Source organism: Bacillus sp. FSL H8-0492 (genome assembly GCF_038006145.1).
GTDB lineage: Bacteria > Bacillota > Bacilli > Bacillales > Bacillaceae_G > Bacillus_A > Bacillus_A mycoides.
Genome location: NZ_JBBOUP010000001.1, coordinates 1,866,007 through 1,923,677, shown reverse-complemented (window position 1 = coordinate 1,923,677; position 57,671 = coordinate 1,866,007). Strand labels below are relative to the sequence as shown.

Genomic DNA, 57,671 nt, shown 5'->3' with positions numbered 1-57,671 from the left:
CAAAGAGTAAGGTAAGAGTTACTCTTTGCCATTTTAGGAAAGGTTCTGTTGGAAACAACAGGACCTTTTTTCGTAAAGAGATGGTTTTGTTTAATTTCTCACCACTAACCACAAAAAATATCTTATAATCGTTATATACTAAATTAAAATAATGGATTAGGAGTAGATCAAATGCCAGTTACACTAGAACTTATTCTTTTCATTCTTCTAGCAATTAGCGCTATTGGCTATTTAGTAAAAGAATTTCAAAAAACTAGGAAAAGAACACTTGGAATTTCACTAGAATTCTTGGTTCTTTTCTGGTCAATATGGAGAATATCGACTATCATAATCTGATTTGTAAAACATGAATTCCTTCGAATAAAAATCAATATTATGTCCATAATGTTGATAGGCTGTATGCCAAAATCCATTTAGTTTTCTCTGTATCTCCTTGTATTGAGCAGTTAGTTTTTGCTAGCTGCTCTTTTATTTATGAAAAAAGATAAAAATTTTTATAATGATTCTTCTTTATTTCTCAATATAAGGAGCCTTGGATTTTCATTAAAACTCCTGTAGTATATGAACAAAGAGTAAGGTAAGAGTTACTCTTTGCCATTTTAGGAAAGGTTCTGTTGGAAACAGCAGAACCTTTTTTCGTGATTTAAAGGTACTAAGACAAAATGAAATATTTACCATGAAGGTAATTGTTAAATATTTTACGCTTATACAGTATAATGGGATAGTTATTGTGTATTGGCATTAAGAGGAGCGTCCTGATTAAGCGCTTCTCTTTTTTTATAAAATAGCTCCAAATTACTTGGACACATTTACCAGTTTATTCAACACAAATATCATGTTAAAATCCCTTGTGAATACGACATAACTCAACTTGGTGAAGCCCTGTAATATTTCCTGTAGGGCTTCTTTTTTTACAAGCAGTTATTTCATTAAGCTGACTACCTTGTTGTGCAAAATAACGATTTTGTTCACTTTTTTGATACATTTATAAAACATTCATATGTTATCTTCAGTAAGTTCTATTTCCTTTATAATATTGTGTGAAGTATAACAACGAACGAAGCCTAAAAAACTCTAATGAAGTGATGAAAAAAACCTAATTTCTCTACAAAACATTGAGAAATTAGGCTTTTTAATAGAAAAAGTAGCATTCATAAACAATGAATACAGTTTAACTCTTCAATTCTATTTTCACAGATTCATATATTCTTCTAAAGTCAGTTTTTCCTTATATATATTTTCAGCAATATCTCCTACATAGCGAATATGCCAAGGTTCATATGCATAACCCGTAATACTTTCCTTCCCCTTAGGATAACGAATGATAAACCCTGCACGATGCGCGTTTTCTTTCAGCCATTTTCCTTCCTTCGTATTCGCAAAGGATAGCTCTAGTTCATTGTTCGCACTTTTAGAAGAAACATCCATCGTTAACCCTGTTTGATGTTCACTATGCCCTGGCTTTGCAGAGAAGCGATCCGTATGCTCTTGCCCTTTCTTTTTAACATTGTTGGCATACAGACCTTTTTGATACTCATAGGAACGAAATCCTGAAACAGCATTCAACTGGATCCCATCTTGCTTAGCTAAAAGGAATAGTTTTTCTAACGCTTCCGCTGCTTCTTTACGAAGATGACTCTTTTCTACCGTTCCACTAAATGAGAACGGTACATTTGGTACAACTAAATCCTCTGGCATATAGTCTTCGGGTAAACCATATTCCTTATTTACTACAGCCTGTATACTAGCAAAGGAACTTGCTATCTTATTTGAAGTCCCATTTTGCTTACTATTTTTTTCTTTATTTATGGAGTTTTCACTAGTTTCATGGTTTGTCTTATATGGTTCTTTACCAATAGATATATTGGTGTAAATGATAAAGATACCTAGCATTACTACTATACAAGTTAAGGTTCCTACTAATTTAAGTCTCATCATTCATTTCCTTCCTGCAACTCCTACTGTTACTCATTCATCATACTTCAACCATATCAAATCCATATTAATTCCTTGTGAACTTTTCTTCATAACGCATTCCTTAATAGATTGATAGTATATCTTCCCGTTCTTTTGATACCCTTAAAATATCAGCTCTATTTATACATGTAGAAAAATAATCTAAAGATTTGTATAATAAGATAAGAAGTGTAGCATTCTGTTATAGAAAGGTCTTGGTATAATGCTAGGCATTGATGTCAAAAAAACAAAAGAGGAGTTAATTATTTCATGGCAATTTGCGGAGGTCACGATTCCATTACGTGATGTGATTGAGGTTACCGAAGATGCTACCTATGCGGGTGTTGAAGAACCAAGTGCAATCCGTATCGGAACAGCATATGGGACAACTGATCGTATATTAATTAAAACTGTAAAACAAAATTATGTATTATTTACTACGAATAAAGTGTCGATTTTAAACGCAATTCACGCGTAACAATGAGTAGATAAACGCGCTTAAACAAAGTTCAAGTGAAATAAAAAGGTGCAAAGTCATAGAATTGACTTCGCACCTTTTTCTATATTTGTGAGGGTAGCATGTAATTGATGCCGCAGAAATTGGGATGCAAAATTGCATCTTTAATTCAGATATATTAATAATAAAGATGAACTGCTCAACATTTTTCTTTTAAGTTAGTATTTCAAACCCTAGCTACCTAAAGAACTCAAGTAAACGTATCTTAAATCCTTTTAAGTGGCACAAAAAGCGTCTATGTAGGCGCTTTTTGGATAAGAAAACACCTTATATGCATAAGGTGTTTTCTTATTTCATCTATCTAGAACTTCTCTATTTGAACTGTAAAATGTGGCTTGAATTTTACTTCGATTGTTTTGTTTTCTACGCCGCCTTGGACATATAATGAGTCATTACGGGTATAGATTCGTTTCGCCGAATGTATCTTGGTTTCAAATATGCATTTATTTTTGTAATACAATTGTAATTCAACAGTTTCCTCGTAATAACACATAATCATTACTAATTCAAATCCTAATTTATCTATTTTATTATATCTATATGCACCTGCACCAGGAATAAAATAATCTTCTGGTTCACTCTCGAATATTTCTAATAATTCGTATTCATCATATTGAATATTCATTTTAACAACTCCTTTCGTGAATGGGCTCAATCTACTTTATTTATAATATTCACGATTTATTAGGTACAACGGAAACAACATCGCCACTATCATTCAATACGACTCTAACATCTTTCCCATCGTATTGCCATAGACCAGGTTTATTTCCTGGTTTTTTAGTATCATGCTTAATTGTTTCTTCTACTACGCTTGTTGTTACACCTCGCGGATCAACTTTTTTTAATTCCTCCATATATTCTTTTGATCCGAATGTGTAACCATTCCTTTCAGCTCTTTCACGTGCACGCTTCGTAAGTTCTGCCCGAACCTGAATTGTATCAGGTGCCATTCTTTCAAGCGCATGTTCAGTATACTTACGCCCATCAATGACCCCTCCGCCTCTTGGCATACTCCATCCCATCTCTTCAGTTACCTTTGATACTTTTCCTAAATCCTTCGCTTTTTGTTCTAACTCACCATATTTACCGAATACACGTCCAATAACTTTAGGAGCCCCACCAAAAACAGTAGAAACGGTTCCCCATACATAGTCATTTTTGTCATACTCTCTATCAGCGAAATATTCTTTGCCGTTAATGAGTTGTAGCCCTTGTTTGATTTGCCCAATAACTGGAATGAAATCAAGTGACATCGATCCAAGTTCATTTGTACGCTTCTGTTCTGCCAAAAACTCTTCCATTTTTTCAGGTGGTACACCAAAATCTTTGAGGCGAGTAGATAAACCATCCATGTTTCCAACATTTTTAGCCATATTAGACGTATCTATTTTATAGCCTGAAATCTTATTAGCAGAGTCCATAATGTTATTGGCAGCATCTAATCCAGACATGATATCTGTATGCAAGGTTGGGAATGCTTGTTGAGCTTCTGCAACATGCGTTGAGACACTATTAATTAGTCCATCAGCCATTACCGCTTGTTTATGAAGTGATGCCCCAGCTTTTTGTATGGTAGAAAACTTGGCTTGGAGCAACGGAATTAACGATTAAACACCGAGCAGCTGCTGACTGTTTTGCTGTCCTGGAATTATTACAACAACTCAAAAATAAGCAAATAGATTAAAATACTGTAAATAGGACTAAATTATTAACATAAAAAATAAGCACATCTTGTAAAAAAACAGATGTGCTTATTTTTAAATTTTTATGCATTTTTACGTTTTAGGAAAATCACTCCACCAACAATTAACAATAATGCACCTGCAGCCATAGAGATCCAACTTGTAAGGTCAGCGCCTGTTTGGGGTAACCATCCAATTTTAGATTGAATTTCTTTCTTAGGTTGTGGTTGCTCTTTTACTTGCTCTTTAGGTTGCTCTGATGTTGGAGTATTTTTATCTTGATTCGGCTGTTCTGGTTTAGGTTGTTCCGGTTTTACCTCTTTGAATTTCACTGTTTGTCCCTTATCTTCAAATTCAGCGTGAATAGCTACTAAAATATTATCTTGATACAGTTCTTCAAATACTACTACTTCTTTACCTTGTAATGCAGAAGCATTAAATGTGAAATCTAATGTGATAGAACCATTTTTTTCTTTTGCAGTAAACTTAGATTCTACTGTTACTTCTTTATCATCAACTAATAATGGTTTGTTTGTTGCTTTATCCATTAGTTTGCCTTTTACAACGTACTCTTTACCCACGATTAAGTCTTTGTATTCCACTCTATCTTGGATTGTTACAGATTTAGAAGCGTCTAACTCTTTAGAACCATCAGCTTTGTTTGTAGCTGTTGTTTTAATGGAAGGCTCTACAAATCGAACTGTTTGACCTACATCGTTAATGTCAGCGTGAGTTGCAATTACTTGACCTTCATGCAATAAGTCTTCAAACACAACTACTTCTCTTCCTTGCTGTTCAGCACCAACGAAAGTAAAGTCTAATGTTACAAAACCATTCTTTTCTTTTGCAATGAACTTAGTCTCTGCTGTTATTTCTTTACCATCAATTAATAATGGTTTGTTAATAGCTTTGTTCATTAATTTACCTTTTACAGTGTACTCTTTACCAACAACTAAGTTAGTATACTCTACTTTATCTTGAATAGTGATAGAATCCTTTGAATGAATCTCTTTTCCACCATCAGCTTTGTTTGTAGCAGTTGTTTTTACTGATGGCTTAACGAACTTAACTGTTTGACCTTTATCATTGATATCAGCATGTGTAGTAACAACTTTTCCGTCTTTCAGTAACTCTTCGAATACTACTACTTCTTTTTCTTCTAAACCAGTTGCATCAAAAGTGAAATCTAGTGTAATAGAACCGTTTGCTTCTTTTGGTGTAAACTTAGTTTCAGCAGTTACTTCTTTACCATTTACAACTAATGGTTTATTAGTCTCTTTATCCATTAATTTACCTTTTAAAGTGTACTCTTTACCTACTTGTAGGTCTTTGTATTCCACTTTATCTTGGATTGTTACAGACTTAGAAGTGTGCATTTCTTTTGTACCATCGGTTTTATCAGTAGCTGTTGTTTTTACTGATGGAATCTTTTCATCTTTGACAATATGTTTAATGATTTGACCATTCTCTTTGATCTCAAAAGAGAATATTTCTTCATTCAATACATAACCTTTTGGTGCAACGGTTTCTTTATATGTGTATTTTCCAAATGGTAACTTTTCAAACTTCGCGATACCTTTATCGTCTGTTTTCCCTTTAACTACTTCTTTTCCTGCTTCATTATAAATAGTAAACTCTGCATTCGGAAGCTTATTGTTTCCATCAGCTACATCAACTTTTGTAATTTCTAGATTACCTTTGATAAGATGATTAACTGCTAATAGCTCAATAATTTTCCCGTGTTCCTTTATTTCGAACACAATCGGTTCTGTAATAAGAACGTAACCATTTGGAGAAGCCTTTTCTACAAATGAATATTTACCATACGCTAAATCTTTGACGTTAACTTCACCATTTTTATCTGTCTTATATTCCCCAATTACTTTCCCGCTTGCATCTTTTAGCTCGAATACTGCACCTTCTAATTTTTTACTGATATCTTCATTATCTACTTTTAGTAATTTCACACTACCTTTCACTTCTGTATTTTCCACTGTAAAAGTAAGTGTTTTATTGTGCTCTTTAATTTCAAAAGGATACTTTGTTTTATTTCCAATATATCCATTAGGTGTTTTTGTCTCTAAGAAATAATATTTACCATACGTAAGACCATCAACATTTGCAATTCCATTTTCTTTTGTTACTACTTTTTTCACTTCTTTTCCATCTTCAGTAAAGACCGTGAATTCAACATTAGGTAACATCTTACCTGAATCACTAAGTTTTTTTATTTCGATGTTACCTTTTACTTTGTTGTTTACTACTTGAACAGCTCCTATTTCCCCTGTCTTAACTTCAATAGTTTGTGGTTTATCACCTGAAACATAACCTGTTGGTGCTTTAATTTCTTTTACTATGTAGGTACCAATTGGTAGGTTATTTAATTCTGCAGTACCATCAGCACCCGTCGTGATTTTTCCAACTGATTCATTATTTGCATTAAAGACTTCAAATACTGCACCAGCTAATATTTCTCCATTTTCCCCAACCTTTTTAATTTTTAAAGAACCAGCAGCTTCCCAATTTACTGCAAGGTCACTACTAAGCTTTTCCTCATTTCTTTCTAGTAGCACTGTAGCATTCTGAACAGTATCAGTACCGCGATAAGCAATTGCTTGAACTTTAGTTAAATTTGTAGCAACACTTAGATTAAATTCACCTGTTTTTGTATCTTTAGGAATTTGGATACGGAATTTTTCCCCAAGTGAAAGCTGATCTTTCACTTCTCCATTTTCACTAACAATTTTAACTCCATTAGGTGCATTTTTCGCTACTACTTTATAAGAACCACTCTTAGCATTTGTTTGTACTGTGTATAGGTTTGTTTCAAAAAACTCACCCTTTAATTCTGCCTTTTGCTTTTCAGCAGGAATCACATTCATAAAAATATCTTGAGTATCTTCACTTGTATTTGCAGCATTAATAATTGTCTTAGCCGCTTTTTCAACATTTTTATTTTCATGCTTTAATTCATTTACATCAAGTTGACCTAATGCATTCCAAACCGCAAGCTGAGTTGCATAATGTGCTTCATTCTTATTAGCTACTCCCAGTTGTTCTATACTTTTTTGTGGGAAACCATTTAATAGAACCCTATATACTACATTATCTGTTTTCCCCATTTCAGGAAGATCTTCACCATTTGGTGATTTTAAGCCAAGAGTTAAACAATAAGCAATTTGACCGCTTGAATTTTTAATAATTTCAGTTCGAATGTACTTACCTAAACTGTTGCTATAACTCCAGTTCATTGAATACTTTTCATGCGTCATAACCTCCGCATTTGCCTTCGGTAGAAACACATTAAAGAATAATGCTAGTACTGATAATAATGCAAAAACTCTTTTAACAACTCTTCTCCCCAATTTTAAAACCTCCCTAGATAAAATGAATCCGATGTATTATTCAAATATTTAAAATAATCACAACGAAGATATTTCATATTATAAGACATAAAGTTACAAATATTATATTATTTTTACAAATTATTTATTTTCTCAACAACCACTATAAATTACAATATTAAAACATTCCATTTCACAAAAGTAACAATATTAGGATACCTTAGCAAAATAAGAAACTTGGTAAAATACTAGAATAACGGTAGTTGGAGTACGGAAACGATTCTTGGCATGAAGGACCACTACAAAGATATTTTAATATGTAAACAGATATTTTCAGATTGAATATATGTATTAATAATGAAATTTTATTGCATTTACACCTGCAATGTTTATATAAAAGATAGTAAATTATGTTTTTATAGGATTTTTTCTATTAGTTTACTGGAAATTTGCATTATTATGTGACAATAAATATCATTGTATTTAATATAAAATGATATAAAAAAAGGGGCACGTAGATAATTATTAGAACTTTCAATCAATTAATTATACTAAAATTAGTATTAAGAATATTAGTAAAAAAGTAACAACGTTATTACTAAGTTCGAATATTGGTCTAAGTACCCTAGCATCTCAATGGTAACCTCTTGAATACTTTTACGTTTTTAAATAAATTAAAATAACAAAAAAATAATAATTTTTAATTTTTTTCTTTGTAATTTAATAAGTTACATGTTAATATGGCGAAGGTTATAAAATGAATTTCGCCATACACAATGTTTTTTCGGAATATTCACTCCAGAGAAACGTAACTATTTCTGTAATTTGCTTTATCTTTTACCTATACAAGGGCTACTTTCAATTTTTTTGTTCATAAGTAAAAGTAACTTTTTATTTCTATCTTCCTCATCGATTTTAATATAAATGGTAAAAAAGCACTTTTTCAAGTGCCCTTCCTTTTCTTTTTTAAAGATAGAAAATCTAATAAAATCAAACACCTAGATTAAACACATACATACATCATCCTACTTACAAACTCTCAGAGAGGTATAAACTATGGGAATTCCTACACTATTATTAAATACATTTATTATTATTATTTGTATCCTTAGTTACCAAGTATTTTGGCTAGAACATAAAGAAAAAATGGCATGTAATAATATATTAATTTCTGTACTTTCCTCCATTGCAATTATTTTTTGTATGACTTTTCCTTTTCATTTACACGCTGGGTTCATTTATGATTTACGTTTTATTCCCATTATATTAGTTTTTCTATATGGAAATACAAAGAGCATTATTTGTATTGGAGTTTTATATCTTTCTTATAGATTTTACTTAGGTGGAAGCGGAGTCTTCCCATCATTTATTATCTTTACTATTATTTCTGTTATTACAATCATGTTTCGTTACTTGTCACCTACTTATTTCAAGGAAAAGAAGATATTATTAAGTATTCTACTTATTTTGATATGTACAACTTCCCTTTCTATCTGCGGTATTGTAACGCAAATAAATACAGGTGTTAAAATTGACTCTACTCTCATTGAATTTTTATTCAATTATATAATCATAAATATTTTCACAGTATTATTATCAGTTTATTTAATAGAAGGAATGATCGAGAAATATAAAATAAAAGAAAGAATGCAAAGAGCAGAAAAATTTTATATAGCTAGCGAACTAGCTGCATCGATCGCGCATGAAATTCATAATCCACTGACCACGGTACGTGGATTCACTCAATTACTAAATGAAGATGAGAGTGCTAAGATGTCTCAAGATAAGTACTTAGAAATTATGTTACTTGAAATGCAGCAAATACAATCTACTATTAATAACTATTTATCTTTAACCAAACCACAAAACATTATAAAAGAGGAACTAGATATTAATTACATATTAAATCAAGTGAAAGATAATATTTCACCACTCGCTCTTTCATATAATGTTGAAATAAAACAGCATATTACAACAGATTCCCTTTACATAAATGCTAATACTGAAAAATTTAAAATATGTCTAACCAACATCATACAAAATGGAATTGAGGCTATGAAAAATGGTGGCGTATTACAAATAAATATACAAAAAATAAAAGATAATATTGTAATTGATATTATTGATACAGGAATAGGAATGTCTTCCCAACAAATAAAACGTATTGCCTTGCCATTTTATTCAACAACAGAAAAAGGTACTGGGCTTGGTACTATGATTGCGTACAGTATTATTAAAGAATTAAACGGAGATATAGAGATAGAAAGTGAACTAGGAAAAGGAACACACTTTTCTATCACTATCCCCTGCTAATATAATAGAAGATTTATTTAAATGATATTATTTTGTAGCTAATATAACCATATAAAAAGAAGACGTAACTATTCGTCCTCTTTTTATATGGTTCTGGTGCAAAAATGTTAGTTAGAAACATAGAGCAGCAATTTCACAATTTATTCACAAGTACCGTTAAGCGCAAGTTTACGTTAAGTATGCTATTTGCATAATAATGTTTTCAAGAAAAAAGTAGCTGTACTTTTGTGCAGCTACTTTTTTATGCAATAAATCAGTAATAGATATTCGAGCTGCAATAAATGCCCCTTTTATACTTTGAAATGTAATTTGCAAACTACAATTTGACATAATTCTAATAGTATGAGATGTATATTTCTCCATAAAAGTAACTTATTTTTATCTCTTTTAAACAATTTATTATAGTATTTTCATCTAATTAGGCACAGAAACGTTTTGCAAAATCTTACTACTTTTTAGGAAAAACGTTTTTAGGGTACATTTTAAAATAGCTCTTTTTCTTTGAAATGTTTCTGTGCTTAATATTTAAAATATCTTATGTCAAAATTTTCCGCAACAAATATGTTAAATGATTCATAATTATATATAATATGGAACATTAAAGTTAAATATTCCGTATTATACTCTATTAAATATAGCGTATTTAATTTATTAGTAATTAATTTATTAGTCTAAGTATGAATTATAAAGTATGTTCGTTTAAAATTGTCACAATATAATTTTATATTCGACGTTTTTAATTACTCGTGAAACATTTGCAAATGTTTTAACCGTTATGTATAAGGTAAATATCCCCTCTAAATATAAGATTTACTTAATTTAGATTCTTTCTCTCATAGTAATAATGTCGAAAAAAGTCGAATTTTTATATTTTTTCTTTATTTTCTAGTTGTAAACGTTTTATTTTCATGTTACCATCTTAATCAAACATTAGATGGTAATAAAACTTAAAGTATTTCTTTCCCTTAGAGACATATAAACGTTCGGTAATACCATGAAAATAAGGCCAAAGAAATATGAGTTACCTGATAAAAGATTTAATAGGATTTTTACCGCCTTAATTTTCTGTTAATTCAGAATGTAACACTTTAACATTTTGTCCCTAAACAAACTTTAAATTTTAGTGTGGTAAACTCAAAAAGCTAAATCACCCACCAAAATTAATAAATGATATATCCTGTTATATCTAGCGATCAGTCATGAGAAATAGATTTCTTCCTAAGAAAACTTAGCCCATTAATAAAAAGTGTCTAAATTTCTATCTTTATTACCATCTATTTTTGATAACATATTTACCAACTATAAAAAAGAACCTATTGAAGGTTCTTTTTATTATAATCATTAGCACTTCAATTATTGATAATCATTGGTGTTGAATCTTTATTCCCTCACCTTATATAGTTTTCTTTTATTAACACTTGAAGACTTATTGAGGTACGGTTCTGATTTTAATTTTTTTTTATTTTTAAGCGACTAATTTCCGAATGATGGGCCATCCACAGTTTTATATCTAATAAAGAAAGAATTATGTCTGTTTCAAGTGACATTTTGCTTACCTCCTTCTCTCTTATGGGTTATGTAGATAATATATCTCTTGAATCTGGAGCCTTTAGAACACATAATGGATACCCTAAAAAATGGACTTTATTTTATCTTTATCTTATCTTTACCTTATCTTTAAATTTTTCTATTAAACTTAGCATTTAGAAAAAATTTTTCGAGTCTAAAAAAGCTGGGAAATAGAGAATTATTGAATTTTTTTAATAACCAGCCACCATTGAAAATAGGGTTTCTTGTAAAAGGAGGAGTAATATTTGAAGAATAAGAGAAAAGTACAAACTATTATATTATTCTTTATTAGTATTTTAGGGTTAGGAACAATAATCGGGATACTATATTTTAATGACAAAACCAATACTCAAAAAAATAAAGCGTTTGCTACCGAGGAACGTTTATTGCAATATGAGCCCATCATGAAAAAAGAATTAGAAAAATATAATTTGGGAGAAAAAACAGCAATTTTACTAGGAATTATGTACCACGAGAGTAGGGGTGAGGGCAACGACCCTATGCAATCTTCCGAATCACTTGGATTAAAGCCAAATGAAATCCAAGAGATAAACTTGAGCATTAAACAAGGGGTAAAGCACTTTGTTCAAATGTATAGATATGGAGAAGAAAAAGGTGTTAGCATGGATACAATTATTCAAAGCTATAATATGGGGCCAGGCTATATTGATTTTATTGCCAATCAAGAAGCTAAACAACACTCGGAAGATACAGCTAAACAGTTTTCTAAGTTGAAAGTTGATCAGAATCCAGCTACATACACTTGTGGTGGAAATAAACAAAATTTTAGATATCCATATTGTTACGGTGATTTCACATATACAACAAAAGTGAATGAAAAAGCAAAACTTATTGAAGAACGCCTCCAAAAAAATTAAAATTGTATATATTTGTTTGAAGGAGTTTTCCATTTACTTTTATATGGTTTTTCATCAACTTTTATCCCCTCTTACCATCTAAATGTATATATACAACTATCGTATCATATTTCAATTTAAATACGGCTCTAGTTACATATTTCGCAAGAAATCTATCCAGAATATAAATAAAATCACCATTTTACATGAAATAGTATCCACTTAGCGAATTCATTAGGCATAAAAATAAATGTAGATTCAATAAAAAGAGAGCACCCTCGCTATTGGTGCTCTCAATGTGAATTGGGGTTTATCCTGAGCATTGAATAGGACACGAAGAACTCGTCCTGTTACATAATATTATGCTTGTCCATATTATAATGTGCAATAAAAAAAGCACCCTCGCCCAGGCGCCAAGAGATACATATACGTTGAGGTAACTAACACGTTAGAAAAGGCCCTTCCATATCATTGTATGATTATCAATTATCTTTATACCTAGCAGACTCATTAAATACGTTTAATGTATCATTTCTATTAGTTTAACCATGCCTAATGCCCTCCAATTCATGGTTAGTATTCTAAATAGACCAACGATGTATTATAATCCTTTATATACCCAAGGAGGTTTACCATGCTTAATTTTCATAAAACATTCCCCATCTTAGGATTCTTTTGGTTTTTATATAGTTTTATCGGCATCATCTTTTTATTACTATTCCTTAGCGTATAGTAACAACGCGTATAAATAGTAGAAGATTTAATCAACCATCCAGGTATGTTTTCAATTACTTTCCAGTCGCTACGATATAATTGTAAAAACACTTCTTGTGCTAACTCTTCAGCGATAGATTGATCTTTAACAATCCATATAATCTGTTTCACAGCATAAGCATAGTACTGCTTAAATAAATCTTCAAAAGGTATATCAGAAGCATGACTTTCTTCATTTTCTATGGTTAACATGTTAGTTTAAACCTCACTTTCAATTTGATGCCTGTATTATAGAGAAACCAGAAAAACGGATTTTGTGACAGTTTTTCTGGTTATTTTTTTATTATGTACTAAAAAAAGCATTCATCTGATTAAAAGATAAATGCCAAAAGGGAAATGAAAACATAAAACTATAACTCTTGCAGTAGTTTTCTATTAATGGGGTACCGCCACATCGCTATCAAGCTAATAAAAAAGAAATGCCCCCTAGAATGAAAAAAACGCCATCCTTTCCTATGATTCTACAGAAAGAATACCGTATTTTTTCATTTTAGGGGAATAATTAATCTCTTAAGTTGATGAGCATGCAGCAAGCCCCTTTAAAGGTAATATTGTGGTACCAGGCTGCCCTCTATACTGAAAAGGTAATATCACAACTCAAACTGCTATATTTATTTCCTGTCGAATACACTCTTTTTTATTAGCACGTTTCCATAAATATATGGTGTAGAAGAATAAAATTGCAATAATAATATATGCAAAAAGCGACGAGGCTTGAACATTCCCCATAAAATTAAAGAAATTATTAAAAGCGTGGAAAGTAATGGTGATAATAATTGATTGCTTATTTACGATAAGTAAGGACAGAACAAGTCCAACTAAAAATGCATATATGATTTGTAAAATGGTATCTTTAATAGACTGCCCACCAATTAGTTGTAATAAATGGGTGATACCAAACAAAAAACTTGAAATCAAAACTGATTTTTTTATCCCCTTTGAAAACAACATTTTGAGCATAAATCCACGAAAAAAGATTTCTTCAATAAATGCAACAACAAAAAATTGCATGATAAACATAAAAAATAAGTCAGATACCGATGTAGTGAGACCTCATAAAGAAAAGACACCCTAAGGTGCCTTCCTCCGACTTGAACTACTTTAATTTAATAATATGTATTAGACATTAAGTAAACACGTCCTATAAAACAGAATCATTTATTTTCAACAGATTGTTAGTGTACAAACACAAGAGAATCGAGATCGTTTGTTTGGCTAGATTAAAGCAACGCAACGCCACACCTATATGGTTGAGATGTGTTACGCCTTCTAATCGGAGAATCAGCTTTATAGAACGTGTCCACAATTTATATTTTACTACATGTAATATTTATTTTATGTAATTTTTACAAATATGTATAATTACATAAAATTCACGAGAAAAAGAGAGTATACTTTGATATTGTGTAATAAAGATAAGGCCCACCTACGGAAATAGGTGGGTTTTTTGTTAGGCATTACTATCTCATTGCACAAAAGGGAATTTGCATTAAAATAATATCATATTCTTAGAGTTCTTATATTGAGAAAAAAGACACTCTTATGAGTGCCCCTTTTTTTAGTAACCGAATCCGCCGCTACCTCCGCCCCAACAACTACATCCTATAATGATTAACAGGATGAATAGAACGATCAGTAAAGCAAATCCGCCACCTAACTGTCTACGCTTAAAGACTAAAGTTACCTTTAGCCCTCCAAGACTCGCTACGAGCTAATGGCTAGTTCTTACTCGACAGGAATCCCACCCGTTATATGATACGACCTAGGATCGGCCGCACACCTGCCTCGTTAGTTAATATGAAAATGAAACCCAATGTCTTTCAGGCGAAAGTATAATCTTGGTTTGGAAATATACAACTGTTTGGACATAAAAAAGACCATCGAAATGATGGTCTTGCAGACTGTAGACAAATGCATAAAATAACGAATGAACCTTTCTCTGAACACTTACTTTACTTCTTTCATAAATAGTCTAACGTTTTCAGCGATTTCTTTGAATTTGGTATGGTGTAAATAATGTGATCCATCCATGGTTACTACTTTTCCATGTACCGAGTCTTTGATCTGCCCTTCATGCAGAGGTATCCATCCTGCTACATCTTCATTATTCGCTTGTACAAAGAGAAGAAGTGGAAGATATTTAGGGAAGATTAAACCTTGAGCCCCTTTAAAATTAGACGAAATATGATCCATCTCATTCAAGGTTGTGTCATTATACATGTTTTTATTCGAAATCATTTTCATTTGCTCTACGGTTTTTTCATCAAATGCCAGTCCAGCATAGGGGTCAGCACTGATTTTCATAGCCAATCTTAAGAGACCTGATTTTTTGAGATATGCAAACGTTTTTAATGGGAAATTGATATCCATACCCGGTTGTGTTGCAACACTGCTATCGATTCCGACAAATGCAGTCACCTCGTTTGGATATTTGTTCACATAATCAATTCCATAAATGCCTGTAATGGAGTGGCCCATGAGCATGTATCTGTTAATATTAAGCTGCTGTAGAGCTTCATGAACTTCACTTACCATATTCTCCGTGGTTCGCTCTTTTACAGTTTCATCACTTAATCCATAACCGAAAGGCTCTACCGCAACAACTTTGTAAAATGGAGATAATTCATCGATAAGAAGCTTAAAATCAAGCCCTGGAGTAGCTGTTCCATAACCAGGCAGGAGCACGATCGTTTCCTCGCCCTCGCCTTGAATTAACACATTCATGTTTTTCCCGTCTACAGATACGTGCTGCCCGTAGGGCACTATTCGTTTTTGCTCCGAATGACTACTCATCACATTTACGATATAAACAATACCTAAAAAAAGTACAATGACTAGAACGATTGCTCCTATGATTTTAAGTAAGATGTTTCGCACTTTCTTTATTTTCATTCCCCTCAGCATTTTCTTTTCCTCTTGTTGTGTCACTTTCATCTTCTCCTGTCCTGATCTGTTTGCCTTCCTTCATGTGCCTGTAATGAAAACTTAACCAATGAAGATGTACTCACCATGACGACAATATGAACTGAATATGAACTGCCAAAAAAAAATGCTACAGCTCTATATGCAAGTAAGCTTGCATATGAGTCGTAGCATAGAGAATGAATCTAACTAATCTGTTGGTGTAGTGATTGGCAAGGTGACAATGAAGGTCGTTCCTTGACCAAGTTCACTTTTCACTCGGATGTCACCTTGATGAAGCGACACGATCTGTTTAACGATAGCGAGTCCCATACCACTTCCGTCATACTTACGACTGTGGGAACGATCGGCCTTAAAAAAACGATCGAATATACGCTTCTGGTCGTCAAGGTGAATACCAATACCAGTGTCGGATATTAGGATTGTCACGTTTTTGATATCTTGTTTGATGCTTACGTTAATCACGCCGGCATCCTCGGAAAATTTGATGCTATTTCTGAGGATATTCGTCCATACCTGATTTAACAGGTCATGATCAGCCGTTACTTTAACTGTCTGTAAATCAAGCTCGAAATGTATATCGCGAGCAGACCATTGTGGCTGGAGCGCCACGATTATCCGTCGGATTTGTTCATCGAGGCTGAGCGTGACGAGCCGCAGTTGCTTTGACTACGATTCAAGAAAACTCAGCTTTAGCAGGTTATCGCTCATTTTGGACATCCTTTTCGCTTCAGCGATGATAATATCAAGATAACGGCTTCGTTCGTATTCTGAAAGGTCAACTTGCTTAAGCACTAGAGCATAACCGGATATCGAAGTGAGCGGAGACTGAACCTCGTGCGACACGTTCGTTACGAATTCCCTGCGCATCCGCTCAAGTTGCTGCAGATCGTGCATCATTTCTTCGAAGCTACGAGCCAAAGTACCCAGCTCACTCGTTTGCTTAATATTCAACTTGACGTTGAAATCTCCAGATGCTATCCGCTTGGTCGCTTTTGTCAGCTTTTTTATCGGTCTTACCAGGAATACAGAGGCAACTAGAATCAATAAGCTTCCTGCAATCAACGAACATGTTGCAAAGACCAATGCCCATTTTGTGACAAAAGAGGCTGAAGGAGGGGCGAGCGCTTCCAAAAATATCGCTTTCGTTCCCATTTCCGTTTTCAACGGCAACCCTAAGAGGACCGTGGCAATACCATTAGGAGTGTCCTGAACAACACCTCCATCTAATACTTTCTTTAGTTGCTCCATCGTCACAGGCGCAGGTTTGTGTCCGTGAAGTTTACCGTAAGACTTGAACTGACCCGTTGCTTCGTAAATTCGAATATAATAAGAATCGAGCTGCTTCATTTCACTTACGAACAAGTCCGCTTCATGTAACGGAAAGGTCTTGTAAATCCGGACGATGTCTTGGCCAAAGTTACGTAAGTTGATTTGAGCGTTTTCGTTCAATTTATCTTCGAATATCCAAGTTGACACCAAAAAAGAAATGATCGTGCCCCCGATGATGGAGACTAAAAATGTCAGGACAACACGTATATATAAGGATCTGATCATTCATAAACCTCAAGCCGATACCCAAGCCCGCGCACCGTTTCGATCCGAAAATCGGGTGTTGTCGCGAACCGTTCACGCAGCCGTTTAATATGTACGTCTACCGTTCGATCATCTCCGGCGTAATCGATACCCCAAATCTGATCGATCAACTGCACGCGCGTATAGACTTGTCCGGGTGTTCCAGCGAGCTTATACAGCAATTCGAACTCCTTTAGCGGCAACGTAAGCGACTCCGTCCCTTTCATCACCTTATAGGTCTGTCGATCAAGGATGACGTTCCCTAAATGGATCGTCTGCGTGGAGCCAATCTTGTATCGTTTGAGTAGTGCCCTAACACGAACCGTCAACTCTAACGGATCGAATGGTTTGGTTAAATAATCGTCCGTCCCAAGTTCGAAACCTTTCACTTTCTCCCATGTTTCTCCTCTCGCAGTCAGCATAAGTAAAGGTAGATCAGGATTGGCTCTTCGGAGCTCCTTGCTTAACGTCCAACCATCCATAATCGGCATCATAATGTCAAGTACGACAAGATCGACATTCGTTGAGATGTAGACGGCCAGTGCTTCCTTGCCGTCCGCTGCTTCAGCTGTTGCGAATCCGTCGTTGCGTAGAAATAAACAGACGAGTTCGCGAATGTTCGCATCGTCGTCAGCAACTAGTATAGTAGGCATCGGTTCCCTCTTTTCCCTGTTTTCCACCGCATTATTTCAAGCAATCATTATACTATAAATTAACACGTATGTTGATTAACCAAAGTAATACAGTTTCTTGATTTATCGACCTGTAGAATTCAAGTGTTTCTTTCAAACTAATTTGTCACTCAATTGACGAGGCTTCACAAAGAAACAGGCGTGTGAAACCTGCAAATGACAAGCGTTTATTTTGTCTTTTGGCCTTGTGCACGAAGAAATTTCAGCAAAGCATAGGCAATTATAGCTGTGAATAACTGATTGAACAAAGCATTGGATGTTGTGCCAAACAATACGGGAACGTTCAAATTCAGCTAAATCCAGCGGAAAAATGATTCAATTGCCCAGCGCTATTTGTACATGGCGGCGATTCCTTCGGACAGATAGATTGGTAGAACGCATATTCCCCAAACTACTCCAGTAATTACACCATCTGAAATAATACGTCCCATACCCACTAATTATTTTTCATCAAATGCGTAAATGGCGTATCAACTTTGATTGCACATTCGTTCCAAATCATTACTTGTTAATTTAAGTGAATTCCACCATAAAGATTCATATAGGTTTAGTAATTAGCCAAAGTTATTAGGGTGTTCTGTCGTATATTTTATATATTATCATATAATTACCTCCTGATTTTTGTATATTATAGTTCTACATCAACACATAATATATAACTTTTTCTCATTGCTTATTGAACTAATCTGCTCCGTTCAAGAAGAACCCTATCAGTTTAAATAACTCAGATTTTGGCAAAATTAAGTTGATTCAAATGATACCCACCTTTTAGTAATCTCAGAAAATTTCTTAGTCGCGAGTGAGGTTGGTTTTCTTATAGCTAATCCAATAGTTCGATAGCTATCACTTTCAAGTGGAATTGCTGCAAAAGAAATTTTTGATGTCGGTATAATCATTTCTGGCAATATACTAATTCCTAGATTATTCTCCACCATGGAGATCACTGAGTATTCATTCATATTTTCGAATCGAATATTGGGGCTAACTTTATTCTCCCTAAATATTTTTTGAATATCATCATAACACTGATATGTTGGCATAATAAAAGGTACATTTTCTATTTGTTGCATTGATACTTGGTTTTCCTTACATAATGGGGATTGGTTAGATACAACACATAAAAGTCGATCCCTCTTCAATTGTACGATTTCAAAGGATTTTTCAAAGGATTCAAAGTAAGTATCATTATTAATAAATCCACAATCTAATCTCCCGTTTTGTAACCAATTCTCAACTTCAGCATAGTTTCCTTCCAGTAATTCGATTTCAATATTTGGAAACTTTTCCTCCATTTTTTTAAGAATACCAGGAATCCAGTTTTTAGAAATACTCGAAAAAACCCCCACTCTTACTGTTCCTTTTTGGAACCCATTGATAGCGGCTACTTCCTGCTTCAGCATGTTGTTATAGTATAAAATTTTCCGAACGGTAATTAAAAGCTCCTCTGCATTTTTGGTCAATGTTAAAGTAGAGTGATTACGAATAAATAAAGGAAAGGACAACTCTTTTTCCAAACTGCTAATTGCATGACTTACAGCAGATTGGGTGAAACCTAACACTTCTGCAGCTTTTGTAAAACTATTGAGTTCTGCCACTTTGTTAAATATTTCATATTTTGTTAAAGTCACTATGGTCCTCCTCATGAATTTTATTCATGTCTCCATTATATTTCTTCGTTTTATTTAATGCCATTACCAACATACAATAAGTGCATGCTCTATTATATGACCCTTGACAAGGGATGTATTTTTTATGGAAGGATGAAGTGAAATGCAAAAAATTTTAGTTACAGGTGCTGCAGGTAAGATTGGCCAAGATGTTACAAGATTCCTAGATAAGCAAGGGAATTACCAGTTACGGCTAGCAGATATTAACTTATCTGCTTTAGAAACTTTTAAAGATACAAATCATGAAATCATATATTTAGATGTTTCTGATTTAGCTGCTTGTCAAGAATTTACGAAAGGTATAGATATAGTTATACACTTGGCAGGTAACCCTTCGCCAAATGCTGATTTTTATGGCTCCTTATTAGAAAATCATATAAAGGGAACCTATAATATTTTTAGAGCTGCTAGTGATAATAATGTATCCAAAGTGATAGTTGCTTCCAGTGCTCAAACAATTGAAGGCTATCCTTTGGATTATCAACCACATGCTTATTCACCCACGAGGCCCAAAAATATGTACGGGGTAAGTAAGTGTTTTGCAGAGGCTGTTGCTTCTTATTTTGCTTATGAAGAAGGGTTACAAAGTCTTGCTATTCGTATAGGTGCATATGATGATTATAATCCATATGGTAAACCACTAACAGCTAGAGATATGAGTGCATACTTAAGCCCAGAAGATTTTATGGACCTTCTCTTAAAGTCGATGACGGCAAAGAACTTACCTCCATTTTCAATTTTACATGGTGTATCTAACAACAGGTTTAAACGAATTGATATTGAAGGAACAAGAAAGTTAGTTGGTTATAGCCCAAGTTCTGATGCTTTTGTACTAAGTGGTATTAAGTTTTTTGATTCTTGATAAAGGCATATCTAGAAAAGAGATTATATTATTGTTATTTAGCTTTTATTTGTTCTATTTTCAATAGCTACAGTTTCTATAATCATAAATATTCCAATTTTCCCAGATAGAGCACACTATTCTTCTGTCTCATTTGTAGAACAACTCTATTGTCACCACTAGTTCCACAGATGTTCTTTTCCTTTTCAACATAATGGGGTAGCACCATCAAAACGCGAATTTCGTACGCTAAGCAAAATTTCATAAGAAAAAGCCGATTTCCGGTACTCTAAGAGAATAATTGGCTTTTTACTGTTAAGTTGTTTGTAGTGATCGTAGGGAGTCTATTGATGCAATTTCTTTTATACTAAATCGGTATTTTCCTAGAATATTAATGTGTTCCCATTCTAATGGAGAAATATATTTCAATAATTCTTCATTAAGATGGGAATTACATAACTCAACTTTCGCACCTATAAAATAAGCGGGGAGATTTAGCTATATTGAATTTAGAGTCTATCAATTGTGTACTGTACAACTTGAGTAAAATGAAAAACACCTCAATCCTTGGTATAGTGAGATTACCTAGAAATCACTACCACAGAAGAGGTGCCTTAACTACAATAGCTCAAAATAACCAATATCATCAACTACCAAAAGAACTTAATTCTATTTTTTCCGAGCTTGAAATGAAGATCCAGCTAAGGATGCAGTCTATCGCTTCTTATAAACGGTGCCAATGTTCAATTGGCGCCCTTTCCTGCTGCTGTTTAGTATGAATGCGATTAAAAAAGTAACTCGGCTTACGAAAAAAAATGCTCCAAAGTGTTGATTGTGCTTATCATCGTAACTGCAGTAAAAAGTTGAATTGCTAGCACACTATTTTGAAACCTTGGTTAACTATTCCAACTTTGAAGTATTTCCTGTTTTTAATCAATGAGTAAGGGGCAAAATTCAAAGTATATGGTGGCACTATTTGTACTTTGTCCTGTAATCTTTGCTCATCGAATAAACCTAGAGCTATCACTCATGCCTTCAGTTGAACACCCTGATGACTGAGCTAAGATAAATTATGGATGAAGTGCCCGTGCCATCGCATCAAAATAATTCTGACTGGCACGCTGACTTACTACGGCTTCAGGAACAAATACTTCAAAACAATGGAAGCAACCGGGGTAGAGGTGAAATTCAACGTCTACTCCTGCTTGTGCAAGTCGTGTTACATATTCAATGGTTTCATCTCGAAATAAATCGAGTTGACCTACACATGTATAAGTTGGCGGTAGCCCTGCTAAGTTTTCCGCTCTCGAAGGTACGGCATAGGGAGATAGTTCGTTGGAATCTTTCTCCTTGCCCAAGTACATACTCCAAGCCGCCAAATTGTTTGCTCTATTCCATGTTGCGTGGTCTTCTGTAATCTCATAGCTTGATGGTGTTATGTTGCGGTTGTCAAGCATCGGATACAGCGGCATCTGGAATATAATAGATGGACCTCCTTTATCCCGAGCCATTAACGCAAGCGCTGCTGTTAGTCCACCGCCTCCACTTGCACCGGCGATCGCAACTCGATTCACATCAATGCCCAGCGAGTCTGCCTCATTTGTCATCCAAACCAAGCCTGCATAACAATCTTCGATAGCCGCTGGATAAGGATGTTCGGGAGCAAGTCGATAATCGACAGACACAACAACACATTTAGCAGTCTGAACAAAGCGTTCACACAAAACATCGTCCATATCGGGGTGTCCCATTACATATCCACCACCGTGAATCCACAGCATAGCTGGAAGTTTATCAAGATTGTTCTCAACTGGTTCGTAAACTTTAACTAACATCTCGCCGGCAGCGCGAGGAATCATTCGCTTGGTCATGTGTACAAGTTCTGATTTTTCCAAATGTGGATTCGACAAGAGACTTCGACTCGACTCTAAATTCTCCTCTAATTGAAAGCCTGGAAATTGTGAGAAAGCCTGTTTTAATTCTGGTAATACTCGACTGTCAATTTTCATATAAATTCCTCCAGGTAAATAATGAGACTTGATTCAATTCTTATGGAATGATTAACGGAATAGATGTGTCTCCTGTTCTCCTTCAGCTTCCCATTTGGCAATTTCCTCTCGTACACGAGGGGCAACTTCTGTTCCAAGCAATTCTATGGCACGCATGACTTGATCATGTGGCATAGTACTTAATGGTACATACATCATAAAGCGTGTAATCCCTACATGCTTACGAAGATGTATGATTTTTTCGGCGACTGTATCTGGATCACCAACATACAACGCCCCTTCAAAACTTCGTGCAGCATCAAAGCTGGAACGATCATAATAAGGCCACCCCCGCTCTTTACCAAGTTTATTCATGCCTGCCTGAGTGGAAGGGAAAAATGTATCTGCTGCTAATTCCGTATTCTCTCCAACAAATCCAATTGAATGAGATCCCACCTGAAGTTTTGATACATCATGACCAGCGTGAGCCGCCGCTTTCTTATATAGCTGTACAATTCGTGCAAAGTGCATTGGGCTACCACCAATAATCGCCAGCATAAGTGGTAATCCCAGAAAACCGGCACGGATAGCAGATTCCTGATTCCCACCGCTACCAACCCATATCGGTAAAGGATTTTGAACAGGTCTTGGATACACACCTAAATTATTGATTGCTGGTCGATGTCCGCCTTCCCAAGTCACTTTTTCGGACTGACGTATTTTGAGCAGTAGGTCCAAATGTTCTTCAAACAGTTCTTCATAGTCCTTCAAGTTATAGCCAAACAATGGAAAAGATTCGATAAAAGAACCACGACCCGCCATAATCTCTGCGCGTCCATTTGAAATGCCATCCAGTGTAGAAAAATCCTGAAAAACGCGCACAGGATCAGCTGAAGAAAGCACAGTTACTGCACTCGCGAGCCGTATCTTTTTCGTTTGTGGTGCCGCCGCTGATAGAACCATCGCTGGAGAGGATGCTGCATAATCCTTCCTATGGTGCTCACCAACACCAAACACATCAAGTCCTACTTGATCAGCAAGAACGATTTCTTCAACAACTTCACGCAATCGCTGTGCGTGACTTATCACTTCACCACTATGTACATCTGGTTTCGTTTCTACAAAAGACGTAATACCTATTTCCATTTGTCATCTCTCCTAGTTCAATTAGATTTTAAGTCAAAAAAATTAATCATTTCCTTTATGGTAGTAACGTGTTTCTCATATTGACTAACACACGTTTATTTCATGAAATCTTAACTCGTCTGGTCATAGCCCAAAAAAGAAGAGCGAAAGCACTGACAGAGGCTCCGAGTAAGGAAACCCCTCCCCAGCCAAAGTGTGCGTATATTTGAGTCGAAGCAATTGAACCACCAGCACTGCCGATAGAATAAAACACCATATATCCAGCAGTAAGTCGACTCCGTGCTTCTGTATGCAATGGAAGGATCATGGTTTGATTCGTGACATGTATTGCCTGTACGGCCAAATCAAGTAGAACTATCCCTGTCACTAACGCGATTAATGACTGCTCTATATAACTGATGAATAACCATGAAATCAATAATAGAGCTAAAGCAATACCTGTCGTTCGTTGTCCGTAACCTTGATCGGCCAATTTCCCTGCCCGTGCCGCAGCTAAGGCTCCAGCCACACCTACAAGACCGAATGCGCCAATTGCACTATGAGATAGAGCAATTGGAGGTGTACTAAGTGGCAGTACTAGTGAAGTCCACAAAATGCTGAAATCAGCAAAAATCAGCATGGCTAGAACAGAGCGAACGCGTAACGTTCGTTCTTGAATAAACAAAGCAAGCACCGATCTAATCAACTGAGGGTAAGATAGCGATTTTACCTCGCGCTCAACATTGGGCAACATCTTTATAAACATAAAAACCATCAAAAGCATGAGCGCAGCAGAAAATAGATATACAGAACGCCATCCCGCAACATCTGTTAATATACCAGCAAAAGTACGTGCAAGAAGTATGCCAATAACAATCCCACTTGTTACAATGCCAACGACACGTCCTCTTTCTGTAGGGGAAGCGATGGTCGCTGCAAACGCCACGAGAGTCTGTGTCACAACTGCAAGCAGACCCACCAAAGCCATACCTGCGAAAAGTACCATGCTGGAGGCAGCAGTACCAACTATAACCAGAGCTGTTGTAGATAATAGCATCTGACCGACAATTAGACGTCGCTGGTTTAGCAAATCTCCAAGCGGTACGAGTAGCAGTAAGCCCACTCCATAAAAAATTTGTGTAACGGTAATAACAATACCAATAATGGAATGGTTAATACTAAACTCATTAGATAGTTGATCAAGCAACGGCTGTGCAAAGTAAATATTGGCAACAGACATTCCACAGGCAGTCGCAAACAATAATGCCAAAGCGTGAGACATGGATGGCTGTTGATTCAAATTAGGTTTTGTTATGGAAGATTTATGACTTATCTTAGTGTAGAGTGGATCATCTTCTATATTTGTCTCTGTTTTAAACATACCTTAACCTCCAATCACATTAGATTTTTGATCATAACGTACCGTTCAGTACAATATGATTACTGGTAAATATAACTTAGCCTTATTCATGATGTCAATGATTTTTTTGCACTAAAGTTAATATTTCATTAAATGAATGGAGCTTGATTTGACAGGAAGAATGGCTAATTATATAATAATTACATACTGTTTGGTAATAAAAACAACAATTGTAATTACCTACACACCTATCCTAAAACAATTAATAAAATCAAAGTTTGAGAAGGAGAATTCTTAATGGCAAGAACCCGTGAATTTGATGAGGATCAAGTTTTAGATGCAGCAATGCAGTTATTTTGGGAGAAGGGATATGAGGCTACCTCATTAAGTGATCTTACTTCTAGAATGGGCATTCAACGCCCTAGTATTTATTCCACTTTTGGAGATAAGAAAGAATTGTTTGAAGCCGCACTTCGCAGGTATACAATGTCTCGGGCCTCTGATATACGAAATAGGCTTCAAAGTCACTCCTCTGTAAAAGAGGCATTTTCTATTTTCTTTGCCGATGTCGTCAATGAAGAATACGCAGGGGATCTTAGTAAAGGTTGTTTTTGTATCAATACAATGGTTGAACTAGCACCTCATGATGAGAGATTTGAAATTTTGACCAGAGAACATCAAATGTACCTCGCCGTCATTTTTCAGGAGACGATCGAACGAGGAATTCAATCAGGTGAGCTGGAAGTCAACACAGATGCAAAGTCTTTGGCACAGGCACTGATTGTATCGTTAATCGGTCTAACGGTTATGATGAAATCTCGCCCCCAACGTTCATTTGTGGACAATGTAATAGCAGCGACGCTCACATTACTTAAGTGACATGATTGTATTTAAAAGTACGAAAACCATAACTTTATAGGGGTAACGTCAAATCTCCATCAAGCTACAATTTTATAGTACCCCCAGAACGAAATTTTGTGCTAACTTGTAACAAAAATGCTCATTTTTTCATTTCGGGGTAATTCTGAATTCTTAAGTTGATGGGTATGGGGAGCACCACATGCCCATCGACTCAAAATCTCATACCACCACCCTACAGTAATTTCCTTTCGTTTTATTTTATCTGAACGTAGTGTGTAGCAGACTATGAATATTATACTTATGTAAAAAAAGGCTAACAATTCAAGATTGTTAGCCTTAATCGCGCCTTTTAAAAAATAACTCAATATAACAAATGATCGATTCTTCAACTTGCACTATATTCTCCTTTTATTACAAAAAACGAACCCCGAATTGTTCCAGCAAGTTTAGACTTCTGCCTAGCAAACTTAAACTTCTCTACTAACTCCGTTGGTATCTCCATTCCCTCAGAAAGCTTAAATCCAACGGCCCGCTTCTTTGGGCTATCCAACGTATACATAACGTTGACTGCAAGACCATCCTCATAGAAGACATAGGCAAATTTAATATTTTCCACTTGAAAACACGATGTTTCTAAAGGTTTTGCCGCAAACTCAATATCACGTTCTTCTTTCAAAATGCGGTTCACATAATCAAGAGTCTTCTCGCTTTCACTAGCTGGTACAACCGTAAATTCATGCTTGTATTTATTCATAAAGTAACGTGCTTCATGGGCACGTAAACCAGCAAGTGCTTCTGCTACAGGTGAAGACTCCATGCCAGCTGTAGTTACGTTTTTAAAATCAACTATATCGGACAATTCCATCTCTCCTTTTAACACTTTACTTCCTAACAACTGGAATCCATATTTCACCAAATACTAAGCCGTTTCGCTGCCCCATCTCAACTGTTGTATTTGGCCCACCAACATAGGCAAAATCTTTTACTTCTGCTAATGCTTGACCAAATGCAATACCAGTAAGCTTATTACTTAGCTCCTCAGCTGTATTGCCTTCCCCTTTAACTACTAGGTATTCTCCCCTCGGAAACTGGATAACTCTAGATTCTTCTTGTATCGTTGCCTCTGTCATGACACCAGCGTAATACATCATCTTGTTATTCACCGCTTCACTCACAGAAAAAATGTAATCATTTGTAGCTAAAGCTTTTAAAGTGTCCAACCTTCCATCTTGTTCGACGGCCAGCCAAAAGTCTGCCTTTTCCTTGTTTATGCCCGCAAAGTCTGTATAGTGGCTCTTAAGTTCAGTTCCAATACCTAACACGATAAAGCTATCTTTTTCTTCTATTGTATAATTTTTCATATTTAAAACCTTCCTCACTTTTAAATTAATCAAACGATTTATCTTTTCACTTGATGAGTTTATAATATCTTTAAATCATGTCAAAAAATGATACTGTTTAGGAGACCACCATGAAAAAAGTTGAACGGATTAATACGATCATGCGCTATATTAACAACCGCTCCCACTTTACAATTTCTGAAATCATACGAGAATTTAACATCTCACGATCGACAGCAATTAGAGACATTAGAGAAATTGAAGCCATGGGGATGCCGCTCGTCGCTGAAGTTGGAAGGGATGGGGGATATTTTGTCATGCATAACTCTATCCTGCCCGTTGTTCGCTTTACTGATAATGAGGTCAAAGCTCTTTTTATTGCCTTTATGGCCACAAGAAATCAACAACTTCCCTATCTAAAGAGTCGTCAGTCTTTAGCCGAAAAACTACTAGGACTCATCTCAGAAATCCAGCAGGATGACCTTGTTCTTTTAAATCAAATCTTTCTTTTTGAAGGGACTAACCCTCATAATCCTGACCTACTTGAGCTTTCTGACCTCCCCCATCCTATGTTAGAAAAACTCATCCAAATCCTTCTTTTAGATAGCCATTTATTGATTACCGTAAAAGAAGAGGAGGAAACCAAGTCTTATCCAATTTATCTACTGCACCTTTATCAAGAAAAAAGCCATTGGATAATTGAAGGCTTTGACATAAAAGAAGAAAAAAAGAAGATGTTTCTTGTCGATCATCTCATTAATGTCGAAACCTATACGACGAAAACTAGATTAAGTAAGAAAAAAATTTCAGAAAAACTAAGTAAGAAGGACGAAGCAATCAACCTTGTACTTGAACTTGGTCCAAAAGCGATTACCCAGTTCAAAAAATACCATCCTATAAAAATTTCTATTTCCTATACAAATCCTTACCAATCCACAGCCATTCTAAAAACTTTTATCAATGTTAACAATCTCGATGAATTGATAGAAATAACAAATTGGCTACTTTTCCTAGGTAAAGATATCAAAATCAGGGAAGTTCCTGAAGAAGTGTTAGAAGGTTTAAAAGAGAGATTATGTTTATACTGCCCATAAGCAGTGGCCAGTTAAACCCAAAATAATATTGAGTTTGACTAGATGTCAGTTACCTCTATTTAAATACCTAGTAAAAACATTTTATTCGCTACCTACTTTAAACGCTCTTCTAAGAATAACGCCAACACAAAAAAAGACATGAACTAATCTTTGTTCATGTCTTTTTATATTAGAGTTTAACCCTCATAAAACAGCTTGTTTAAAATTCGAATATGGACTTATCTTATCCATAATCTCTTTCATTCTTTTTTCATATCCCACTATTTTAGCACTTGAACTAACAATAGCGAATTAGAATAATGACTTAATACTTGCTAGGACAGTAAGTATACCTACAACAATAACAAATACATTGCTCATTTTCCCTTTGTATTTAGCTAGTACTGGTACTTTACTAATCGCATACATCGGTAATAGACATAAGATAGCAGCAACTAATGGACCGCTCAGAGAATCAATAATTCCAAGAATACTTGGATTTGTATAAGCGACAAACCAGCATGTTAATACAACAAAAGTAAGGATCATTGTCTTAATTGTTTTTTCTTCAATAACTTTTCCACGTGTTTTACCGAACTTCATAATCACGTCACGCATTACCTCAAATGCTCCTATATAATGGCCAAGGAAAGACTTTGTAATAGCCACAAAAGCAATGATTGGAGCTGCAATAGTGATTACAGGCGAATTAAGCTCATTAGCAAGATATGAAAGGATTGATAAGTTTTGCTCTTTTGCCATTTTTAAATCCTCTGGAGTCAAACTCAGTGTACTACTCCAAACGAAGAACATAACTACAACGAATGTCATGATATAACAAACTTTTTGTATTTGTGCACATTTAGCATCAGTAGCTTCTATTCCATACGTAGCCTTCTGTTTCACAACAAATGATGAAATCATAGGTGAATGATTAAATGAGAATACGATGATTGGTAAAATCATTAATATCGTTCCAAAATATCCTGTTCCTGTTGAAGCAGTAGAAACACTTGAAAAGCTAAGCATTGACGTATTCCACTGTGGAATTAAAGATATTGCGATGAAAAGTAGAGAAGCTATGAAAGGATATACGAGCATACTCATGATTTTCACAGTAATATCTTGACCAAAATTTAGTATAGCAATAAGGCCGAGCACTAATACAAGAGATAAAATGGCCCTTGGAGGCTCCGGCATGTGCAATTGATGCACGATAAAACTACTTGCGGTATTTGTAAGCGCAACCGAATACATCAATACGATTGTATAAATTGAGCCGAAATATACGATGTTAAAAATGATACTTGCCTTATTTCCGAAATACTCTCTTATTGTGCCTGTAATCCCCTCATCAGCAGAATTAGAAGTGTAAATCATTTTAGCAAGTGCCCTATGTGAGTAATACATAACTGGATATGCAAGCAATGTAATTAGTAGTAATGATAATAAACCACCTGAACCTGCATTAATCGGTAAAAAGAGCACCCCTGCTCCAATTGCTGTTCCAAAAAGGCTCAATGCCCAGGTAGTATCTTGTTTATGCCACTTTTTAGGATCTAGATATTTCTCATTTTTCACTGCAGTATTTTCAGCTTGAAATTCTATTTTTTTTGCAGTATTCCCATTCATATAATAAATCCCCCTTGTATCCTATTTTCACGTCTCTTTTTAGGCTTAAGAATATAGACCATTCTTAAAAAATGAACCGCTTACTTGATGCACCATATTGTAAACGATTCCACCTAAAGCTGTCTCTCTTAATGTGCGAGGCATTTATCCTCCAACCCTATACTTACCATTGATGATATTGTTTACACCAGCTAATACGATATCCGCTGCTGCTAAACTATTTTGAAGAAATCCCCCTTCTGGTCACACACCTTTCTGTAATTAATCGTTTCAGTCTGTCCAATTTTAAAATGTTTGATATTTTCTTCGTAGGTAATCGGTTACCTCTCGACGCCCTCATTATAACGTTTATATTTGCGAGTCTAATATTTTTTTATTTTTAGAAAGACAGAATAAACAGAATTATGAATAGATAATAAATTACAATTGATATGTAGCAATTGTGTCTATTTTTTGAAGCTGTATTAGTTAATAGAAAAATAAACATAATACAGAGTTCCTTTCGTTAACACATTGATTATATTAGGAACTCGTTATAAAGATACTTATATTTCCCTTTGCTTTCACATCTTATCTTTGACATGAAGCTGTTGTAATAAATAATACACATTGATGTAAAGGAATAAATTTAGAAAACATAAAATTATTCTCATGAATTTTTATTACATATAACGAATTAACATTCATTTTTCAGAAAAGAAGAACTTTTCCAAAGGAGCCTATGCACCTTATATAATGGTTATCATGTTAAGCCTGTTAAAAGAATTACACCATAAGTTTCCATTTACTATATGTAATATTTATTAAGTGTAGTTTTTTCTAAATATGCATAATTACATACTTAGAAAAAGAGAGTATACTTTCGAATTGTGTAATAAAGATATAGCCCACCTACGGAAATAGGTGGGCTTTTCATGTATAAAAATTGCATTTATTATATGGCAATTAGAATTGAGGTCAAAATATTATCTCTTCCCTTTTAACTCTCTCAGTCTGCTTTTTCTCAACGTCTGAACCTACTTACGTACCAACTGCATAACCAGTAAGAATACTAACAATTATAGCAATAACTAAGATTAATGTGATTTAAATCCATTTTCCCATATATATATTATTCCAGAAGGTTTAGTTGCCATTGTGCACCGAACTGGTGGTGTTACCCTAACTGACGTTTAAATGCTTTGCCGGCGAAGAAGTAAGCGATAACCATAATGCCCACACACCAAGCAAGTGCAATCCAAATATCGTTGCCAACAGTCCCTTCATATAAGAGGGCACGAATCGCATTCACGATTGAAGTCACAGGCTGGTTTTCAGCGAACGCACGAACAATTTTTGGCATAGTTTCGGTAGGAACAAAGGCCGAACTAATAAAGGGCAGAAAAATTAGTGGGTACGAGTAGGCTGTCGCCCCTTCCATAGACTTCGCTGTCAACCCAGGAATGATAGCCAACCATGTCAGCGCCAGCGTAAACATCCCGAGTATTCCAGCTACCGCGAGCCAATCCAGAATATTAGCACTGGAACGGAAGCCCATTAAGAGCGCAACAAGAATAACCACCACGATAGTAAGCACATTAGCAACAAGTGATGTTAATACGTGAGCCCATAATACCGACGAACGCTTAATAGGCATAGTAATGAAACGTGCCATCAGTCCGCTCTTTACATCCGTAAACAACCGTACGGAAGTGTAAGCGACACCGGATGCGATAGCCATCAGCAAGATTCCCGGCAATAAATAATTGACGTAGTTATCCGTTCCTGTCTTTATGGCGCCACCAAATACGTAGACAAACAACAGCATCATCATAATCGGCGTAATCGCTACCGTAATAATTGTATCTGGACTGCGCATGATGTTGCGCATTAAGCGCCCTAATAATACCCCTGTTTTGCTCTTCATTTACATCTCCTCCTTTTTGCCAATAATCGCAAGGAAAATTTCTTCCAATGTCGGCTGCTTCTCGATATACTCCACTTTTGTTGGCGGGAACATCTCTTTAAGTTCTGTAAGAGTACCAGTCTTAATAATTTTTCCGCCATGCAAGATAGCGATACGGTCCGCCAGTTGTTCGGCTTCCTCGAGGTACTGGGTCGTGAGCAAGATGGTTGTGCCGCCGCCGGCAAGTTCCTTGACGGTATCCCACACTTCAATACGCGCTTCAGGGTCAAGCCCTGTCGTCGGTTCATCGAGAAAAATGACTGCTGGCGTCCCGATCAAGCTCATGGCGATATCAAGCCGGCGCTTCATCCCACCTGAATACTGGTCTGCCCTCTGGTTGGCTGCATCAGTCAGGCTGAATCTTGCAAGCAAATTATCAGCGACTTGAGCAGGACTAGAAACTCCACGCAAATTGGCAATCATTATCAAGTTTTCTCTCCCCGTGAGCATTCCGTCTAAAGCTGCAAACTGCCCTGTCAGACTGATACTTTGACGAACATGATCCGGTTGACGCTGAACGTCAAAACCACAAATACCTACTTCGCCGCCATCTTGCTTCATCAGCGTCGAGAGGATATTGACTATCGTCGTCTTGCCCGCTCCATTTGAGCCCAGCAGTGCGAAAATGGAGCCACGCTGCACTTCAAAATCTACCCCTTTTAACACTTCCTTATCTTTAAAGGATTTTTTTAATCCTTTTACAGAAATCGCTGTATTGGTCATGCTTTTTTCCTCCTTAAAAAATGTTTTGTAAAGATAGACTGCCTACACCCTCTATTTAGTACTACTGATAATCCGTATTACTTAGTACTGATTTAAAAATATAACTGAATAGCAATGGCGTCAATTCACATTTGTAACCAGCTAATCAGTCGGTATTACCTGTTGCATTTATTTTTTTCTCAATTGCTTCATGATACTTTCATTCAAATCTTCACGATACTTGGAAACATAAGTTTTAGCGTTTGCCACTAGTTCGTCAGCAAAGGATGCCACGTCCTCCCCAGTGATTTCTAGCACTTGTCTGCCTTCCGCCGCACCGGCTTCAAACAAATCGATTAGTTCATACTGTATGTGTAGCATATCCATCCCGTTACCAGCTGAGAAATTCCACATGTAGTTTTGAATTTTCTTAAACACAAACTGATAGTCCTCTGGCAGAGCTCCAACCCGTGCCATCATCATTTTGTACTCTTTTTTATCACCAATTAATTTTTTGAACATTTCCAACATATTATTTTTCCTCCTTTTTTATAAAGCAGAACAAGAAACTCCCAAAATATCGGCCGAATATTTAATCTTATGAGGCTAGTTTGACTTCAAGACGTTAATTTTTGATGATACAAAATCCCATTTTCTCCAAAATAATTCAAGCTCCTGACGGCCATCCTCATTTAGTGAATAAAACTTGCGAGGCGGCCCCATGTCTGACGGTTTCTTTTCAATATTCACAAGTTTTTTCTTCTCTAATCGCACAAGGATGGTATAGACCGTTCCTTCCACGACTTCAGTAAACCCAAGATCATTCAGGTGGCGGGTAATCTCATAGCCATAAGTTTCACGGCGGCTAATGATTTCCAGAACACATCCTTCCAACGAACCTTTCAGCATTTCAGTTAAATTTTCCATATTCTTATCCTCCTTTACCCCCTATTCTGTCTGACTTATATTCAGTATCACAGAGTACTAAGGCTAATTTTTAATGAATAGCTTTTGAGAAGCCTCACTATTCAGTATTACTTATTACAACTACATTGTATGACTGAGTAGATGGAATGTCAACTCGATTTTTAAATTTTTTCTTAAATCCGCTTTTGCCTATTGGATACTGAATATATTTTTAAAAACTACACTATTCAGTATTACTCATTACCACTACATTGTATGACTATGTAGATGGAATGTCAACTCGATTTTTAAATTTTTTCTTAAATCCGCTATTATCTATTGGATACTGCCTATTTTCTTCTTAAGAAATCTCACCACATACCTATCCAGCTAAGAAAAGGAAATACCCAAAACAAAAATTCCATATTTTTATTTTGGGCGTTATAATATTCCGAAGTTAATGAATGTAGATAGCTCTCCTTATTAAAAAGACGGATCATTTTTTTTGTTCTTCTACTAATGCACCTGTGCATCTAATACATGAGCTTGCGAATACATACAAACTCTTTATAAAGTCAACTCTACATATAGGACATCCTTTTTGTTACGATAACATCATATTCATATCTTCTGCTGCGGTTGTAATTAGTTTTAAACCGAATGTCTCTTGTAATACATCAAGCACACCAGGTGAAATAAATTCAGGTGCCTTTGGACCAATGCGAATATCTTGAATACCAAGGCTAAATAGCCCAAGTAAAATAGCAACCGCTTTTTGTTCAAACCATGATAAGACAATACTTACTGGCAATTCATTCACTTCACATTGGAAAGCATCTGCTAAAGCGGCCGCTATTTTCACTGTAGAAATTGAATTATTGCATTGTCCTAAATCAATGTAACGCGGAATCTCCGTACCAGGTACAACACCATAACTCACATCATTAAAGCGGAATTTCCCGCAAGAAGTTGTTAAAATAACCGTTTCTGGCGGAAGCGACATTGCTAATTCACGATAATATTCTCCGCCTTTTCCTGGAGCATCACAACCTGCGATGACAAAGAAACGCTTAATCTTTCCTTCTTTTACTGCATTAATAATTTCCGGAGCTAATGATAATACTGTATTATGATGAAACCCTGTTACTAACTGCTCATCCGACTCCATATGTACTTCTGGAAGTTCAAGCGCTTTTTGAATCAATGGTGCAAAATCATCATTTTCAATTTTTTGTACACCCTCTAAACCTGCAATATCATATGAAAAGAATCGATCAGAGTATGATCCTTTAATTGGCATAACACAGTTCGTTGTAGCTAATATGGCACCTGTAAATTTTTCGAAAAGGCGTCGTTGATCATACCATGCCTTACCGATGTTTCCTTTTAAATGTTTATATTTTTTCAGTTGTGGATATCCGTGTGCTGGTAGCATTTCAGAATGCGTATAAATATTAATTTCTTTTCCTTCTGTTTGCTTTAATAACTCTTCTAATGCAAATAAATTATGACCAGTAACTACAATTGCCTTACCTTCTACATGGTTCTGCGTAATTTGAACAGGCTCCGGAACACCAAAGTGATTCGTATGTGCCTCATCTAATAACTCCATTACTCGTAAACCCGATTTCCCTACTTTCATAGCCATATCAATATGTTCTTGTTCATTAAAGTTAGAATTTGTTAATGTCATATATAGCGCTTCTTGAGTTGTAGCATCTACAAATGCATCTGTATACCCTAGCTGAGCAGCATGAGTACGATAAGCAGCAATTCCTTTTAATCCAAACACAATCGTATCTTGTAAACTTGCAATTGTTTCATTCTTACCACAAACACCCATCACTTTACATCCGCCTGTTGGCGTTTGTTCACATTGATAACAAAACATATCATCCCACCCTCTCCCAATCATTCGTTACAAATTAAGCATAATACTCATTGAGAAAAAGGGATGTGATATCAATCACAATAATATATATAAATTTGTGACAGTTCATATTGTTGACATAATATTTTTATTGACATCAAAAAAACATACAGAAAAATGGACAACTTTGTTGATGCTTTCAAATAGCTAGATAATTGATTTAGAGAACTATTAGCAACTAATAAGCATACAAAAACGCTATTCTATCATTCAACAGAAAGAATAGCGTTTTTTCATTTTGAAGAACTATCAATTTTTTGATTAAAGATTTTATAGAATCCTCTTTATTTACAATACATTTACACCATCTTAACATTTTTTACATTATTTATATGATATATTTATATAGAAAATACTTAAGAAATTTCATGTGCATTGTTATCTTTATAATCTCTTAACTGATTGATAAGAGATTATGTTATATTTTCATACCAGGGGTGAATTAGGATGACTGAAACTTTAAAGACACTTATAATGCTTGATGTTACTTACGTTGTTATAGCAATTATGACGGTACTGGTATTTGTATACTTGGAATTAAAATCTCAGTAACTTATGCAGGCATAATTGATAGCTTCGCATTTAAATATAGTTAGAAGAAAGCGAGGAGAAAATTATTTCTCCTCGCTTTTATATTCCCACAGTTTCTTATTTCAACAAATCCAATGTATGTAAAAGTAATCCTCTGTCCCCTACTTCTCCATGACCAGGCACTACTAAGTTCATATTTCCATATCGGTTCAACACATTCTCAATCGATGTGGACCATTCATTTACATATGCATCAGCAACATTCCCTAAATCTTTAGCTTCCGCAGATTTCACTAAACAGCCTCCAGCTAAAATGTTGTATTGCGGTAACCATACGACAATATTATCTTCTGTATGCCCTTTCCCTGGATAGAACGTTTCTACTTTTATATTTCCAAACTTCATATTCGTAATTGTTTGTAAGTCTCCAAGTGGCTCTTCATATCCATTTTTCTTTGCTAGTTCCGCAGTTAATGCTGTACTATGCGCTTTAATGCCTCTTTCTTTCAACGTTTTAATTCCGCCAATTCGATCAGCATGCGCATGTGTAATAATAACATCCGTTACGCGCTTCTTAAATTTCTTTTCTACCATCTCTATTAATTCCTTCGTTAACTTATCATCCCAAGAAGAATCGACAAGCACTAACCCTTTAGAAGTAGTAAGAACTAGACCGTTCGAAGGAACTGCTACTCCATTAAAATAACCTAACTCAGTATGAACCCATACATTTTTGTTTAACTGAGAAATTGAAATAGTTCCTGTCTCATTCTTTATTACTTTTTTCTCTACCGTTCGTTCTGCTTGTACTGGAGATATTACACTAACAAATTGAATTGCTCCTAGTAAACTTACACATAACCCTACTTTTAATAATATATTCTTTTTCATTTTCTCCACCCTTTCTTTCAAACTAAATAGTTATTTCCTATATTAGACAATTCGTCTCAAATGTTTGTTCCATCTTTTTTACATATTTTTCATACCATTAATAAAAAGCGCACAAAATTTTGTGCGCTTTTTAACCTTCCTTTTACCATTCACGTTTTTTATTAATCATCATTTTTTCTTCAAACGCCTTCTCTAAATCAATTTCTAACTTGTTTGCTAAATCACATACATTCCAAATTACATCAAACATTTCTAAACCAATCTCTCTTTTCGAATCTTGTATTTTATCACGCTTTAATATAACTTCCGCTAATTCACCTAATTCCGCCATCGCATACATCGTACGCTCTTCAATTGTTGTATCTTGAAAGCCTTTTTCTTTACTGAAACTCGATACATATTGCTGGAATTCCGAAATATTCATATGTAATCTCCCTTCATCGTAAATATCTCATTTTTTATAAACTTAAAATCAAAAATATATTTTGTTAAATTATAACATTTATACTATAATTTATTTATAGCCCTTTAACGGAGGTGTTCTCAATGACTCTCTTCTCTTCTCTTCTCTTCGCTTCGCCATCATTATTCATACTAGCCATCATTTCATTTGCACTAGCTTATTTCATCGGAGTAAAACAATACACTTGGCTCTTATCAGGATTCAATGAACGCCGTGTACCTGACAAAGTGAAGTTATCAAAAATAGTTGGTCTTTATAATTTAATTGCTGGTGTTATTGCCACAATTGGCAGTGTCTTCATTACTCCTAATGTTAAAATTATATTTCCTATCATTATTATTGGCCACGTTATAATCGCTGCTTATGTAAATACACGTATGGTTCAGTAAAAAAAGACCATCCAATTGGATGATCTTTTTTATAACTTATCAACATATTGCTTCGCTTCTAACAATGAAAATCCAAAAGCCTCTCTTACTCTCTTAACTGCCGTAACTGTTTTTCCTTCTTCCATAAGCTGCCGCAACTCTTTATTAATTTCGGGTTCTCTATCTATAATTCCCATTTCTTTCGTAATTAGCTGTAATCTATCTTCCATCCGCTTTAAACGCGCATCCGTTTTCTTTTCGATTTTATTTAATTTTTCAACGATATAAATAAACCCAAAGACCGCTATCGGTATGATCATCCAAAATTCCATGACTATTCCTCCTCACTAGCTTTCATATGTTTTATTTAAGTAACTTATGTAAATTTTACCACAGGAAACATTTAATGTATAATAGTAATATACAACACTGTTGAAAAAGTGAAACTTTAATCAGTGGGAGTTTTACTGCCCGTTAATGCGGGATAAAACCTTTTATTTTAGGGGGACACTTTATGAAAAGATTTTTTAAGACGTTACTACAATTTGTAGTTCTTTCAATTGCACTACATTTGTTATTTGATATAGTTGGTTGGCTTGTTTTCAATGCACCAATTAAAAACAAACAAATCTTTATTTCCTTTATAACAGCCTCATGGCTTATGTACATGTACAGAGATAAATTTTTTAAAGCATTTACTTCGAATTAACTTAAACTAAGAAAACACTTCATCGATAAAAGATGAAGTGTTTTCCTTTTCTCTCTATTTACTACTGTATAATAAAATTAATATTCTGTCTTTAAAAGAAAGGAGTCACTATGAACTTAAAAAGTAACAATATATATGAGAAAATGAACCAATATTCTGTTGCAGGGTTAAGCTTTGCCGTTATACGTGACGGTAAACTTGATGAAGCTACTGCTTTCGGAACACTCGAATCTGGAACAACTAGAACTGTCACTACGAATTCCATATTCAATTCTTGTTCTATTAGCAAATTCATCACTTCAATGCTTGGACTAACGTTATCAGATCAAGGAATCGTATATTTAGATGAAGACGTAAATGATAGACTCACATCTTGGAACATCCCTACCAATCTATTTACTTCGCAGAAAAAAGTCACGTTACGAAACTTATTAAGTCACCAATCTGGGATGATTGATCCTCCTAATAGTTTTGAACATTATACACTTGTACAAGGTCTACCTAAAATGGATGAGGTCCTTGCCGGTAAAACACTATATTGCCCCGTACCTATAGAGGTAACTTATAAACCAGAAAGCGAATTTCACTACTCTGACACAAACTTTTGTATTATCGAACTACTACTTGAAGATATTACTGGAAAACCATTCAACCTTTTACTTGAAGAATATATCTTTCAGCCACTTCAACTGAAGAATAGTACGGTATTCCCTACTGAAGATATAAATAAATTAAACACATTTGCTTGTGGACATAATAAAGATGGCACCGTTACAAATGAGAAGTATCCATTTTATCCATTCGCAGCAGCTTCAGGCATTTGGACAACACCAACTGACTTATCAACTTTAATTATTGAAATCATTCAGTCCTTACAGGGAAATAGCAAACTGGAACTTTCTCAAAAAACAGTACAAGATATGATTTCTCCTCAAGGATGCACCAAATGGACTGGATTAGGTGTTTTTCTAGAGTATTTTAATGAAGACTTACAAATTCATTCACTTGGCTGGGGTGTTGGATTTCAATGTATGATGGTATGTAATCCACACCGAGGTAATGGCGCTGTTATTATGACGAACTCGGATTTAGGTGTTCATCAAAAGGATGGGATTATTGGTGAGATTTTAAAAATGTTATCCTTATAATTAACGAAGTAAAACAAAGAAAGAAGCTGATTCTCCCAGCTTCTTTCTTTATATAACATTTTTCACCACAATTTTAATATGTTCTGGTGCGATAATTTCAGTTATACTTTCTTGGAAATCTTCATGCAGCAGTTCTTCAATATGCTCTAACTGCACTTCGACATGTGTGCATTCTAAATTATGTATGTTTAATAGTGCATAATGATCTTTCTTCTTAATTACTAAATATTGATTTTCTTCTGTTATGAGCACAGAACCTAATCGTATTCCTAGTAGACGTTGATCATCAAACTTCACAATTTTTTCCCCTTTCCAACTACGAATGTAATTACTATACAAAAAAACTAATTTAAGGAAAAGAATCTTATATAGACTATATCATAATTTACTAAAATATAAATATCATATTTTCTTTCAATAGAAATCCCCGTTTTTTTATATATTTCGATACAAAAAACTTTCTCAACAAAAAATTATAATTTTCAGTTTTTTATTTCATGAAAATCTATTATACTAAAGCTAATAAACGTTTGAAATGTTTGACCTCTCCTAATTCATGTACATATGGATGATCAGTAGCTGTTGCTACTGATCTATTTTTTGATTTCAGAAAGCAAATACACCGCATCCTTTCCTACACCACAAATAAGCGCAGAACCCCTTTGAGATTGCCACGGCAGTCCAATATAATACAATCCTCTTACTGGACTCATTCCCTTTGTATGATTAGGAAATCCATTCATATTCACTGCCTTTTCTATTTCAATCCATTTATAATCTTGAACAAAACCAGTTGACCATATAATACTTTGTGCACTATACGTGCCACCATTCTGAAACATAATATTATTTCCTGATGAACTTACCACTTTTCCCTGTAGTTTTATTGCTCCACTACGAATAAGTTCCTTACCTTCAAAACCAAAAATGGGATCCTTTCGCTTCTGAAACCACCTTCCTCTCTTTGTATGTATTTCAGCATACAATAAACCCATTTTTTCTAACCAATTAAAAATGCTTTTTCTAAAAAGATATAACGGTAAAAAGGTTAACGGATGACTTATAGCCATTGTAACTTCATGAGTTTTTGCAAGTTCTACTGCTATTTGCATGCCTGAATTCCCACCACCTACTACAAGTACTTTTCCCTTTGGAATTTGTAATGGTGATTTATATTGTGATGAATGTATTTGAAAAATATGTGATGAAAGATGTTGTGAAAATGAGGGGATGAATGGTTGCTGAAAACCACCTGATGCGATAATAACTTTTTTCGATTGTAAAATTTCTGTAGGAGTGTGTAATTCAAATATTTCTTTCTCTTTTCTTATTTTTAAAACTTGAGTCTGTAATTTTACCGGCAATTGAAAATACCTTGCATATTCTTCTAAATAAATTGCAATTTCATCTTTACATGGAAATCCATTCCCTTCTCCTTTTAATATCATACCTGGTAAACTACTATATTCCCTTGGTGTGAAGAGCTGCAAAGAATCATAGCGGTCTCTCCAAGAATCGCCAATTCGGTTTCCCACCTCAAGTAATAAGAAACTATATCCTTCCTGCTTCAAGTAGTATCCCATTGTTAATCCAGCTTGACCAGCTCCAACGATAATTATATCTTTCACTCCAATTCCTCCTTCTCACAAACACATGAATACATGTTCATATGTTCATGCGTTTCGATAATCATAACATTTTATTTTTTTATAATTCAATATCTATCCAAAATAAAAAAGAGCAGTTCACTATAAAGTAAACTCCCCTTAATATGTATCATCTCGTTACTCATTAATATTTCAATTGTCCCCAAAGGATTTAACGGCCCATACACACTATCACCTAAACTTATTATCATTTCGAATATTTTTTAATACCACCTTTAAAGCGTGACTATTCCCATAAATATCTGAAATCATCGCTATTTTTCTCTTCATTGTAACCCCTACTTTGATAAATTATTTATAACACCTCAATTTCTAAACCATTTCCTCATAAAATGTAATTCTATTTGAGAACGGATCAATCACAGTTAATTCAATTGTATCCCAAGGTGTTCTCTCTATATCAGGTTTTGAATACGCATAATCTTTACTTGATAAAATAGCATAATAACTTTTTAAATCCTCTATTTTCACACGAATTGCACCGCCTGGTGAAGCATCCCCATGATGTTCAGATAGATGTATTACAGTATCATTTAACGAAATTTGCATATATAATGGCATATTTTCCTCATACCGATGTTCCCAATCCAGTTTAAACCCTAAAAAATTCAAGTAAAATAACTGAGCCTTTTCAATATCAAAAATTCTAAATATAGGTGTAATCATTTATAATACCCTCCTATTTATAAACATCCGCCGCCAATTCCCGCAAAACATCTACATTCATCACTTCAAAGCAACCATTATTTTTCTTTATAATTTCTTTATCACAAAAAACATTTAATGTACGTAATAAATGCCGATAACTCGTCCCTAACAATTCAGCTATTTCCGTTAAATTCCCACTAAACACAATTCTATTTCCATGCTGAACCGCCCGTTCCCCTGCTGCTAACATGTAACTTGCAAGTCGATTTTCAAGTGGATACAGTAAATTAATTGTACTATTTTTTGAAAGTCGATTTAATTTATGGGCTAAAGAACCGCAAATACATCTTAAAAATTTCGCATCATGAAATAATTGGTTTCTCACTTTCCCTAAAGGTAGCCCAACACAATATGAGTCTGCCATAACTTGTACGTTTGAATTGATTCTTTGAGAGTGAATTAACTCTACATCTCCTAGCAACTGCAAACTGTCATAAAAACATAATAATACAGATTTCCCGTTACTTAATGTGTTAAGCGCTTTCGCTTTTCCTTCAACAAAGAAATATAAATAATCTATCTCTTCGTTTTCTCTGCAAATGAACTCATTCTTTTTAAAAAATATAAGTTCCATATATGGTTTCATATCACTACTAAAAAATGAATCAATATTATTTTGTTTCATATACTCTGCTAATTTATTAGAATTACATACTTTCTTCATAGTCCCCCACCTTTACAACTCATCCCAATTGTAAACAAAATTTTCTTCTTTCACTATGACATATGTCATAGTAATACACAATTTCAGCATGATACAGTCATTACAAATATGAAATATAAAAAGGGGATATTACATTGTATAACTTTCTTTCTGTCTTTATTGGTGTGCTTATTGCCATTATGCTCCCATTGAATGGGATATTATCTGAGTTAATTGGCAAGTACACAGCGAGCGTTGTCATTCACCTTGTCGGTTTAATTGCAGTTATTTTCGTTTTAATCCTTAACAAAAATAAACTCCATTTTGATAAAGGTATTCCACTTTTTTTATATAGCGCTGGGGCAATTGGAGTATTCACTGTTCTTTTTAATAATATAAGTTTCTCTGCTCTTGGTGCCTCTATTACGATTGCATTAAGCTTACTTGGTCAATCCATCGCTTCCATAGTTATTGATCATTTCGGTTTATTAGGAATGAAAGTTTCGAAGTTTGATAAGAAAAAATTAATTGGATTAGTACTCATCTCTTCTGGAATTATAGTCATGACAATTTATTAATGGAGGTAAGAAAATGTTATATATTTGTATCGCTATTTTAGCTGGTGTTTCTATCGTTGTTGCTAGAATTATTAACGCGAATTTAGCAAAGGAAATTGGAAATTGGGAAGGCACATTTTTCAATTATATTACTGGATTATTTTTCTCCATGTTATTTTTAATTTTCAGTTCAGATTCGTTGTATATTTCTAGTCATACGTTACAATCCATACCTATCGCTGTATACTTAGGCGGATTAGTAGGCGTTATCGTCATCTCATTATCAAACTATATTACTCCTAAAATATCAGCATTTTATTTAACGTTACTCATCTTTATCGGACAATTGTTTACGGGGACTATCATCGATTTCTTCCTGTCACACGAACTATCAACCGGAAAAATTATCGGTGGAATTCTCGTATTAACAGGGCTCACTTACAATTTACTCATTGATCGCCCTATAAAAACCGTGAAGCATAATCACGTTCAACTATAATACTTTACGCTTACCTATCATATATTAATAGAAAAGCTCTTCACATGAAGTAATAGAGAGGAGAATATTCTATTAAGAAAATCATTTTACTGCTAGGTAGCGCATTGATTATTTTTGGAACCGTATGGTTTTTAAACTCTGGAAAATCTATTCAAGATCTCTATACAGCAAGTAAACCAAAGAAAAAAGCTACTATTATTTCAACTCAAAGAGACCCAAATGCACCTCCTGTTTTTTTAGGAAAACAGGAAATAAAAGATATACATGTAGAGTCGCTTAAGACAAAAAAATCTATCTTCCTTACAAAAACAGATGAATTAAAAACATTCATTAACAGTATGGATACAGCAAAAAAAGGCGATTTAACGCTAGATGAAGAAGGTTCTGATTTAGTAGATTGTAACATGTGGATTACTTTCCAAGATGGAACTTATAAACAATATTTAATTTGGATAGTAGATAACAACAGTAGTGAAGTTATGATTGCCCATCAAAACACTCCTGATGACGTAGACCTTACTTATTATCAATTAAATGAAGGTAATTCAAAAAAAGTATATAACTTATTTAAAAAGGTTATTTAATAGAAAAAGTCATGAGCTACTTGGCCCATGACTTTTCTATTTATATATATTCAGGGAACACTTTACAACTCTTTTCCTGCTCTATATCATGTCCAAAGAAAACAATTGGGTTCTCTTTCCTAAAAACTTCTTTTAAACGTTTAATTGAAGATAAAGCTAATTCCGAATCAAATCCAGCGAACGGCACTTCATCTTCAAAATTTTCTTTCGTATAAGATGCATCAATCGTTAATAATACAGGACCGGATTTTTCTGTCTCAATTAATAGCGACTGATGCCCCGGAGTATGTCCTGGTGTATACAATAATTGAACTCCTGGTACAACTTCATAATCCCCTTCAATGATCTTGTATTTCAAATTCGGCAATATACATTCTTTCATATATTCTTCACTATATTGTGCCGCCTCATATTCAGCACGCTGCACAATAATCGGTGTATTTATAAAAGTACCATTTCCTCCTGCATGATCAAAATGTAAGTGAGAACTAATAATATAAAGAAGGTCTTCCGGCTCATAACCAACGCGTTTTAAAATATTCACGATTCTATCTTCTTCAGTCATTTTTGGTAAAATCTGTCCTTCAACAAATGTACCGTTAAAAAGATCTTCGTTATTAACCGCACTTTCTGGCATACCTGTATCTACTAAAATAGGCCCCTCTTCTGTCTCCAATAAATAGCACCATACAGGTAAGTTCAATAAATCCCCCGGTGTGAGCGTACTATTAACAGACGAATGATCCAGCATACAACGACCAGCTGGTACGAAATAAAGCTTCTTTACCGTCATTATGTATCCACCTTTACATTTAGTTTTGAATAAAACAATACAGTAAAGAATTCCTCTTGTTAGAAATAAACTCCTTCTCACTTTTCATTGTTTCAGCTATTATTTTTGAGTCATTCACAAATTCTCCTTACATCGTTAATTACTATTCGTTACCTCCTAAAAATCGAGAGTAATAAAACAACTGTTTGTATTCTGAAATAAAGTTCGAAGTAAGAAAGTACTTTAAGCAATACAGAAACAAACGCTAGTATACGAATGGAAAGGATACACACTTAAACGAATGTTACATATAAAATAACGGACTACCTACATGTTGAGAAAAGGAGTCGGTTATTTTTCTTATTTATTATTGCTCTTTATGTGTGGCGAGCTGAGTTTATAAAAGATAATATGCTATTGTTTTTTTACTGTAATATTTCCGTTATGTGTGTTTAATTTAATTACATTTTCTCCCTTTCCAATAACCGTATTCCCGTTATATTTATCCAGGATATTCGCGTTGCCATTGTCGACAGAAACATTAAATTGCACATTAATTGGTTCTTTTTCGGTTTCAATATTAATTTTTCCATTGTGAGCCGTAAAATTGAGATTTCGATCCAGTTCATTCGTTTTCAGAGTAAGACTTCCATTTTTAGTTTGCCCCTCTATTTCACCTTCAACATGGTCTAGCATTATTCGTCCGTTGCTCGATTTCACATGAATATTTTGTGCCAATATATCTTTGAAATCCATAATTCCATTGTTTGTTTCCGCGATAATTTTTGGCGAATTGATTTCTCTTAATTCAACACGTCCATTGTTTGTATTTGCATTCAAATGCGTTGTGTTTAATTTTTTTATAGAAACGAAACCATTACTATTAGAAACTTTTAATGAATCATATTGTTTTTCGGGTAGATACACATTTAATGTTAATGGCGCCAATACTTCAGAAATATTAAAATTGAACCAGCTCTGTTGTTTTTCTTTGTAAGAAATAAGAAGCGTCGAATCTTTCTCATCCATAGCTAATGTTCTTTTTATGTTAGGATTAACTTCGCCATCTAATTTTACTTTAATGTTACTATCTGTTGTAGGATTGATGTTAACACGAACGTTATTCGTATCGATAATGACGCTTAACACATTATTATTAATGACCTTTTCTTCTGAAATTGGTACTGCAGCAATTAAACGATAAGTGAATAAACTTCCGATAATACCAATAATGAAAATAATACCTGCAATAATTGAAAGACTTTTTTTATTTATCATGCTTCAAACCACCTTTTACTAGTGCTATATTGAACTTTAAATAACGAACAAATCCATTCTTTGCTAGCTTCGTCAAAAATAACATAGCAATAACAATGAAATATCCAAGTCCACAAAGTGCTAAACAAACGAAAAGATTAAATAACAAGAATGTATTTGGATGTATAATAGTATCAACTAAAACAAGTAATGGTGCACCTAAAAATGAGATACCTAGAACCCATCCTGAAAAAATCAATGCCGCTAATGTAATTGCAGGTCCAAGTACGATTAACAAATTGAAAAAACCTAATCCAATTACTGCCCAAATTGCCCGAAAAACATTTCCTGTTGTTGCACTTGTTGTTACTTTCTCAATATGATAATCTGCTAATAACTCTTTGGCGATTTGAGCTGGAGAACCTAATGAAGCTACAATTTCTTCTTCACTTTTCCCTTCCTCTAATCCGAAAGTAAAATGTTCTTCATAATCTTTTAAAATATCTGCACGCTCTTTTTCAGATAATCTTTTTAGAGATGCATTTAATTGTTGTAAAAATTTATTTTTCGTCATTACGTACACCTTCTTTTATTAATTGATTGACACCTTGTGAGAACTCATTCCATTCCTCCAAAAGTTGGTACAAATACGTTCTACCTTTATCCGTCAGTGTATAATACTTCCTTGAAGGCCCTTCTGAAGACTCCTGTAAATACGTTGTAAAATATTCTTCTTTAGTTAATCTACGAAGTAGAGGATAAACAGACCCTTCTGATATTTCAATTTGATTGGAAATACTTCGAACTAATTCATACCCATAACGGTCTTGCTGATCAAGTAAGACAAGAACACAAAGTTCTAAAACTCCTTTTTTAAATTGTACATTCAATATTCATTCACCCTATTCTAATTGACATCTACTACTGTTTATTATTTAGTACTGTTTTATAATAAGTAACTACAAGTATAATATAACACTCGGTATTGTTCATTGCAAGGTACACTGGAAAAATAAGTATACCTTTCATCCGACGCTTATAAAATCAAAACGATGACTGGTCCTCTCCAGTTACAAAGTACTAAATGCGGCTGAAACAGGCCTTTTAGAAAATGGAAAGGACTCAACTTTTTACATAATGACACTTTACCTACTATAATAAAAGAGAAAAACTCTTACTTTAATGGAGGGAATAGAAATGAAAGCAATTGGTTTACATGAATACTTACCTATTGAAGAAGAAAACAGTTTAATTGATATTGAAGTTGAAAGACCTATTGCCACAGGAAGAGATATACTTGTAAAAATTAACGCTATTTCCGTTAATCCAGTTGATACAAAAGTTCGATCTCCGAAAGATAAAAAAGAAGATATAGCAAAAATACTCGGCTGGGATGCTAGTGGTGTTGTCGTGCAAACTGGCGATGGTTGTACGTTATTTAAAGAAGGCGATGAAGTGTTTTACGCTGGAAGCATTACAAGGCAAGGTACATACAGTGAATACCATCTAGTTGATGAAAGAATCGTTGGTAAAAAACCAAAAACGTTAAGTGATGCTGAATCTGCAGCAATTCCTTTAACAGCTATTACAGCATGGGAAGGTTTATTCGAGCGTTTAGGAATTGATTATAATAAGAAAGATACAAATACATTCAAAAACATTTTAATTATTGGCGGAGCTGGTGGTGTTGGCTCGATTGCTATTCAATTAGCAAAATGGGCTGGACTGAATGTAATCACAACTGCATCCCGCAATGAAACGATACACTGGGTCGAAAAATTCGGTGCCGATTATATCGTTAACCATCACCAACCTTTAAAAGATCAAATATTAGAGTTTGGGCTAAAAGATGTAGATTATATTTTCTGCTTAAACAATACAGATCAACATTGGCACGCGATGGGTGACATCATTAAACCACAAGGTAAAATTTGCTCTATCGTAGAAAATGAACACCCTCTTGAGATGGGAATTTTAAAAAGTAAAAGTGCTACATTCGTTTGGGAGTTTATGTTTACAAAAGCGATGTATGAAACTGGTGATATGAGTACGCAGCACGAACTATTAAATAAAGTAAGCGAGCTATTAGATGAAGGCATTTTAAAGACTACATTAAATGAAACATTCACACCAATTAACGCTGAAAACATAAAGAAAGCACATGCACAACTTGAAAGTGGGCGTACAATTGGAAAGATCGTTGTAGAGAAATTTTAATAATAAAAAGTCCGATTTCTAAACGAGAAATCGGACTTTTTACTATCTTTATTTACTTGAAATCTCTTGATCATTTTGAACGTCTAACGGAGGTCGTTTCCCTATTCCGAAAGCATAGAAACTAATTGTGACGATAGCTAAGAAAACAATACCTACAACTAATGAAATACGCGTATCATCGTTAAACCACATTCCGATTAATACCATAATTAAAAAGGCAATTGTTAAATAGTTTGTAACAGGAGCAAATGGCATTTTGAATGGATGATCTTTCATCTCTGCTCCTTTTTCTTTTCTAAAATTAATTTGACTAATTAAAATAACAAACCATGGCACCATACCAGGAAGTACACTCGCACTATATACATATACGAATAAGTTTTTCGGTGCAATATAACTTAAAACAACACCAACCGCTAAACCGATAATTACACCAACTGTACCGAATAAAGGTACACCGTTATTAGAGATCTTCGTAAAGTATTTCGGTGCTTGTCCATTTACACCTAGTGTATAAAGCATACGTCCAGCACTATAAATACCACTGTTACAACCAGACATTGCGGCTGTAATAACAACGAAGTTAATAAGTCCCGCAGCTGCCGTAATACCAACTTTCGCAAAAGTTGCTACGAACGGACTACCAATTGAACTTAATTGATCCCAAGGATAAACAGTTACAATAACGAAAATAGCACCAATATAGAAAATTAAAATACGCCAAATTGTACTTTGAATTGCTCTAGTAAGTGTCTTCTTCGGATTTTTCGCTTCACCAGCAGTAATCCCAATTAATTCCACACCTTGATACGCTCCAACTACAAGTGATAATGCAAAGAAGAATCCTGAAAAACCACCTGTAAAGAAACCGCCATTTACCCAGAGGTTAGATATGCCAATCGCTTCTCCACCGTTACCAATTCCAAAGAAAATAAGTCCAAATCCCGCAATAATCATTAATAGAATCGTAACGATTTTAATCATCGCAAACCAAAATTCAAATTCACCAAATGACTTAACAGAAATTAAGTTAGCCGCACCAAGAATAACCATCGCGATAATACCAGGTATCCAAGCCGGTAAATCCGGGAACCAATATTTCATATACGCTCCAACTGCGATAATCTCTGACATCCCAACAATAACCCACTGGAACCAGTTACTCCACGCTGTCATATAACCAGCTAACGGATGAATATATTTGTGACCAAATGTCGCAAATGAACCTGTGCTTGGCTCCATATACAACATTTCTCCCATGGCACGCATAATGAAGAAGATGAAAACACCTGCGATTGCATATGCAAGCATTACTGACGGACCTGTCCATTTAATCGTGCTGGCTGACCCCATAAACAAACCAACACCAATTGTTCCGCCTAAAGCAATCATTTGAATATGACGTGCTTCTAAACCTCGTTTCAATTCTTTGTTTGCCACTTCATTTCCCCCTCTTAGATGATTCATAGCCGCATTTAAAGTAAGATGGTGTACCCTAATTCCTGTTTGGCCCTGAAAATGATGAAACAAACGTCATTTTAGACTAACTTTAAAGCTATCCTAAAATCTCATTTTGCCTCTTATAAAATTCCCAAAACCCCTCATCTTCCTATTTTCTATAAAATTTAAAATTGCTCACTTCATATTAATTCATTTATCTGAAAAATTCAATTATTTTTTCAGTAAATTATTATATATTAGTTTGATTAATTTTTAACTAAATTAACAATAAAATACATCTATTCAATATGATTCCGGTATGAATGTTATTACAATATAAATAACCGAGGAGATCCTATCTACCTCGGTTTCATATATCATATACCTCAATATTTATAGTTGATAACGTACTTTAAAAGAATTTCATTTCCATTTCTACTACCATTTTAAAAATATATTTTCATGCTTTCTAAACGCTCTATTAACATCTCACCTGGAAATATAATATATCAGTAAAATTACATATCATATACATCCTTCGCACGGATTTCCTTATCAAAGCGAACGAATTTACTCTTTACTTCCATTCCAGCTGCTTCATATACGCGAGGTGCACCTGTAATATTCTCGGAGTCTACATTTAATTGCACTTTTGAAATCCCTTCTTCGTAAAGTAGGCCAAATGCATGATGTAATAGCGCTAATGCCAAGCCTTGTTTCCGATTAGAACACCTTACACCTAGGTGAGTAATTTCAGCTTTATTATCAGTACCTTTTTTACTAAAGATAAAACCCACTACTTCATCTTCAACCATTGCTAGTGACCATAATGTAGGATGAAATCCCTCTCTTTCAGTACGCTGCAAAAACTCTTCTAAAGTTGAAGGTTGCGAATTCCAGTGGTCTGCAAAGGCTTCATTAAAAGCTTTATGTAACCTCTCATCATCCAAATCCTGTATGTAATGGCGCACCGTAACACCATTTAGCCATATTGGTGATGAAACATTTCCATGCAATTCAATCCCCATCCCCCACCAAATACGAGTTGGAATAAAACCAGCTTCTCCTAAAACTTTTTCCTCATAGAAATTATTTGCTTGTGTTACAATCGTGCAATTCAAACAAGACGAATTACTAACAAGCTCCGTAGCACGCTCTTCAAGTTTTGACCAGATTACATGTTCAATTTCTTGATTCAAATAATCAGGGTTTACAAATACGGCAGATGGAAACTGCCCTTCATTACCTGTCAAAATTCCATAAGCGATTATTTCATCTTCATTCATAACAACATAAGAACTTTTACTAATATCAATACCTTTCCATGAGTTAGTAATGTCCTCTACCGTTGTATCAATTTCACCGTACATAGCTTGATCATAAATTGCACATAGTTTTAAAATTTGTTGTAAATCTTCTTGTGTAGTTACTTTAACATTTAGACCGTTCATATTGTACTTACCTCCTTTTTTGAGTTAGTTAAATTTTATCATTATCTGAACAATCAGTTAACAAATAATACAAAAGAGTCTCATTTTCCAATGAGACTCTTTTCCTATTACATAATTAAACTGCTTTTTCAACTTTCTTACTAAAAATAAACACCCTAGTAAACACTGACATTATAACTACAATAGCCAGAAAATACAGTGGCATCACCATTAATGAACCTGTATGAAGCTGGCTCATACCCCCAATTGTCACCGTCACTATTATATAGTACCCTAGGCTAAATAATGCACCTGCTGTACCAATGACATCTTGAAAATCTACTAACGCTAAGCTAAGACAATTCGGTAACGCTACCCCAATTCCTAATAGCAATATAAACATCGCTACTAAAAATCCAATCATATATATTATGTTGGGATTTGATCCAACAGAAGTAATAACAGATAAGATGACTGCTCCCACTGTCATTACAATACAACCTATATATATGATTTTCTCCGGTTTATAAATAGGCAGTAACCGTTTTGAAACTTTCGCTCCAATAATAGAAGCAGAAGCAACTACAATTCCTAGAAATCCGTACATACTAGGTGATAACTGAAAGTATTCAATAAAGATAAACGGCGCTTCTGCATAATAGCTAAATAAAACACCATTTGCTCCTCCAATTAATAACCCATATGTTACTACTTTCGGATTTGTAATTAATCTTTTTAACACTGAAAAGACATTTATTTTATTCGTTACTGAGTCCGTTTTTGTTTCCGGAAGAGAAACAAAAGTATACAGAAAAATCCCGACACTCATAACTACTAAACTTAAAAATACCATTTTAAATCCAAACATTTGATCCAGAAAGCCCCCAATTAGCGGACCTATCGCTGGTGTAAAAGCAATGACTGCCGAAATTTGAGCGAACATAACATGACGTTTATGCCCTTCTACACTTTCACGAAGAATCGTTTGTGTCACAACTGAGCCAGCACTTGCTCCAAATGCTTGAATAAAACGACTAAACAATAAAAATTCAATAGAATTGGCAATATAGCATAAGAAACTTCCAGCCCCATATACTACAATTCCAAATAACATTGCTGGGCGACGACCAATTATATCTGATAACCATCCAATAAAAAATACACCTAAAGCAAATCCAGCAAAATAAACACTAAGTGTTAGCTGTACCTCATTATTACTTACGTGCAAAGCCTTTGAAATGTCTGGTAAAGACGGTGTGTAAATCGTTTCACTAATTTGCGGAAATGCCACAAGAATGATCATTAACCAAAGTGATGGTACTGAGACTTTTTTCATTTTTAATACCCTCCTATAACTTTGAAAATCTCAGAAATGAATAGACTTTCCTTAGCTACGGAACAGGAGGGGCCATTATAGAAATTCGATCATAAAACAACAAAGAAAACACCTCAATTACGCATGTTAATACATATAGGAGGGTAATATTAACATTGATTTTAATATATGCTTTTTCAATTATATTACATATTACATTTCTTTTTCTAGTGTTGAGCCTTGGAGGATTTGTTAGAAGGATAACTTGATACCATCACCTTTTTATGGAATAATTAGGGATGGTTTGAATTAATGGATTTAATTATCAAACGATAGACTAGCATTTTTTAATGTCGCAAAGCTTACAAACAGGAGGACTTTTGTAATGATTGAAATTTTAAGGACCATAGTAAACTTCCTAATTTCTCTATTCTCAGGAGAATTAACAATTGTATATTATGTGTGGATTATTACCCTATTCCTAATTCAAATAATCCAATCTACTCTAAACTATAAACTATTTAACAAGAAAGATAATTTCAGCACTTATATATCAGAAGGATTACTTGCTTTTATTATTTTATTGTTTGGAGGTATGTTAGTATCTAAGTTACTTGCTTACATAATAGACGACTCTACTATTAGTATGACAAATTTAACACATTATTTTATTTCTCTTATTATATTAACTATATTTGTCGTCATAAGCTGTCTTAAAGATTTTATAGAAACATCTATCAAAAATAAAAATGTGTCTCTTTTTAGCTTTTTAGTAGTTTCCTTAATAACAAGTATACTTTCATTCAAGTTTTTATCACCTTTAATCGAAGGTTCTTTTTCTCTTTCTAAATCTTTTATAACCACTTTAATCATTCTTGTAACTATATCAATTCCTCTATTAATTTCCTTAGAGGAAAAATATGCAGATAAAAAAGAAACGGAAAATTTATAGCTTCTCATTTACATAAAAGAAAGGGGGAGCTCCCCTCTTTCTTTTATATCGTCCTATTTCACAAGATTAAATCATCCCTTTTAATATCAACCCCAAAACTGACATTACTATTGCACTTATAATAATTCGCAAAATCCAAGTTATGTTTGTACTTATTTTTTCCAATTGCTTATTGATTGTTGCTATGTCTTTCTCATTAATAGTGGTACGCGTTTCTAAATTACGAATGTCTCTCATAATTTCTTTTTGCTCCGCCTTGAGACTGTCAATTTTAGCGTAAACATCTTCCATATATTCACACCATCTGTTCATCTCAATAGAAAAAACTATATATATATTATGAGACAACCCTCTTACCTGTGAATACATTCCGTATATCCGCACACCAAATTATTTGTACAATCTAATTGAATTACTTACACGTTTCCATTCTCCTATATATAAGTCTTCGTTTAGATAATATGTGCTATAAAAAGAAATCTCGTTATTCCACTTTAATAATGTATTCTAAGTACTCTTTATATGCCGTTTCATAAAGACCTGTAGCATATTTAAAGCCTTTTTTATTTTTTTAACAACAAACAAGATGCAATCCAACATGCGGTAGCACCTACGATAATTACTATTATTTAAATCACCATTCTCACATTTAAAACTCAATATAGTCAGTATTCTCTTCTTAAAAATCAGCTTTTTTAGCTACTTAATGTATACTAATATTAATATGAACTAGCTGTATTGATAAACTCTCTAGTACAAGAAATATACTAGCTGAAGCAGATCTATATCCGATATTTTTCCCATGAACATTAATGCTGATTGCCACTAAATGTGTTTGAATAGCATTGTTTTCAAAAATTTCATCCTCAACTTTTACAATATCAGCTTTACTATCCACTTCTTTAAAGGTTTTCAATAATTTTGTTTCTAATAGACTAAAATCAAAATTTTCATCTTTTATTACAGCAAATTTAATCTTCATATCGATTTCCCCATTTTTAACAAACTAAAATCATTTAATCAATATAAATATATATCAATCTATTAAGTAATTCAAAATATACGCTTCTTATACACTATTACTAAATATCATTTCTAAAAGGATTAAGTGCAAAAAAGAAAGAAAGAAAGAAAGTAAAGAAAAAAATTAGTACTCTCATAATTAAGTAAACTCTAATTTTTTCTTCTATCTACTTATTATTTAAGGTTAATAGTGATATAACCAGACTAAAAAATTTGACTTAAATTCATTGATGAATGGAGAGGTTTATATGAAATTAAAAGACAAAGTAGCAATCATAACTGGTGGTGCAAGTGGAATTGGTGAATCCACTGTTCGCCTTTTTATTGAAGAAGGTGCAAAAGTAGTTATTGCTGACTTTTCTGAACGTGGAAAAGGCCTATCAGATGAATTGAATGCACATGGATATAATACATTATTTATTAAAACTGATGTAACAAAAGAAGCAGATATTAAACAGCTAATCCATGAGACAGTAAGTAAATACGGTAAATTAGATATTATGTATGCCAATGCCGGCGTTGCTGATGATGCACCGGCAAACGAACTGTCCTATGAAAAATGGAAAAGAACCATTGATATTAACTTGTCTGGGGTATTCCTTTCTGATAAATATTCGATTGAACAATTTCTTAAACAAGGTACAGGCGGTGTCATCGTTAACGCTGGTTCGATTCATAGTTTTGTTTCATTACCTACCCCAACAGCATACTCCTCTGCAAAAGGTGGTGTGAAACTATTAACTCAAAATTTATGTACTGCCTACGCTAAATATGGAATACGTATTAATGCGGTGTGCCCTGGCTATATTGACACCCCTTTACTTGGTAGTGTTAATCCTCAACAGAAAGAATATTTAGCTTCACTTCATCCACAAGGCAGACTTGGAACACCAAAAGAAATAGCCAAAGCTGTCTTATTTTTAGCAAGTGATGATGCTAGCTTTGTTAATGGTACAACACTTCTTGTTGATGGAGGCTATACTGCACGCTAATTTTAAAATTTGAAGTACGGCTCTAAGAAATATATAGTCTTTAATACAAAAAGCGCCATCACAAGTGACGGCGCTTTTTCTATGTAAGAGCTACTAGAAGGTACCCTTCTAGCCTACTCCCATTTATAAGTCCAAAACTGTTCAAGTTGCAGCCATTTTAATGTTGCTGCGTCTTTGTTTTTTATTTTTGCATGCGTTTCTTCTAGCATCGCTTCCGTTTGTGAACGATGCGCGCCTAGTGCAGCTAATTTATGTTCAAATACTTCACTAATATTATTTACAACATCCGGTTCACCGAGTACTGCTTCGCGATTTCTCGTAATCGCAACCGCATGAATGGCTGGACGTTCTTCTTTAGGCATACGTGATACAGCGCGAACTACAGCGCGACCAAATGCATCATGATCCGGATGTACGCCGTGTTCTGGATAAAATGTAATAATTCGAGATGGATTTACTTCTTGAATAATCGCTTCGATTTTATCAGCAACAAAATCAACATCTTCAAATTCTAACGTTTTATCATGGAAACCGAGCATTCTTAAATCTTGAATCCCCATCGCTTCACATGCATCTTTTAATTCTTTTTCACGTATATTTGGAATCGTTTCACGGTTAGCGAATACGTTTTTCCCCATGTTACGTCCCATTTGTCCAAGAGTACCACATGCGTACGTTACAGGTACTCCTTGATCTGTTAATAAGCGAATTGTTCCTCCCGCAGCAAATGCTTCATCATCTGGATGCGGAAATACAACAAGTACATGTCTCTCCATAAGTTTCCCTCCTTCTTACTTAAATGGCGTTAAGCTTAGCTCAAGCGCTACCGCTAAGCGGCCTTGGTTATCATGCCCTGCTAGTAATAAACGCTCTTTATCGTCTACTTCCCAGTGCGTAATGCCTTCTGCATATACCCAGCCATGATCCATTTTCAAACCAACTCGGTATGGGTTTGTTCCAGTTATTTTCCCACGCTCAAAGCGAATAATTGCATTTCGAATGAATGCTCCTACTGTCATCATCTTTTCATTAAAGTGTGACGCATACGCTCCATTCGTCGTTTCTAAATGAATATATACATCTTTATTTACAAAACGTTCAATTTCATTTTGAATAAGAGAACTATCTTTTACTATTTCCATCGGAATTCACCTCTTTAAACCATTTTACGCAAAAATAATGTAAATTGCTATCTCTATATTAGAGGACAACGCCCACTTTTCCTAATAATTTGCACTGTGTTTTTTATATTTTTTATCCCGCATTAACGAATAGTAAGATTCCCACCCCAAAATCCAGCGAACACACGTCAGCTAGGTGGGAAATCAACTATCCGTAAATGCCCGATTGGTGAGGGCTAATAATCAGTGGGGGATGAACAAAAACCCCCACTGATTAAAGTTTCACTTTATATGATATGTAAAAATCACATTTTTTCCTTCACATTGTTAAATAGTTTTCTTTCTTTTTTGAATTTGCTACAATATATTTTATCCCGTATTAATACAGCGAGATACATTTCGACAATTGAATACATACTTTAAAGAAGGTGACATGATTGGAACAATCAGCACATGAAGTAGCAAATTGGCAATATTATTTTACAATTGCCGTATTTTTAGTCACGTACGGTTTTATTATTTCTGAGAAATTGAATCGTGCTGTAATCGCACTATTCGGTGCTGCTATTATGATTATTTTTGGAATTGTAGATTTACATACTGCTTTCACATCGCATATTCAATGGGAAACGATTACCCTTTTAATTGGGATGATGATTCTCGTACATATTACGAGTCAATCAGGCGTATTTGAATTTGTAGCCATAAAAGCAGCAAAAGCAGCTGGCGGAAAACCAATCCGCATTTTATTATTACTATCCCTATTAACTGCTGTCGGTTCTGCATTTTTGGACAACGTAACAACCGTAT

At 34.5% G+C, this 57,671-nt stretch carries 53 protein-coding genes and 8 pseudogenes (1 of these 61 running past the window's edge); 17 read left to right on the top strand and 44 right to left on the bottom strand.

Features of this window, described 5'->3' with window-relative positions; translation table 11 throughout:
- Positions 1–1,191: 1,191 nt before the first annotated feature.
- A complete protein-coding gene (locus MHH66_RS09775) occupies positions 1,192–1,935 on the bottom strand; it encodes a M15 family metallopeptidase (RefSeq protein ID WP_033709884.1) in 744 nt (247 codons plus the stop codon).
- Positions 1,936–2,179: 244 nt separating this feature from the next.
- On the opposite strand from MHH66_RS09775, the gene MHH66_RS09770 reads away from it, so the two are divergent.
- Complete coding sequence (locus MHH66_RS09770; RefSeq protein ID WP_002128348.1) at positions 2,180–2,434, top strand: SunI/YnzG family protein; 255 nt, start codon at positions 2,180–2,182, stop codon at positions 2,432–2,434.
- A 340-nt stretch (positions 2,435–2,774) separates the two neighbouring features.
- On the opposite strand, the gene MHH66_RS09765 is transcribed toward MHH66_RS09770, so the two are convergent.
- Positions 2,775–3,098: a hypothetical protein gene (locus MHH66_RS09765; RefSeq protein ID WP_002185308.1), complete on the bottom strand. Its 324-nt coding sequence runs from the start codon at positions 3,096–3,098 to the stop codon at positions 2,775–2,777.
- Between the two features lie 49 nt (positions 3,099–3,147).
- Positions 3,148–4,008, bottom strand: coding sequence for a hypothetical protein (locus tag MHH66_RS09760; RefSeq protein ID WP_078185411.1), 861 nt, complete (start codon positions 4,006–4,008; stop codon positions 3,148–3,150).
- A gap of 53 nt (positions 4,009–4,061) precedes the next feature.
- Here MHH66_RS09760 and MHH66_RS09755 point away from each other — a divergent pair.
- Positions 4,062–4,160 (top strand): annotated as a pseudogene (locus MHH66_RS09755) (3'-5' exonuclease); the annotation flags it as partial.
- An 81-nt stretch (positions 4,161–4,241) separates the two neighbouring features.
- Here the strand turns inward: MHH66_RS09755 and MHH66_RS09750 are convergent.
- Positions 4,242–7,523, bottom strand: a complete 3,282-nt coding sequence (locus MHH66_RS09750; protein WP_078185410.1) for a VaFE repeat-containing surface-anchored protein — start codon at positions 7,521–7,523, stop codon at positions 4,242–4,244.
- A 1,035-nt stretch (positions 7,524–8,558) separates the two neighbouring features.
- Here MHH66_RS09750 and MHH66_RS09745 point away from each other — a divergent pair.
- Positions 8,559–9,815 (top strand): ATP-binding protein, encoded by a 1,257-nt coding sequence (locus MHH66_RS09745; RefSeq protein ID WP_063217447.1) that lies wholly within the window; start codon positions 8,559–8,561, stop codon positions 9,813–9,815.
- Positions 9,816–9,983: 168 nt separating this feature from the next.
- On the opposite strand, the gene MHH66_RS09740 is transcribed toward MHH66_RS09745, so the two are convergent.
- A complete protein-coding gene (locus tag MHH66_RS09740; protein WP_033732005.1) occupies positions 9,984–10,178 on the bottom strand; it encodes a hypothetical protein in 195 nt (64 codons plus the stop codon).
- A gap of 1,451 nt (positions 10,179–11,629) precedes the next feature.
- Here MHH66_RS09740 and MHH66_RS09735 point away from each other — a divergent pair.
- Positions 11,630–12,262: a lysozyme family protein gene (locus MHH66_RS09735; protein ID WP_002035240.1), complete on the top strand. Its 633-nt coding sequence runs from the start codon at positions 11,630–11,632 to the stop codon at positions 12,260–12,262.
- Positions 12,263–12,991: 729 nt separating this feature from the next.
- Here the strand turns inward: MHH66_RS09735 and MHH66_RS09730 are convergent.
- The 8 genes and pseudogenes from MHH66_RS09730 to MHH66_RS09695 form a co-directional block, all read right to left on the bottom strand.
- Positions 12,992–13,207 (bottom strand): annotated as a pseudogene (locus MHH66_RS09730) (hypothetical protein); the annotation flags it as partial.
- Positions 13,208–13,612: 405 nt separating this feature from the next.
- Positions 13,613–14,062, bottom strand: a pseudogene (locus tag MHH66_RS09725) (CPBP family intramembrane glutamic endopeptidase); the annotation flags it as partial.
- Between the two features lie 511 nt (positions 14,063–14,573).
- Positions 14,574–14,669: pseudogene (locus MHH66_RS09720) on the bottom strand (YjcZ family sporulation protein); the annotation flags it as partial.
- A gap of 293 nt (positions 14,670–14,962) precedes the next feature.
- Positions 14,963–15,943: an alpha/beta hydrolase gene (locus tag MHH66_RS09715; protein WP_063217446.1), complete on the bottom strand. Its 981-nt coding sequence runs from the start codon at positions 15,941–15,943 to the stop codon at positions 14,963–14,965.
- Between the two features lie 183 nt (positions 15,944–16,126).
- Positions 16,127–17,494 (bottom strand): annotated as a pseudogene (locus MHH66_RS09710) (sensor histidine kinase).
- Positions 17,491–18,165, bottom strand: a complete 675-nt coding sequence (locus MHH66_RS09705) for a response regulator transcription factor (protein WP_001142154.1) — start codon at positions 18,163–18,165, stop codon at positions 17,491–17,493. Before MHH66_RS09705 ends, MHH66_RS09710 begins: the two are co-directional and overlap by 4 nt.
- Positions 18,166–18,551: 386 nt before the next feature.
- Positions 18,552–18,797: pseudogene (locus MHH66_RS09700) on the bottom strand (GNAT family N-acetyltransferase); the annotation flags it as partial.
- Positions 18,798–18,944: 147 nt separating this feature from the next.
- Positions 18,945–19,832 carry a LysR family transcriptional regulator gene (locus MHH66_RS09695; RefSeq protein WP_078185531.1) on the bottom strand — a complete coding sequence of 296 codons (888 nt, stop codon included), beginning with the start codon at positions 19,830–19,832 and terminating at the stop codon, positions 18,945–18,947.
- Between the two features lie 142 nt (positions 19,833–19,974).
- On the opposite strand from MHH66_RS09695, the gene MHH66_RS09690 reads away from it, so the two are divergent.
- Positions 19,975–20,733, top strand: a complete 759-nt coding sequence (locus tag MHH66_RS09690) for an NAD-dependent epimerase/dehydratase family protein (RefSeq protein ID WP_002014092.1) — start codon at positions 19,975–19,977, stop codon at positions 20,731–20,733.
- Between the two features lie 1,049 nt (positions 20,734–21,782).
- On the opposite strand, the gene MHH66_RS09685 is transcribed toward MHH66_RS09690, so the two are convergent.
- The 3 genes from MHH66_RS09685 to MHH66_RS09675 form a co-directional block, all read right to left on the bottom strand.
- On the bottom strand, positions 21,783–22,721 hold the full coding sequence (locus MHH66_RS09685) for an alpha/beta hydrolase (protein WP_016095153.1): 939 nt from the start codon (positions 22,719–22,721) through the stop codon (positions 21,783–21,785).
- Between the two features lie 51 nt (positions 22,722–22,772).
- The gene (locus MHH66_RS09680) at positions 22,773–23,846 is read right to left on the bottom strand and encodes an LLM class flavin-dependent oxidoreductase (protein WP_016091903.1); all 1,074 of its coding nucleotides are present in this window, start codon (positions 23,844–23,846) and stop codon (positions 22,773–22,775) included.
- A gap of 100 nt (positions 23,847–23,946) precedes the next feature.
- Complete coding sequence (locus tag MHH66_RS09675) at positions 23,947–25,206, bottom strand: MFS transporter (RefSeq protein WP_078185530.1); 1,260 nt, start codon at positions 25,204–25,206, stop codon at positions 23,947–23,949.
- Positions 25,207–25,482: 276 nt separating this feature from the next.
- Between MHH66_RS09675 and MHH66_RS09670 the strand changes: the two genes are divergently transcribed.
- Complete coding sequence (locus MHH66_RS09670; protein ID WP_063217442.1) at positions 25,483–26,064, top strand: TetR/AcrR family transcriptional regulator; 582 nt, start codon at positions 25,483–25,485, stop codon at positions 26,062–26,064.
- 367 nt (positions 26,065–26,431) lie between these two features.
- Here MHH66_RS09670 and MHH66_RS09665 read toward each other — a convergent pair whose 3' ends face one another.
- Together MHH66_RS09665 and MHH66_RS09660 are read right to left on the bottom strand one after the other, a co-directional pair.
- The gene (locus tag MHH66_RS09665) at positions 26,432–26,941 is read right to left on the bottom strand and encodes a phage tail protein (RefSeq protein ID WP_078185529.1); all 510 of its coding nucleotides are present in this window, start codon (positions 26,939–26,941) and stop codon (positions 26,432–26,434) included.
- Positions 26,928–27,407 (bottom strand): GyrI-like domain-containing protein, encoded by a 480-nt coding sequence (locus MHH66_RS09660; protein WP_016091906.1) that lies wholly within the window; start codon positions 27,405–27,407, stop codon positions 26,928–26,930. Before MHH66_RS09660 ends, MHH66_RS09665 begins: the two co-directional genes overlap by 14 nt.
- Before the next feature lie 110 nt (positions 27,408–27,517).
- Here MHH66_RS09660 and MHH66_RS09655 point away from each other — a divergent pair, with 110 nt between their 5' ends.
- Positions 27,518–28,480 (top strand): helix-turn-helix transcriptional regulator, encoded by a 963-nt coding sequence (locus MHH66_RS09655; protein ID WP_078185528.1) that lies wholly within the window; start codon positions 27,518–27,520, stop codon positions 28,478–28,480.
- A gap of 291 nt (positions 28,481–28,771) precedes the next feature.
- Here the strand turns inward: MHH66_RS09655 and MHH66_RS09650 are convergent, their stop codons facing one another.
- The 9 genes and pseudogenes from MHH66_RS09650 to MHH66_RS09610 form a co-directional block, all read right to left on the bottom strand.
- Positions 28,772–30,091, bottom strand: coding sequence for an aromatic amino acid transport family protein (locus MHH66_RS09650; RefSeq protein ID WP_016100936.1), 1,320 nt, complete (start codon positions 30,089–30,091; stop codon positions 28,772–28,774).
- A gap of 147 nt (positions 30,092–30,238) precedes the next feature.
- A pseudogene (locus MHH66_RS09645) lies at positions 30,239–30,392 on the bottom strand (L-serine ammonia-lyase, iron-sulfur-dependent, subunit alpha); the annotation flags it as partial.
- An 855-nt stretch (positions 30,393–31,247) separates the two neighbouring features.
- Entirely contained in the window at positions 31,248–31,997 is a 750-nt protein-coding gene (locus MHH66_RS09640) for an ABC transporter permease (RefSeq protein WP_002014105.1), read from the bottom strand.
- Positions 31,998–32,759: an ABC transporter ATP-binding protein gene (locus MHH66_RS09635; protein WP_002033389.1), complete on the bottom strand. Its 762-nt coding sequence runs from the start codon at positions 32,757–32,759 to the stop codon at positions 31,998–32,000.
- A gap of 168 nt (positions 32,760–32,927) precedes the next feature.
- Positions 32,928–33,269, bottom strand: coding sequence for a DUF1048 domain-containing protein (locus tag MHH66_RS09630; RefSeq protein WP_002014108.1), 342 nt, complete (start codon positions 33,267–33,269; stop codon positions 32,928–32,930).
- A gap of 75 nt (positions 33,270–33,344) precedes the next feature.
- Entirely contained in the window at positions 33,345–33,665 is a 321-nt protein-coding gene (locus MHH66_RS09625; protein ID WP_002087595.1) for a PadR family transcriptional regulator, read from the bottom strand.
- 583 nt (positions 33,666–34,248) lie between these two features.
- The gene (gene hcp / locus MHH66_RS09620; protein WP_078185527.1) at positions 34,249–35,535 is read right to left on the bottom strand and encodes a hydroxylamine reductase; all 1,287 of its coding nucleotides are present in this window, start codon (positions 35,533–35,535) and stop codon (positions 34,249–34,251) included.
- Between the two features lie 687 nt (positions 35,536–36,222).
- Entirely contained in the window at positions 36,223–36,996 is a 774-nt protein-coding gene (gene bla2, locus MHH66_RS09615) for a BcII family subclass B1 metallo-beta-lactamase (protein ID WP_063218577.1), read from the bottom strand.
- A 142-nt stretch (positions 36,997–37,138) separates the two neighbouring features.
- Positions 37,139–37,420, bottom strand: coding sequence for a MazG nucleotide pyrophosphohydrolase domain-containing protein (locus tag MHH66_RS09610; RefSeq protein ID WP_012261329.1), 282 nt, complete (start codon positions 37,418–37,420; stop codon positions 37,139–37,141).
- Positions 37,421–37,542: 122 nt separating this feature from the next.
- Here MHH66_RS09610 and MHH66_RS09605 point away from each other — a divergent pair, with 122 nt between their 5' ends.
- Positions 37,543–37,848: a DUF3784 domain-containing protein gene (locus MHH66_RS09605; protein ID WP_078185526.1), complete on the top strand. Its 306-nt coding sequence runs from the start codon at positions 37,543–37,545 to the stop codon at positions 37,846–37,848.
- Between the two features lie 29 nt (positions 37,849–37,877).
- Here the strand turns inward: MHH66_RS09605 and MHH66_RS09600 are convergent, their stop codons facing one another.
- On the bottom strand, positions 37,878–38,159 hold the full coding sequence (locus MHH66_RS09600) for a hypothetical protein (protein ID WP_000397708.1): 282 nt from the start codon (positions 38,157–38,159) through the stop codon (positions 37,878–37,880).
- Between the two features lie 182 nt (positions 38,160–38,341).
- Here MHH66_RS09600 and MHH66_RS09595 point away from each other — a divergent pair, with 182 nt between their 5' ends.
- Complete coding sequence (locus tag MHH66_RS09595) at positions 38,342–38,536, top strand: hypothetical protein (protein WP_002087600.1); 195 nt, start codon at positions 38,342–38,344, stop codon at positions 38,534–38,536.
- Positions 38,537–38,646: 110 nt separating this feature from the next.
- The gene (locus MHH66_RS09590; protein ID WP_078185525.1) at positions 38,647–39,684 is read left to right on the top strand and encodes a serine hydrolase domain-containing protein; all 1,038 of its coding nucleotides are present in this window, start codon (positions 38,647–38,649) and stop codon (positions 39,682–39,684) included.
- Positions 39,685–39,732: 48 nt separating this feature from the next.
- On the opposite strand, the gene MHH66_RS09585 is transcribed toward MHH66_RS09590, so the two are convergent.
- The 5 genes and pseudogenes from MHH66_RS09585 to MHH66_RS09565 all read right to left on the bottom strand — a co-directional run bounded on the left by MHH66_RS09585 (position 39,733) and on the right by MHH66_RS09565 (position 42,723).
- Positions 39,733–39,981 (bottom strand): hypothetical protein, encoded by a 249-nt coding sequence (locus tag MHH66_RS09585; RefSeq protein ID WP_002087603.1) that lies wholly within the window; start codon positions 39,979–39,981, stop codon positions 39,733–39,735.
- A gap of 296 nt (positions 39,982–40,277) precedes the next feature.
- On the bottom strand, positions 40,278–41,312 hold the full coding sequence (locus MHH66_RS09580; RefSeq protein WP_078185524.1) for a flavin-containing monooxygenase: 1,035 nt from the start codon (positions 41,310–41,312) through the stop codon (positions 40,278–40,280).
- A gap of 131 nt (positions 41,313–41,443) precedes the next feature.
- Positions 41,444–41,621 (bottom strand): annotated as a pseudogene (locus MHH66_RS09575) (metallophosphoesterase family protein); the annotation flags it as partial.
- Positions 41,622–41,663: 42 nt separating this feature from the next.
- The gene (locus MHH66_RS09570; RefSeq protein WP_078185523.1) at positions 41,664–42,017 is read right to left on the bottom strand and encodes a glyoxalase superfamily protein; all 354 of its coding nucleotides are present in this window, start codon (positions 42,015–42,017) and stop codon (positions 41,664–41,666) included.
- Positions 42,018–42,030: 13 nt separating this feature from the next.
- Positions 42,031–42,723, bottom strand: coding sequence for a cyclic nucleotide-binding domain-containing protein (locus tag MHH66_RS09565; RefSeq protein ID WP_078185522.1), 693 nt, complete (start codon positions 42,721–42,723; stop codon positions 42,031–42,033).
- Between the two features lie 134 nt (positions 42,724–42,857).
- On the opposite strand from MHH66_RS09565, the gene MHH66_RS09560 reads away from it, so the two are divergent.
- The 3 genes from MHH66_RS09560 (at position 42,858) to MHH66_RS09550 (ending at position 44,342) form a co-directional block, all read left to right on the top strand.
- Positions 42,858–43,280: a DMT family transporter gene (locus tag MHH66_RS09560; RefSeq protein ID WP_078185521.1), complete on the top strand. Its 423-nt coding sequence runs from the start codon at positions 42,858–42,860 to the stop codon at positions 43,278–43,280.
- Between the two features lie 13 nt (positions 43,281–43,293).
- Positions 43,294–43,758, top strand: coding sequence for a DMT family transporter (locus tag MHH66_RS09555; RefSeq protein ID WP_012261337.1), 465 nt, complete (start codon positions 43,294–43,296; stop codon positions 43,756–43,758).
- 104 nt (positions 43,759–43,862) lie between these two features.
- Complete coding sequence (locus MHH66_RS09550; protein WP_002033404.1) at positions 43,863–44,342, top strand: hypothetical protein; 480 nt, start codon at positions 43,863–43,865, stop codon at positions 44,340–44,342.
- 40 nt (positions 44,343–44,382) lie between these two features.
- On the opposite strand, the gene aiiA is transcribed toward MHH66_RS09550, so the two are convergent.
- The 4 genes from aiiA to MHH66_RS09530 all read right to left on the bottom strand — a co-directional run bounded on the left by aiiA (position 44,383) and on the right by MHH66_RS09530 (position 47,261).
- Entirely contained in the window at positions 44,383–45,135 is a 753-nt protein-coding gene (aiiA, locus tag MHH66_RS09545; RefSeq protein ID WP_078185520.1) for a quorum-quenching N-acyl homoserine lactonase AiiA, read from the bottom strand.
- Between the two features lie 393 nt (positions 45,136–45,528).
- Positions 45,529–46,392: a DUF4097 family beta strand repeat-containing protein gene (locus MHH66_RS09540; protein ID WP_078185519.1), complete on the bottom strand. Its 864-nt coding sequence runs from the start codon at positions 46,390–46,392 to the stop codon at positions 45,529–45,531.
- Positions 46,382–46,945, bottom strand: a complete 564-nt coding sequence (locus MHH66_RS09535; protein WP_016100925.1) for an HAAS signaling domain-containing protein — start codon at positions 46,943–46,945, stop codon at positions 46,382–46,384. Before MHH66_RS09535 ends, MHH66_RS09540 begins: the two co-directional genes overlap by 11 nt.
- On the bottom strand, positions 46,932–47,261 hold the full coding sequence (locus MHH66_RS09530) for a PadR family transcriptional regulator (protein ID WP_016100924.1): 330 nt from the start codon (positions 47,259–47,261) through the stop codon (positions 46,932–46,934). Before MHH66_RS09530 ends, MHH66_RS09535 begins: the two co-directional genes overlap by 14 nt.
- 307 nt (positions 47,262–47,568) lie before the next feature.
- Here MHH66_RS09530 and MHH66_RS09525 point away from each other — a divergent pair, with 307 nt between their 5' ends.
- Positions 47,569–48,588 carry a zinc-binding alcohol dehydrogenase family protein gene (locus MHH66_RS09525; RefSeq protein ID WP_063218581.1) on the top strand — a complete coding sequence of 340 codons (1,020 nt, stop codon included), beginning with the start codon at positions 47,569–47,571 and terminating at the stop codon, positions 48,586–48,588.
- 48 nt (positions 48,589–48,636) lie between these two features.
- Here MHH66_RS09525 and MHH66_RS09520 read toward each other — a convergent pair whose 3' ends face one another.
- From MHH66_RS09520 to MHH66_RS09510, 3 genes are all read right to left on the bottom strand, one after another.
- Positions 48,637–50,028, bottom strand: coding sequence for an amino acid permease (locus MHH66_RS09520; RefSeq protein WP_063218582.1), 1,392 nt, complete (start codon positions 50,026–50,028; stop codon positions 48,637–48,639).
- Between the two features lie 518 nt (positions 50,029–50,546).
- Positions 50,547–51,479 (bottom strand): GNAT family N-acetyltransferase, encoded by a 933-nt coding sequence (locus tag MHH66_RS09515; RefSeq protein WP_078185518.1) that lies wholly within the window; start codon positions 51,477–51,479, stop codon positions 50,547–50,549.
- 115 nt (positions 51,480–51,594) lie between these two features.
- The gene (locus MHH66_RS09510) at positions 51,595–52,794 is read right to left on the bottom strand and encodes a multidrug effflux MFS transporter (RefSeq protein ID WP_063218584.1); all 1,200 of its coding nucleotides are present in this window, start codon (positions 52,792–52,794) and stop codon (positions 51,595–51,597) included.
- Between the two features lie 364 nt (positions 52,795–53,158).
- Here MHH66_RS09510 and MHH66_RS09505 point away from each other — a divergent pair, with 364 nt between their 5' ends.
- Positions 53,159–53,725, top strand: coding sequence for a DUF5823 family protein (locus MHH66_RS09505; RefSeq protein WP_063218585.1), 567 nt, complete (start codon positions 53,159–53,161; stop codon positions 53,723–53,725).
- A gap of 66 nt (positions 53,726–53,791) precedes the next feature.
- Here the strand turns inward: MHH66_RS09505 and MHH66_RS09500 are convergent, their stop codons facing one another.
- Together MHH66_RS09500 and MHH66_RS09495 are read right to left on the bottom strand one after the other, a co-directional pair.
- Positions 53,792–54,016, bottom strand: coding sequence for a hemolysin XhlA family protein (locus MHH66_RS09500; RefSeq protein WP_002066432.1), 225 nt, complete (start codon positions 54,014–54,016; stop codon positions 53,792–53,794).
- A 412-nt stretch (positions 54,017–54,428) separates the two neighbouring features.
- Positions 54,429–54,707, bottom strand: coding sequence for a hypothetical protein (locus MHH66_RS09495; RefSeq protein WP_063218586.1), 279 nt, complete (start codon positions 54,705–54,707; stop codon positions 54,429–54,431).
- A gap of 289 nt (positions 54,708–54,996) precedes the next feature.
- Here MHH66_RS09495 and MHH66_RS09490 point away from each other — a divergent pair, with 289 nt between their 5' ends.
- Complete coding sequence (locus tag MHH66_RS09490; RefSeq protein WP_002087632.1) at positions 54,997–55,740, top strand: SDR family NAD(P)-dependent oxidoreductase; 744 nt, start codon at positions 54,997–54,999, stop codon at positions 55,738–55,740.
- Between the two features lie 113 nt (positions 55,741–55,853).
- Here MHH66_RS09490 and bshB2 read toward each other — a convergent pair whose 3' ends face one another.
- Both bshB2 and MHH66_RS09480 read right to left on the bottom strand, forming a co-directional pair.
- The gene (gene bshB2 / locus MHH66_RS09485) at positions 55,854–56,516 is read right to left on the bottom strand and encodes a bacillithiol biosynthesis deacetylase BshB2 (protein ID WP_000439465.1); all 663 of its coding nucleotides are present in this window, start codon (positions 56,514–56,516) and stop codon (positions 55,854–55,856) included.
- 15 nt (positions 56,517–56,531) lie between these two features.
- Complete coding sequence (locus MHH66_RS09480) at positions 56,532–56,882, bottom strand: YojF family protein (protein ID WP_000407039.1); 351 nt, start codon at positions 56,880–56,882, stop codon at positions 56,532–56,534.
- Between the two features lie 416 nt (positions 56,883–57,298).
- Between MHH66_RS09480 and MHH66_RS09475 the strand changes: the two genes are divergently transcribed.
- Positions 57,299–57,671 carry the start of an ArsB/NhaD family transporter gene (locus MHH66_RS09475; RefSeq protein WP_078185517.1) on the top strand. The gene runs 953 nt beyond the window's last position, so only the first 373 of its 1,326 coding nucleotides appear in the window; it begins with the start codon at positions 57,299–57,301; its stop codon lies beyond the right edge, outside the window.

Excerpts from the sequence above, each read along its gene's own strand:
- MHH66_RS09775 (WP_033709884.1), bottom strand. The coding sequence starts at position 1,935 with ATGAGACTTAAATTAGTAGGAACCTTAACTTGTATAGTAGTAATGCTA.
- MHH66_RS09770 (WP_002128348.1), top strand. The coding sequence starts at position 2,180 with ATGCTAGGCATTGATGTCAAAAAAACAAAAGAGGAGTTAATTATTTCA.
- MHH66_RS09765 (WP_002185308.1), bottom strand. The coding sequence starts at position 3,098 with ATGAATATTCAATATGATGAATACGAATTATTAGAAATATTCGAGAGT.
- MHH66_RS09760 (WP_078185411.1), bottom strand. The coding sequence starts at position 4,008 with ATGGCTGATGGACTAATTAATAGTGTCTCAACGCATGTTGCAGAAGCT.
- MHH66_RS09745 (WP_063217447.1), top strand. The coding sequence starts at position 8,559 with ATGGGAATTCCTACACTATTATTAAATACATTTATTATTATTATTTGT.
- MHH66_RS09740 (WP_033732005.1), bottom strand. The coding sequence starts at position 10,178 with ATGGAGAAATATACATCTCATACTATTAGAATTATGTCAAATTGTAGT.
- MHH66_RS09705 (WP_001142154.1), bottom strand. The coding sequence starts at position 18,165 with ATGCCTACTATACTAGTTGCTGACGACGATGCGAACATTCGCGAACTC.
- MHH66_RS09690 (WP_002014092.1), top strand. The coding sequence starts at position 19,975 with ATGCAAAAAATTTTAGTTACAGGTGCTGCAGGTAAGATTGGCCAAGAT.
- MHH66_RS09685 (WP_016095153.1), bottom strand. The coding sequence starts at position 22,721 with ATGAAAATTGACAGTCGAGTATTACCAGAATTAAAACAGGCTTTCTCA.
- MHH66_RS09680 (WP_016091903.1), bottom strand. The coding sequence starts at position 23,846 with ATGGAAATAGGTATTACGTCTTTTGTAGAAACGAAACCAGATGTACAT.
- MHH66_RS09675 (WP_078185530.1), bottom strand. The coding sequence starts at position 25,206 with ATGTTTAAAACAGAGACAAATATAGAAGATGATCCACTCTACACTAAG.
- MHH66_RS09670 (WP_063217442.1), top strand. The coding sequence starts at position 25,483 with ATGGCAAGAACCCGTGAATTTGATGAGGATCAAGTTTTAGATGCAGCA.
- MHH66_RS09660 (WP_016091906.1), bottom strand. The coding sequence starts at position 27,407 with ATGAAAAATTATACAATAGAAGAAAAAGATAGCTTTATCGTGTTAGGT.
- MHH66_RS09655 (WP_078185528.1), top strand. The coding sequence starts at position 27,518 with ATGAAAAAAGTTGAACGGATTAATACGATCATGCGCTATATTAACAAC.
- MHH66_RS09650 (WP_016100936.1), bottom strand. The coding sequence starts at position 30,091 with ATGAATGGGAATACTGCAAAAAAAATAGAATTTCAAGCTGAAAATACT.
- MHH66_RS09640 (WP_002014105.1), bottom strand. The coding sequence starts at position 31,997 with ATGAAGAGCAAAACAGGGGTATTATTAGGGCGCTTAATGCGCAACATC.
- MHH66_RS09635 (WP_002033389.1), bottom strand. The coding sequence starts at position 32,759 with ATGACCAATACAGCGATTTCTGTAAAAGGATTAAAAAAATCCTTTAAA.
- MHH66_RS09630 (WP_002014108.1), bottom strand. The coding sequence starts at position 33,269 with ATGTTGGAAATGTTCAAAAAATTAATTGGTGATAAAAAAGAGTACAAA.
- MHH66_RS09625 (WP_002087595.1), bottom strand. The coding sequence starts at position 33,665 with ATGGAAAATTTAACTGAAATGCTGAAAGGTTCGTTGGAAGGATGTGTT.
- hcp (WP_078185527.1), bottom strand. The coding sequence starts at position 35,535 with ATGTTTTGTTATCAATGTGAACAAACGCCAACAGGCGGATGTAAAGTG.
- bla2 (WP_063218577.1), bottom strand. The coding sequence starts at position 36,996 with ATGAAAAAGAATATATTATTAAAAGTAGGGTTATGTGTAAGTTTACTA.
- MHH66_RS09610 (WP_012261329.1), bottom strand. The coding sequence starts at position 37,420 with ATGAATATTTCGGAATTCCAGCAATATGTATCGAGTTTCAGTAAAGAA.
- MHH66_RS09605 (WP_078185526.1), top strand. The coding sequence starts at position 37,543 with ATGACTCTCTTCTCTTCTCTTCTCTTCGCTTCGCCATCATTATTCATA.
- MHH66_RS09600 (WP_000397708.1), bottom strand. The coding sequence starts at position 38,159 with ATGGAATTTTGGATGATCATACCGATAGCGGTCTTTGGGTTTATTTAT.
- MHH66_RS09595 (WP_002087600.1), top strand. The coding sequence starts at position 38,342 with ATGAAAAGATTTTTTAAGACGTTACTACAATTTGTAGTTCTTTCAATT.
- MHH66_RS09590 (WP_078185525.1), top strand. The coding sequence starts at position 38,647 with ATGAACTTAAAAAGTAACAATATATATGAGAAAATGAACCAATATTCT.
- MHH66_RS09570 (WP_078185523.1), bottom strand. The coding sequence starts at position 42,017 with ATGATTACACCTATATTTAGAATTTTTGATATTGAAAAGGCTCAGTTA.
- MHH66_RS09565 (WP_078185522.1), bottom strand. The coding sequence starts at position 42,723 with ATGAAGAAAGTATGTAATTCTAATAAATTAGCAGAGTATATGAAACAA.
- MHH66_RS09555 (WP_012261337.1), top strand. The coding sequence starts at position 43,294 with ATGTTATATATTTGTATCGCTATTTTAGCTGGTGTTTCTATCGTTGTT.
- aiiA (WP_078185520.1), bottom strand. The coding sequence starts at position 45,135 with ATGACGGTAAAGAAGCTTTATTTCGTACCAGCTGGTCGTTGTATGCTG.
- MHH66_RS09540 (WP_078185519.1), bottom strand. The coding sequence starts at position 46,392 with ATGATAAATAAAAAAAGTCTTTCAATTATTGCAGGTATTATTTTCATT.
- MHH66_RS09535 (WP_016100925.1), bottom strand. The coding sequence starts at position 46,945 with ATGACGAAAAATAAATTTTTACAACAATTAAATGCATCTCTAAAAAGA.
- MHH66_RS09525 (WP_063218581.1), top strand. The coding sequence starts at position 47,569 with ATGAAAGCAATTGGTTTACATGAATACTTACCTATTGAAGAAGAAAAC.
- MHH66_RS09515 (WP_078185518.1), bottom strand. The coding sequence starts at position 51,479 with ATGAACGGTCTAAATGTTAAAGTAACTACACAAGAAGATTTACAACAA.
- MHH66_RS09510 (WP_063218584.1), bottom strand. The coding sequence starts at position 52,794 with ATGAAAAAAGTCTCAGTACCATCACTTTGGTTAATGATCATTCTTGTG.
- MHH66_RS09505 (WP_063218585.1), top strand. The coding sequence starts at position 53,159 with ATGATTGAAATTTTAAGGACCATAGTAAACTTCCTAATTTCTCTATTC.
- MHH66_RS09500 (WP_002066432.1), bottom strand. The coding sequence starts at position 54,016 with ATGGAAGATGTTTACGCTAAAATTGACAGTCTCAAGGCGGAGCAAAAA.
- MHH66_RS09495 (WP_063218586.1), bottom strand. The coding sequence starts at position 54,707 with ATGAAGATTAAATTTGCTGTAATAAAAGATGAAAATTTTGATTTTAGT.
- MHH66_RS09490 (WP_002087632.1), top strand. The coding sequence starts at position 54,997 with ATGAAATTAAAAGACAAAGTAGCAATCATAACTGGTGGTGCAAGTGGA.
- bshB2 (WP_000439465.1), bottom strand. The coding sequence starts at position 56,516 with ATGGAGAGACATGTACTTGTTGTATTTCCGCATCCAGATGATGAAGCA.
- MHH66_RS09480 (WP_000407039.1), bottom strand. The coding sequence starts at position 56,882 with ATGGAAATAGTAAAAGATAGTTCTCTTATTCAAAATGAAATTGAACGT.